Annotated in this window: 55 protein-coding genes and 2 pseudogenes (2 of these 57 cut by a window edge); 38 read left to right on the plus strand and 19 right to left on the minus strand. The window is 43.1% G+C overall.

Features of this window, described 5'->3' with window-relative positions; all coding sequences use genetic code 11:
* Positions 1–78: the 5' portion of a VapE domain-containing protein gene (locus ACYQ0C_RS10205; RefSeq protein ID WP_175271232.1), read on the minus strand. The gene continues 2,142 nt to the left of window position 1, outside the view; the window shows 78 of its 2,220 coding nt (coding positions 1–78); its start codon is at positions 76–78; its stop codon lies beyond the left edge, outside the window.
* 443 nt (positions 79–521) lie between these two features.
* Between ACYQ0C_RS10205 and ACYQ0C_RS10210 the strand changes: the two genes are divergently transcribed.
* The 13 genes from ACYQ0C_RS10210 to ACYQ0C_RS10270 all read left to right on the plus strand — a co-directional run bounded on the left by ACYQ0C_RS10210 (position 522) and on the right by ACYQ0C_RS10270 (position 17,176).
* The gene (locus ACYQ0C_RS10210) at positions 522–2,906 is read left to right on the plus strand and encodes a DEAD/DEAH box helicase (protein WP_175271231.1); all 2,385 of its coding nucleotides are present in this window, start codon (positions 522–524) and stop codon (positions 2,904–2,906) included.
* Positions 2,907–3,151: 245 nt separating this feature from the next.
* A complete protein-coding gene (locus ACYQ0C_RS10215) occupies positions 3,152–4,501 on the plus strand; it encodes a Na(+)-translocating NADH-quinone reductase subunit A (RefSeq protein WP_016277472.1) in 1,350 nt (449 codons plus the stop codon).
* A 28-nt stretch (positions 4,502–4,529) separates the two neighbouring features.
* A complete protein-coding gene (locus ACYQ0C_RS10220) occupies positions 4,530–5,738 on the plus strand; it encodes an NADH:ubiquinone reductase (Na(+)-transporting) subunit B (protein ID WP_016277473.1) in 1,209 nt (402 codons plus the stop codon).
* Positions 5,739–5,751: 13 nt separating this feature from the next.
* Positions 5,752–6,426, plus strand: coding sequence for a Na(+)-translocating NADH-quinone reductase subunit C (locus ACYQ0C_RS10225; protein WP_016277474.1), 675 nt, complete (start codon positions 5,752–5,754; stop codon positions 6,424–6,426).
* A gap of 18 nt (positions 6,427–6,444) precedes the next feature.
* Positions 6,445–7,083 carry an NADH:ubiquinone reductase (Na(+)-transporting) subunit D gene (locus ACYQ0C_RS10230; protein WP_016277475.1) on the plus strand — a complete coding sequence of 213 codons (639 nt, stop codon included), beginning with the start codon at positions 6,445–6,447 and terminating at the stop codon, positions 7,081–7,083.
* 24 nt (positions 7,084–7,107) lie between these two features.
* Complete coding sequence (gene nqrE / locus ACYQ0C_RS10235; protein ID WP_016277476.1) at positions 7,108–7,704, plus strand: NADH:ubiquinone reductase (Na(+)-transporting) subunit E; 597 nt, start codon at positions 7,108–7,110, stop codon at positions 7,702–7,704.
* A gap of 18 nt (positions 7,705–7,722) precedes the next feature.
* Positions 7,723–8,997, plus strand: coding sequence for an NADH:ubiquinone reductase (Na(+)-transporting) subunit F (nqrF, locus tag ACYQ0C_RS10240; protein ID WP_025082199.1), 1,275 nt, complete (start codon positions 7,723–7,725; stop codon positions 8,995–8,997).
* Positions 8,998–9,093: 96 nt separating this feature from the next.
* On the plus strand, positions 9,094–10,407 hold the full coding sequence (locus ACYQ0C_RS10245; protein ID WP_016277478.1) for a DEAD/DEAH box helicase: 1,314 nt from the start codon (positions 9,094–9,096) through the stop codon (positions 10,405–10,407).
* A gap of 254 nt (positions 10,408–10,661) precedes the next feature.
* The gene (serC, locus tag ACYQ0C_RS10250; protein WP_016277479.1) at positions 10,662–11,732 is read left to right on the plus strand and encodes a 3-phosphoserine/phosphohydroxythreonine transaminase; all 1,071 of its coding nucleotides are present in this window, start codon (positions 10,662–10,664) and stop codon (positions 11,730–11,732) included.
* A gap of 108 nt (positions 11,733–11,840) precedes the next feature.
* A complete protein-coding gene (locus ACYQ0C_RS10255) occupies positions 11,841–12,761 on the plus strand; it encodes an NAD(P)-dependent oxidoreductase (RefSeq protein WP_016277480.1) in 921 nt (306 codons plus the stop codon).
* 104 nt (positions 12,762–12,865) lie between these two features.
* Positions 12,866–14,113 (plus strand): DUF1015 domain-containing protein, encoded by a 1,248-nt coding sequence (locus tag ACYQ0C_RS10260; RefSeq protein WP_016277481.1) that lies wholly within the window; start codon positions 12,866–12,868, stop codon positions 14,111–14,113.
* Between the two features lie 253 nt (positions 14,114–14,366).
* Positions 14,367–15,281: a DMT family transporter gene (locus ACYQ0C_RS10265; RefSeq protein WP_016277482.1), complete on the plus strand. Its 915-nt coding sequence runs from the start codon at positions 14,367–14,369 to the stop codon at positions 15,279–15,281.
* A gap of 44 nt (positions 15,282–15,325) precedes the next feature.
* Entirely contained in the window at positions 15,326–17,176 is a 1,851-nt protein-coding gene (locus tag ACYQ0C_RS10270) for a beta-N-acetylhexosaminidase (RefSeq protein WP_032942032.1), read from the plus strand.
* 189 nt (positions 17,177–17,365) lie between these two features.
* On the opposite strand, the gene rbp is transcribed toward ACYQ0C_RS10270, so the two are convergent.
* Both rbp and ACYQ0C_RS10280 read right to left on the minus strand, forming a co-directional pair.
* Positions 17,366–17,611 (minus strand): RNA-binding regulator, encoded by a 246-nt coding sequence (gene rbp, locus ACYQ0C_RS10275; RefSeq protein ID WP_005843543.1) that lies wholly within the window; start codon positions 17,609–17,611, stop codon positions 17,366–17,368.
* 259 nt (positions 17,612–17,870) lie between these two features.
* Positions 17,871–18,677, minus strand: coding sequence for a Cof-type HAD-IIB family hydrolase (locus tag ACYQ0C_RS10280; RefSeq protein WP_016277484.1), 807 nt, complete (start codon positions 18,675–18,677; stop codon positions 17,871–17,873).
* A gap of 95 nt (positions 18,678–18,772) precedes the next feature.
* Between ACYQ0C_RS10280 and ACYQ0C_RS10285 the strand changes: the two genes are divergently transcribed.
* Positions 18,773–20,005 carry a DNA recombination protein RmuC gene (locus ACYQ0C_RS10285; RefSeq protein WP_016277485.1) on the plus strand — a complete coding sequence of 411 codons (1,233 nt, stop codon included), beginning with the start codon at positions 18,773–18,775 and terminating at the stop codon, positions 20,003–20,005.
* 17 nt (positions 20,006–20,022) lie between these two features.
* Positions 20,023–20,691, plus strand: coding sequence for an MgtC/SapB family protein (locus ACYQ0C_RS10290; protein WP_016277486.1), 669 nt, complete (start codon positions 20,023–20,025; stop codon positions 20,689–20,691).
* A 70-nt stretch (positions 20,692–20,761) separates the two neighbouring features.
* Here the strand turns inward: ACYQ0C_RS10290 and ACYQ0C_RS10295 are convergent, their stop codons facing one another.
* The 3 genes from ACYQ0C_RS10295 to ACYQ0C_RS10305 form a co-directional block, all read right to left on the minus strand.
* Positions 20,762–22,231, minus strand: a complete 1,470-nt coding sequence (locus tag ACYQ0C_RS10295; RefSeq protein WP_016277487.1) for a sensor histidine kinase — start codon at positions 22,229–22,231, stop codon at positions 20,762–20,764.
* Between the two features lie 12 nt (positions 22,232–22,243).
* Positions 22,244–23,371, minus strand: a complete 1,128-nt coding sequence (locus ACYQ0C_RS10300) for a sensor histidine kinase (RefSeq protein WP_016277488.1) — start codon at positions 23,369–23,371, stop codon at positions 22,244–22,246.
* A gap of 179 nt (positions 23,372–23,550) precedes the next feature.
* Complete coding sequence (locus tag ACYQ0C_RS10305) at positions 23,551–24,318, minus strand: DUF5131 family protein (RefSeq protein ID WP_016277489.1); 768 nt, start codon at positions 24,316–24,318, stop codon at positions 23,551–23,553.
* A gap of 213 nt (positions 24,319–24,531) precedes the next feature.
* On the opposite strand from ACYQ0C_RS10305, the gene ACYQ0C_RS10310 reads away from it, so the two are divergent.
* Entirely contained in the window at positions 24,532–25,086 is a 555-nt protein-coding gene (locus ACYQ0C_RS10310) for an NUDIX hydrolase (protein ID WP_016277490.1), read from the plus strand.
* A gap of 165 nt (positions 25,087–25,251) precedes the next feature.
* Here the strand turns inward: ACYQ0C_RS10310 and ACYQ0C_RS10315 are convergent, their stop codons facing one another.
* Positions 25,252–26,220 (minus strand): arginase family protein, encoded by a 969-nt coding sequence (locus ACYQ0C_RS10315; protein WP_032942033.1) that lies wholly within the window; start codon positions 26,218–26,220, stop codon positions 25,252–25,254.
* Between the two features lie 192 nt (positions 26,221–26,412).
* Between ACYQ0C_RS10315 and ACYQ0C_RS10320 the strand changes: the two genes are divergently transcribed.
* Positions 26,413–26,766: a winged helix-turn-helix transcriptional regulator gene (locus ACYQ0C_RS10320; protein WP_016277492.1), complete on the plus strand. Its 354-nt coding sequence runs from the start codon at positions 26,413–26,415 to the stop codon at positions 26,764–26,766.
* 429 nt (positions 26,767–27,195) lie between these two features.
* Here the strand turns inward: ACYQ0C_RS10320 and ACYQ0C_RS10325 are convergent, their stop codons facing one another.
* The 4 genes and pseudogenes from ACYQ0C_RS10325 to ACYQ0C_RS10340 all read right to left on the minus strand — a co-directional run.
* Complete coding sequence (locus ACYQ0C_RS10325) at positions 27,196–27,990, minus strand: class I SAM-dependent methyltransferase (protein ID WP_025077034.1); 795 nt, start codon at positions 27,988–27,990, stop codon at positions 27,196–27,198.
* 320 nt (positions 27,991–28,310) lie between these two features.
* Complete coding sequence (locus ACYQ0C_RS10330; RefSeq protein ID WP_016277494.1) at positions 28,311–28,766, minus strand: GNAT family N-acetyltransferase; 456 nt, start codon at positions 28,764–28,766, stop codon at positions 28,311–28,313.
* A gap of 59 nt (positions 28,767–28,825) precedes the next feature.
* The gene (gene bla, locus ACYQ0C_RS10335) at positions 28,826–29,785 is read right to left on the minus strand and encodes a class A beta-lactamase, subclass A2 (RefSeq protein WP_016277495.1); all 960 of its coding nucleotides are present in this window, start codon (positions 29,783–29,785) and stop codon (positions 28,826–28,828) included.
* 58 nt (positions 29,786–29,843) lie between these two features.
* Positions 29,844–30,371: pseudogene (locus tag ACYQ0C_RS10340) on the minus strand (glycoside hydrolase family 15 protein); the annotation flags it as partial.
* Here ACYQ0C_RS10340 and ACYQ0C_RS10345 point away from each other — a divergent pair.
* Both ACYQ0C_RS10345 and ACYQ0C_RS10350 read left to right on the plus strand, forming a co-directional pair.
* Positions 30,361–30,798 (plus strand): annotated as a pseudogene (locus ACYQ0C_RS10345) (CatA-like O-acetyltransferase); the annotation flags it as partial. The pseudogenes ACYQ0C_RS10340 and ACYQ0C_RS10345 sit on opposite strands and share 11 nt — an antisense overlap.
* Before the next feature lie 36 nt (positions 30,799–30,834).
* Positions 30,835–31,524, plus strand: a complete 690-nt coding sequence (locus ACYQ0C_RS10350) for an HAD family hydrolase (RefSeq protein ID WP_016277497.1) — start codon at positions 30,835–30,837, stop codon at positions 31,522–31,524.
* Positions 31,525–31,665: 141 nt separating this feature from the next.
* Here the strand turns inward: ACYQ0C_RS10350 and ACYQ0C_RS10355 are convergent, their stop codons facing one another.
* The 5 genes from ACYQ0C_RS10355 to ACYQ0C_RS10375 form a co-directional block, all read right to left on the minus strand.
* Complete coding sequence (locus tag ACYQ0C_RS10355; protein WP_005841238.1) at positions 31,666–32,367, minus strand: hypothetical protein; 702 nt, start codon at positions 32,365–32,367, stop codon at positions 31,666–31,668.
* A 274-nt stretch (positions 32,368–32,641) separates the two neighbouring features.
* Entirely contained in the window at positions 32,642–33,211 is a 570-nt protein-coding gene (locus tag ACYQ0C_RS10360; protein ID WP_016277498.1) for a K(+)-transporting ATPase subunit C, read from the minus strand.
* Positions 33,212–33,224: 13 nt separating this feature from the next.
* Entirely contained in the window at positions 33,225–35,258 is a 2,034-nt protein-coding gene (gene kdpB / locus ACYQ0C_RS10365) for a potassium-transporting ATPase subunit KdpB (protein WP_016277499.1), read from the minus strand.
* A gap of 33 nt (positions 35,259–35,291) precedes the next feature.
* Complete coding sequence (kdpA, locus tag ACYQ0C_RS10370; protein ID WP_016277500.1) at positions 35,292–36,998, minus strand: potassium-transporting ATPase subunit KdpA; 1,707 nt, start codon at positions 36,996–36,998, stop codon at positions 35,292–35,294.
* 26 nt (positions 36,999–37,024) lie between these two features.
* Entirely contained in the window at positions 37,025–37,105 is an 81-nt protein-coding gene (locus ACYQ0C_RS10375) for a potassium-transporting ATPase subunit F (RefSeq protein ID WP_074783379.1), read from the minus strand.
* Between the two features lie 266 nt (positions 37,106–37,371).
* On the opposite strand from ACYQ0C_RS10375, the gene ACYQ0C_RS10380 reads away from it, so the two are divergent.
* Positions 37,372–37,998, plus strand: a complete 627-nt coding sequence (locus ACYQ0C_RS10380) for an O-acetyl-ADP-ribose deacetylase (protein WP_016277501.1) — start codon at positions 37,372–37,374, stop codon at positions 37,996–37,998.
* A gap of 102 nt (positions 37,999–38,100) precedes the next feature.
* Here the strand turns inward: ACYQ0C_RS10380 and ACYQ0C_RS10385 are convergent, their stop codons facing one another.
* A complete protein-coding gene (locus tag ACYQ0C_RS10385; protein ID WP_016277502.1) occupies positions 38,101–39,438 on the minus strand; it encodes a sigma-54-dependent transcriptional regulator in 1,338 nt (445 codons plus the stop codon).
* A 297-nt stretch (positions 39,439–39,735) separates the two neighbouring features.
* Between ACYQ0C_RS10385 and ACYQ0C_RS10390 the strand changes: the two genes are divergently transcribed.
* The 6 genes from ACYQ0C_RS10390 (at position 39,736) to ACYQ0C_RS10415 (ending at position 45,536) form a co-directional block, all read left to right on the plus strand.
* Entirely contained in the window at positions 39,736–40,959 is a 1,224-nt protein-coding gene (locus ACYQ0C_RS10390; RefSeq protein WP_016277503.1) for a site-specific integrase, read from the plus strand.
* The gene (locus ACYQ0C_RS10395; RefSeq protein ID WP_016277504.1) at positions 40,956–41,345 is read left to right on the plus strand and encodes a virulence RhuM family protein; all 390 of its coding nucleotides are present in this window, start codon (positions 40,956–40,958) and stop codon (positions 41,343–41,345) included. The genes ACYQ0C_RS10390 and ACYQ0C_RS10395 overlap by 4 nt, the downstream gene beginning before the upstream one ends.
* A 324-nt stretch (positions 41,346–41,669) precedes the next feature.
* Positions 41,670–42,875: a primase-helicase family protein gene (locus ACYQ0C_RS10400; protein WP_016277505.1), complete on the plus strand. Its 1,206-nt coding sequence runs from the start codon at positions 41,670–41,672 to the stop codon at positions 42,873–42,875.
* Positions 42,876–43,128: 253 nt separating this feature from the next.
* Positions 43,129–44,067 carry a toprim domain-containing protein gene (locus ACYQ0C_RS10405; RefSeq protein WP_016277507.1) on the plus strand — a complete coding sequence of 313 codons (939 nt, stop codon included), beginning with the start codon at positions 43,129–43,131 and terminating at the stop codon, positions 44,065–44,067.
* A gap of 174 nt (positions 44,068–44,241) precedes the next feature.
* Positions 44,242–44,595 carry a MobC family plasmid mobilization relaxosome protein gene (locus ACYQ0C_RS10410; protein WP_016277508.1) on the plus strand — a complete coding sequence of 118 codons (354 nt, stop codon included), beginning with the start codon at positions 44,242–44,244 and terminating at the stop codon, positions 44,593–44,595.
* Entirely contained in the window at positions 44,592–45,536 is a 945-nt protein-coding gene (locus ACYQ0C_RS10415; protein WP_016277509.1) for a relaxase/mobilization nuclease domain-containing protein, read from the plus strand. The genes ACYQ0C_RS10410 and ACYQ0C_RS10415 overlap by 4 nt, the downstream gene beginning before the upstream one ends.
* A 5-nt stretch (positions 45,537–45,541) precedes the next feature.
* Here the strand turns inward: ACYQ0C_RS10415 and ACYQ0C_RS10420 are convergent, their stop codons facing one another.
* Positions 45,542–46,402: an AraC family transcriptional regulator gene (locus ACYQ0C_RS10420; protein ID WP_016277510.1), complete on the minus strand. Its 861-nt coding sequence runs from the start codon at positions 46,400–46,402 to the stop codon at positions 45,542–45,544.
* Positions 46,403–46,556: 154 nt separating this feature from the next.
* On the opposite strand from ACYQ0C_RS10420, the gene ACYQ0C_RS10425 reads away from it, so the two are divergent.
* The 5 genes from ACYQ0C_RS10425 (at position 46,557) to ACYQ0C_RS10445 (ending at position 53,146) form a co-directional block, all read left to right on the plus strand.
* On the plus strand, positions 46,557–47,720 hold the full coding sequence (locus tag ACYQ0C_RS10425; protein ID WP_016277511.1) for a Bcr/CflA family efflux MFS transporter: 1,164 nt from the start codon (positions 46,557–46,559) through the stop codon (positions 47,718–47,720).
* Between the two features lie 8 nt (positions 47,721–47,728).
* Positions 47,729–50,044 (plus strand): hybrid sensor histidine kinase/response regulator, encoded by a 2,316-nt coding sequence (locus tag ACYQ0C_RS10430; protein WP_016277512.1) that lies wholly within the window; start codon positions 47,729–47,731, stop codon positions 50,042–50,044.
* Positions 50,037–51,359: a sigma-54-dependent transcriptional regulator gene (locus tag ACYQ0C_RS10435; RefSeq protein ID WP_025077038.1), complete on the plus strand. Its 1,323-nt coding sequence runs from the start codon at positions 50,037–50,039 to the stop codon at positions 51,357–51,359. The genes ACYQ0C_RS10430 and ACYQ0C_RS10435 overlap by 8 nt, the downstream gene beginning before the upstream one ends.
* Positions 51,360–51,673: 314 nt before the next feature.
* Positions 51,674–52,582: a DMT family transporter gene (locus ACYQ0C_RS10440; RefSeq protein WP_016277515.1), complete on the plus strand. Its 909-nt coding sequence runs from the start codon at positions 51,674–51,676 to the stop codon at positions 52,580–52,582.
* 12 nt (positions 52,583–52,594) lie between these two features.
* Positions 52,595–53,146 (plus strand): sugar O-acetyltransferase, encoded by a 552-nt coding sequence (locus ACYQ0C_RS10445; RefSeq protein ID WP_016277516.1) that lies wholly within the window; start codon positions 52,595–52,597, stop codon positions 53,144–53,146.
* Positions 53,147–53,203: 57 nt separating this feature from the next.
* Here the strand turns inward: ACYQ0C_RS10445 and ACYQ0C_RS10450 are convergent, their stop codons facing one another.
* Positions 53,204–53,422 (minus strand): winged helix-turn-helix domain-containing protein, encoded by a 219-nt coding sequence (locus ACYQ0C_RS10450; RefSeq protein ID WP_016277517.1) that lies wholly within the window; start codon positions 53,420–53,422, stop codon positions 53,204–53,206.
* A 237-nt stretch (positions 53,423–53,659) separates the two neighbouring features.
* Between ACYQ0C_RS10450 and map the strand changes: the two genes are divergently transcribed.
* The 7 genes from map to ftsY form a co-directional block, all read left to right on the plus strand.
* Positions 53,660–54,514, plus strand: a complete 855-nt coding sequence (gene map, locus ACYQ0C_RS10455; RefSeq protein WP_016277518.1) for a type I methionyl aminopeptidase — start codon at positions 53,660–53,662, stop codon at positions 54,512–54,514.
* A gap of 23 nt (positions 54,515–54,537) precedes the next feature.
* Positions 54,538–55,557, plus strand: a complete 1,020-nt coding sequence (tsaD, locus tag ACYQ0C_RS10460; RefSeq protein ID WP_016277519.1) for a tRNA (adenosine(37)-N6)-threonylcarbamoyltransferase complex transferase subunit TsaD — start codon at positions 54,538–54,540, stop codon at positions 55,555–55,557.
* Between the two features lie 21 nt (positions 55,558–55,578).
* Positions 55,579–56,079 carry a CinA family protein gene (locus tag ACYQ0C_RS10465; protein ID WP_016277520.1) on the plus strand — a complete coding sequence of 167 codons (501 nt, stop codon included), beginning with the start codon at positions 55,579–55,581 and terminating at the stop codon, positions 56,077–56,079.
* A 104-nt stretch (positions 56,080–56,183) separates the two neighbouring features.
* Positions 56,184–56,444 carry a 50S ribosomal protein L28 gene (gene rpmB, locus ACYQ0C_RS10470; RefSeq protein WP_005841284.1) on the plus strand — a complete coding sequence of 87 codons (261 nt, stop codon included), beginning with the start codon at positions 56,184–56,186 and terminating at the stop codon, positions 56,442–56,444.
* Positions 56,445–56,465: 21 nt separating this feature from the next.
* A complete protein-coding gene (gene rpmG / locus ACYQ0C_RS10475; RefSeq protein ID WP_005841291.1) occupies positions 56,466–56,654 on the plus strand; it encodes a 50S ribosomal protein L33 in 189 nt (62 codons plus the stop codon).
* A gap of 9 nt (positions 56,655–56,663) precedes the next feature.
* Positions 56,664–56,819, plus strand: coding sequence for a DUF4295 domain-containing protein (locus ACYQ0C_RS10480; RefSeq protein WP_007558249.1), 156 nt, complete (start codon positions 56,664–56,666; stop codon positions 56,817–56,819).
* A gap of 171 nt (positions 56,820–56,990) precedes the next feature.
* Positions 56,991–57,671: the 5' portion of a signal recognition particle-docking protein FtsY gene (gene ftsY / locus ACYQ0C_RS10485; protein WP_016277521.1), read on the plus strand. It continues 279 nt past the right edge of the window; only the first 681 of its 960 coding nucleotides appear in the window; its start codon is at positions 56,991–56,993; its stop codon lies beyond the right edge, outside the window.

Genomic DNA, 57,671 nt, shown 5'->3' on the forward strand with positions numbered 1-57,671 from the left:
CCAGGTGGTGGGTTCGGGCCGGGTGTCGCGCAGGGAGTAGAAGCGTGCGACAGGCTGTATAAAATTGTTTTTCTCCATTATCGGGTGCTTGTTTCATTTATTCGGGGCGCAAGGTACGGTCTTTGAAATTGGGGGTGGTTCAGTTTTCACGTGGGAACTGAACCACCTGAAAAATAAACTCAGAAAATAAACATTGTTTAACAGTAAAGTATGAATCACGAATCATTATTTCAACTTGCAGGCCTTCTGATAGAAGACATGCGGATTATTTGCGGATTGAGTATCAATCAGGTTACATCATCTATCAAGATGAATAAGCAGACCTATGCCCATATTAAAAAGGGGACTCGCATCGTTTAGAACTTTATCTCCGTCTCTTCCTCTTTTTGGTGCATAAGATGGACGACGAGGACCTCTGCCTTTGGGGCGCTAAAGCGGTGCAGAGACTGATGGACTGGAAAAAGAAAGAGACCCCCGAGGTATGAACCTTCCCATAGCCGGCAGTGGCCGGTATCTGTATCATGTATAGCACAAACGAACATAGCATAACCGAACATCTTCGCGACTACCAGCAGGAGATGAAGCTCCGCCTCTTTGAGGAGTGGGAGTTTCATCGGAATGTGAATGTGATGATACAGATGCCTACCGGTACGGGCAAGACACATCTGCTAACCGCCATTGTGAGGGAATTCCTGCACGCTTCCCACGCTCCGGTATGGATCATTGCGCACCGCCGGGAGCTGGTGGGGCAGATAGAGGAGACAGTGGCCCGCTATGGAATGGGAAATGACGGCGGCAGGACTCAAAAAGCCGGAAGGGTGAAGGTGCTGTCTATCCAGTGGCTGTCCCGTAACGGAGAAACCATGGACGAATCCCCAGGCCTGATCGTCATCGACGAGGCGCATCACGCCTTGGCGGAAACATACAGGGAACTTTGGAAAAGGTATCCGGAGGCAAGAAAACTGGGCATGACCGCTACGCCTTGCCGGTTGAACGGCAGGGGCTTCACGGACTTGTTCGACAGCCTGATCACCTCGTGGACGGTCGAAACGTTCATCGGGAAGGGATGGCTGTCGCCTTTCGATTATGTGTCCATCCGTGCGGACAGCAGGGAGCAGCGGCTCATAGACTCGCTGAAGAAACGGGGTGCGGACGGGGATTATCAGGTAAAGGAAATGAACGCGGTGCTGAACCGGGAGACGACTATCAAAGGGCTGTATGAGAGCGTGGAACGATATGCCCACGGAAAGAAAGGAATCGTATATGCCATCAGCATCGCCCATGCCCGTCGGATAGCGGCTTGTTATAACGCACACGGACTGGATGCCGTGGCCATCGACAGCCGGACTCCGGCTTCGGAACGCAAGAAGCTGGTGGATGATTTCAGGCAGGGAAGAATGAAAGTACTGGTCAATGTGGATATTTTCTCCGAAGGTTTCGACTGTCCCGATGTGGAGTTCGTGCAGCTGGCGCGCCCCACGCTTTCCCTGGCAAAGTACCTGCAACAGGTGGGGCGCGGACTGCGGAAGTCTATAGCCAAGGAGTCCTGCATACTGATAGATAATGTGGGGCTGCACCGCATCTTCGGCCTGCCTACCCGCAGGCACGACTGGACAGCGATGTTTGAGGGACGGATGATTGGCAATGCCCTGTCCCGGGCGCGGGCGTCGGGCGGACTGTCTCTGCCTGCTGCCTTGTCACTGACGGACAGCCGTGGGCAACGGGAGGAAGTCTGGGAGGTGGTGATGACCCACGGCCGGTTGCTGGAAGCCATCCGGAACGGGGAGGCTGCTGTATCCGGAGAGGAAGCGGAAAACGGAAAGGAATCACAGGCCGCCTTGAAGTCCTGCTTCGACCGGCAGAGCGGTTTGTGGGGACTGAAACATGGAAACAAAATAACGGTGACACCCTGTTATCTGCAAGTCTTTGACATTCAGGGAGACCGTGCGGCAGTCCGCTTGAAAGACGGGCGAACGGCCGTGGTGAACGCCTCCGGAGAACCGGAAATAATGTTCTCAGAACCGGAAATGAGCGGTGGGCATGACCGGAGACTGAAATTCCTGAAAGGGGAGCTTCTGGCCGTTACGGGTACTATAGGCACGGATTTCTATATGGACCTGAAGACAGGCCGCACGTACCGGGAGAAGCCGGTGGTGTTTTCCTATGGCAGTGTGGAACTGCTGAGGGTGGGAGAGACTTTCCACAGCCGCACCCGTAAACCGTATGCTTCCATGAACGGCCTGCACAAGGACAGCCTCTGCTTTTATGGTTTTTATCTGAAGATACCGGATTATCGCGTCCCGAAGTCCTGCCGGCTGGTGGATTCCGAATGGTCCACCGTATTTGATATATTCGCCTGTCTGCTGGCAGGGGATGACGAGGAGGTGTATTGGTGCTGCGGCCACCTGGCCGACCGGAGCATCGTGGTGATGGACGGGGCAGGAAAGTATTACCATGTGGGGAAAGGAACAGAGAAAGGAACGCGGAAACGCTACATAGCCTCCAATCTTCCCACCCCCGGCGAGGAGGACTTTGACACGGCGATAAAGAAACTGAAAGCGGAAGCCGGACAGCGTGCGGCGGAAAATGCCAGAAAGCGGCAACAGGACGAGGAAGCGAAAAGGCAGCGAAGGCTGAAAGAGATCAGGGAGGCCCTTCCTTACCGTATGGGGATGAAATGGGGCTTGAAACTGGGGGAACGTATCATCGTCCCTCCCAAATACAGAAAGATCCTGCCTCCGGTGGGCGGTTATTGTGCCTTTGAGGAAAACGCCTGCCAGTGGGGCGTGATGGCACTGGATGGCAAGGTGGTGGTGGAAGCCCGTTACCAGGAGGTAAATATAGAACCCGACGGCACGGTGCACCTGACCGTCATCCCCGGCAAGGTGAAGACCATCCAACTTTGAGCGCCTACGGAAACGGAACGCAAATGACACCCACGATGCCCATTAAAAAACAAGATAAATTTGTATCATCCGCGTCATTTGCGTTCTGAAAAAAGGCGGACCGTCTGCCTGAGTTCGCATATACATTCAGAAAGGTTTCTATTATTACAGAATTTTTTCCATAATAAGCGTCTAATCTTTCTTTTTTCACATTTTTTTTCTGTACTTTTGCGCTCAAATTTAAAAACCATTTTTTATAACCCAATATGGCAAATGTGATTAAATTACACAAAGGCTTGAACATCAACCTGAAAGGAAAACCCGCTCAGGAGTTCTTTGACGTGAAGCAGCCGGACATCTATGCGATAGTGCCCGATGATTTTCATGGCGTGACTCCCAAAGTCGTGGTCAAGGAGCAGGAATATGTGATGGCCGGGGGAACATTGTTTGTTGACAAGAACCACCCCGAAGTGAAGTTCGTATCTCCGGTAAGCGGTGTCGTTACCAGCGTGGAGAGAGGCGAACGTCGTAAAGTCCTTAGCATCTCTGTTGCAGCAGCAAAGGAGCAGGACTACGAAGAGTTTGGAAAGAAAGATGTTTCGACTCTGACAGGAGAGCAGGTAAAAGCCGCCCTGCTGGAAGCCGGACTTTTTTCATTCATCATCCAGCGCCCGTACATCGTAGTGGCTGACCCGAACGCCAAGCCGAAAGGCATCTTCGTTTCTGCATTTGACACGAACCCATTGGCTGCCGATTTCGAATTTGTGCTGAAAGGCCAGGAAAAAGACTTCCAGACAGGTTTGGATGCATTGGCCAAGATGGCAAAGACGTATTTGAATATCAGCGTGGAGCAGAAGAGCCCTGCACTGACCAATGCCAAGAATGTGACTGTAACTGCCTTCGACGGTCCTAACCCCGCCGGAAACGTAGGCGTTCAGATCAACCACATCAGTCCTATCAACAAAGGCGAAACTGTTTGGACGCTCCGCGCGGAAGAAGTGATCTTCATCGGACGTCTGTTCAACACAGGCCGCGTAGACCTTACCCGTACTGTCGCTCTGGCCGGATCAGAAGTAAAGAAACCGGCTTATTGCAAGCTGAAAGTAGGAGCCCTGCTGACAGATATTTTTGCAGGACGGGTGAACGGAGGTAAAAACTTACGTTACATTAACGGTAACGTGCTGACCGGAACTTTGGTGAAGCCCAACGGATTCCTGGGCGCGCACGCCACAAGCCTCACCGTGATTCCCGAAGGGGATGATCAGCACGAATTCCTGGGATTCATCATGCCGCGTACGGATCAGTACAGTGCCAACCGCAGTTATTTCAGCTGGTTGTGCGGTAATAAGGAATACACACTGGATGCCCGTATCAAAGGTGGCGAACGCCACATGATCATGTCCGGCGAGTATGACAAAGTATTCCCGATGAGCATTTTCCCCGAATATTTAATTAAAGCTATCATTGCCGGCGATATCGACCGCATGGAAGCACTGGGTATTTACGAAGTGGCTCCCGAAGACTTCGCTGTATGCGAGTTCGTTGACTCTTCCAAACTGGAATTGCAGCGCATCGTACGTCAGGGTCTGGACATGCTTCGCAAGGAAATGTGCTAAATAATTAAAAACTAAGAATTAAAAGTTAATGAAAGCGTTAAGAAATTATCTCGACAAGATAAAGCCAAACTTTGAAGAGGGCGGCAAACTCCACGCGTTTCGTTCGGTGTTCGACGGTTTCGAAACATTCTTGTTCGTTCCCAACAGCACTTCGAAAACAGGAGTTCACATTCATGATGCGATTGACAGCAAGCGTATCATGTCAATGGTGGTTATTGCGTTGATACCGGCACTGCTGTTCGGTATGTACAACGTGGGTTACCAGCACTTTCTGGCAGTAGGCCAGGAGGCAGGTTTCTTTGAAAAGTTTATTTATGGTTTCCTGGCTGTTCTGCCTAAGATTATCGTATCATACGTAGTAGGTCTGGGAATCGAATTTGTGGTGGCACAATGGAAGAACGAAGAAATTCAGGAAGGCTTCCTGGTATCCGGTCTGTTGATCCCGATGATCGTTCCGGTGGAATGTCCGTTGTGGATTCTGGCTGTCGCTACTGCATTCTCTGTAATCTTCGCTAAGGAAGTATTCGGCGGTACGGGTATGAATATCTTCAACCCTGCATTGATTACCCGTGCTTTCTTGTTCTTCGCCTATCCTGCCAAAATGTCCGGTGATGCCGTATGGGTAAGCACCGACAGCATTTTCGGTATCGGTGGCGGACAGGTAGTGGACGGTTTTACCGGCGCTACGATGCTGGGACAGGCTGCTACAGCCGCTCCGGGTGCAAGCGAACTGATTAATGTGAACGGCACTCCCGCTACTATGTGGGATATGGTTGTAGGTTTGATTCCGGGTTCTATCGGTGAAACCAGCGTTATCGCTATCGCACTGGGCGCCATCATCCTGTTGTGGACAGGCGTGGCCAGCTGGAAGACGATGATTTCTGTCTTTGCCGGTGGTATCGTGATGGGACTGATCTTCAATGTGTTCGGTTCTACAGATAACATGATGGCTCAGTTGCCTTGGTACGAACACATCGTATTGGGCGGTTTCTGCTTCGGTGCCGTGTTCATGGCTACCGACCCTGTGACTTCCGCACGTACGGAAAAGGGCAAGTTCATCTATGGCTTCCTGATCGGTGTGATGGCTATCGTTATCCGTGTGTTGAATCCGGGTTATCCCGAAGGTATGATGCTTGCCATCCTGCTGATGAACATCTTCGCTCCGCTGATTGACTACTGTATCGTACAGAAGAACATCACAGCCCGCGAAAACAGATTAAAATCAACTAACAACTAAAATATCGGACATTATGAATACTAATAGTAATAGTTATACTATCATCTATGCTTCGATAATGGTTGTTATCGTAGCATTCCTGTTGGCATTCGTGTCTTCTTCTCTGAAAGAGAAACAGTATCAGAATGTAGAACAGGACACAAAGAAACAAATTCTGGCGGCTTTGAACGTTTATGACGTGAAAGACGTGAATGCGGAATATGATAAATATGTGAAAGAAGACGATTTGATGCAGGCAGACGGTTCTTTGGTTAAGAACGAGGCTGCTTTCCAGACTTCTTATAAAGGTGAAATCGCCAACGGACGTCTTCATGTATTCGTTTGCGACGTGGACGGCCAGACCAAATATGTACTTCCTATTTATGGGGCCGGACTTTGGGGACCTATCTGGGGATACATCGCCTTGAATGATGACAAAGACACTGTATATGGCGTTTACTTCTCACATGCAGGTGAAACTCCGGGTCTGGGTGCCGAAATCACCACTACCAAGTTCCAGGATCAGTTCTTGGGTAAGCATGTAATGGAAAACGGTGCTGTAGCTTTGGGTGTTGAAAAACACGGCAAGGTGGCAAAACCTGATTATCAGGTGGACGGTATCTCAGGTGGTACCATTACTTCCAAGGGTGTAGATGCGATGATTAAGGATTGCCTGAGCATGTACAATTCATTTTTAACTAATAAATAAGAGGAGGAAAAATAGAATATGAGCGCATTATTTTCTAAAAAGAATAGAGAAGTTCTTTTAACTCCGCTGGGTTTGAACAACCCTGTCACCGTACAGGTGCTCGGTATCTGTTCTGCACTGGCTGTAACGGCTCAGTTGGAACCGGCTATCGTGATGGGTCTTTCTGTAACCATTATTACAGCCTTCTCAAACTTCGTTATCTCCTTGTTGCGTAACACCATTCCCAACCGTATCCGTATCATCGTCCAGTTGGTGGTGGTTGCCGCATTGGTAACTATTGTTAGTGAAATCTTGAAAGCATTCGCATACGATGTCAGTGTGCAGCTTTCTGTATATGTAGGTTTGATTATTACAAACTGTATCCTGATGGGACGTCTGGAAGCGTTTGCTATGATGAACGCTCCTTGGGAATCATTTCTGGATGGTATCGGTAACGGGTTGGGCTATGCCAAGATTCTGGTTATCGTGGCATTCTTCCGTGAACTGCTGGGCGCAGGCACACTGTTCGGTTTCCAGGTTATCCCGCAGGCTGTTTATGATTTGGGCTACTTGAACAACGGTTTGATGTTGATGCCTCCTATGGCGTTGATTATCTGTGCTTGTATCATCTGGTACCAACGTGCAAAACACAAAGAATTGCAGGAAAGTAATAATTAATCCCCGTTATAAAACGAAAAGAATATGGAATATTTAAGTTTGTTTGTAAAGTCCATCTTTGTGGACAATATGATTTTCGCATACTTCCTGGGGATGTGTTCTTACCTGGCAGTATCGAAGAACGTAAAGACAGCCGTAGGTCTGGGTGCAGCCGTTACTTTCGTGTTGATCGTAACGTTGCCGGTGAACTATTTGCTGGAAAATTATGTGTTGGCGCCTAATGCGTTGATTGATGGGGTAGACCTCGGCTTCCTGAGCTTCATCCTGTTTATCGCCGTTATCGCTGCTATCGTTCAGTTGGTGGAAATGATTGTGGAGCGTTTCAGTCCTTCACTTTATGCCTCATTGGGTATTTTCCTTCCGCTGATTGCCGTAAACTGTGCCATCATGGGTGCTTCATTGTTCATGCAGCAACGTCATTTCATCAACATTGGCGAGGCTACCACTTATGCTTTGGGTTCAGGTATCGGTTGGGCGCTGGCTATTATCGGCTTGGCTGCTATCCGTGAAAAGATGGCTTACTCTGATGTGCCGGCTCCTTTGAAAGGGCTGGGTATCACTTTCATCACTGTAGGTCTGATGGCAATGGCATTTATGTGTTTCTCTGGTTTGAAAATCTAAAAAGAAAGGAATAAGACAATGGATATGAATTTAATATTAGCAAGTATTGGAGTATTCCTTGGAATCATTATTCTGCTTGTTGTGATTTTGCTTGTTGCCAAAGGATATCTGACTCCGAGCGGCAAAGTGAAACTGACTATCAATGGAGAGAAAGAACTGGAAGTAGAGCAGGGTTCGACTTTGCTGAACACCCTGTCGGTTAACGGAGTTTATCTGTCGTCAGCTTGTGGTGGCAAGGGTTCTTGCGGGCAATGTAAATGTCAGGTTGTAGAAGGAGGCGGTGAAATTCTTCCCTCTGAGAAGGGACATTTCAGCCGTAAACAGCAACAGGATCATTGGCGTCTGGGTTGTCAGGTGAAAGTAAAAGGTGATCTGAGCATCAAGGTTCCCGAATCTGTAATGGGTGTCAAGGAATGGGAATGCGAAGTGATCAGCAACAAGAACGTTGCCACTTTCATCAAAGAGTTTATTGTGGCTTTGCCTAAGGGTGAACACATGGACTTCGTTCCGGGTTCATACGCTCAGATCAAAATCCCTAAATTTGAAATGGATTATAACAAGGATATCGACAAAGACCTTATCGGTCCGGAATATCTGCCCGCATGGGAGAAATTCGGTCTGTTCGGCTTGAAATGTAAGAATACGGAAGATACCATCCGTGCTTACTCTATGGCCAACTATCCTGCTGAGGGCGACCGTATCATGCTGACTGTACGTATCGCTACTCCTCCGTTCAAGCCGAAAGATCAGGGTCCCGGCTTTATGGATGTGAATCCGGGTATCGCTTCCTCTTACATTTTCACGCTGAAACCGGGTGACAAGGTGACGATGAGCGGTCCTTATGGAGACTTCCACCCGATCTTCGATTCTAAGAAGGAAATGATCTGGGTAGGTGGTGGTGCCGGTATGGCTCCGTTGCGTGCGCAGATTATGCACATGACCAAGACGCTGCACACTACCGACCGTGAACTTCACTATTTCTACGGTGCGCGTGCATTGAACGAAGTATTCTATCTGCCGGACTTCCAGCAGTTGGAAAAAGACTTCCCGAACTTCCACTTCCATCTGGCTCTGGACCGTCCCGATCCCGCTGCCGATGCCGCAGGCGTGAAGTATACTGCAGGTTTCGTTCACAATGTGATGTATGAAACTTATCTGAAGGATCACGAAGCTCCCGAAGATATTGAATACTACATGTGTGGTCCCGGCCCGATGTCTAATGCAGTCGTTAAGATGCTGGATAGCCTGGGTGTTGAGCCTTCTTCTATCATGTATGACAACTTCGGAGGATAATATCAGGATCTCCTTTTATTAATAATAAGAAAAAGCCCGGTAAAAGTTCACTTTTATCGGGCTTTTTCTTTACTTTTGTATAAAACGAAAATAAATATGATAGAGAACATACTAGCCCATTTGAAAATTGAGCGACTGAACCCGATGCAAGAGGCATCCATTGATGCATGGAAAGAAGGAAAGGATCTCATATTATTGTCTCCTACGGGATCTGGTAAGACGTTGGCTTATCTGTTGCCTTTGGTACAGAGCTTGAAGCCGGATGTGAAAGGTGTGCAGGCAGTAGTGCTTGTGCCCTCCCGAGAACTGGCTTTACAAATAGACCAGGTATTCAAATCCATGAATACATCATTCAAGGCCGTAAGCTGCTATGGCGGACGACCTGCCATGGAAGAGCACCGTACCATCAAAGGGGTGCAGCCATCGGTCATCATCGGTACGCCGGGGCGTATGAATGACCATCTTTCCAAACAGAATTTTGATGCAGATACGGTTTCCATTTTGATAATAGATGAATTTGACAAATGTCTGGAGTTCGGTTTTCAGGAAGAGATGGCAACCGTCATAGGACAATTGCCCGGTCTGCAACGACGCTTCCTGCTGTCGGCTACCGATGCGGAAGAAATTCCGCAATTTACAGGCTTGAACAAGACCATCAAGTTGAACTTTCTGAATCCGGAAGAACAGACTGCCCGACGGCTGCATTTATATAAGGTACTGTCTCCGGAAAAAGACAAATTGGAAACCTTATATAAACTACTTTGTACTTTGGGAAGCCAATCGACATTGGTTTTCTGCAACCACCGTGAAAGTGTGGAACGGGTAGGGAAGTATCTTCAATCCAAGAAGTTCCAATGCGGCATCTTTCATGGCGGTATGGAACAGGACGACCGTGAGCGCTCTCTGTATAAATTCCGCAACGGAAGTTGCCATGTACTTGTTTCTACCGACCTGGCTGCGCGCGGACTGGATATCCCTGAAATAGAGAATGTGGTGCATTATCATCTGCCAGCCAATGAAGACGGATATATTCACCGCAACGGACGTACCGCCCGCTGGGAGGCCGAAGGAAACTCATACGTCATCCTTCATGCCGAAGAAACAATGCCCGGCTATATAACCGGTGAGCCGGAAGAGTTCGTGTTACCCGAGGTGACACCCAAACCGTCTTTGCCCGAATATGTAACATTATATATAGGAAAAGGTAAGAAAGATAAAATCAATAAGATAGATATTGTGGGATTTCTCTTTAAAAAAGGAAACTTGAATAAAGACGAAATAGGGCGGATTGATGTAAAAGACCACTATTCTTTTGCAGCCGTATCGCGCAAAAAGATAAAGCAAACTCTGAATTTAATACGAAACGAGAAGATAAAGGGCATAAAAACACTTATTGAAGAAGCTAAATAATGACAATTTGTCAACTCTTGAAATAAAATGATAAAAGAATAATTCAAAAAGATATTTTTTTTATGCTTTAAATCATTGTTTGCTAGGGTTGTATTTACAAAATGAAAGCATAAAAATTCAGATTTAACTAATTTGAAAGAAAATTATGCGGAAATTCGTAAATTTATTAGCGATTTTTTTGGAAAACTGAAAATAATGTGTAATTTCGCCCAATGTAAGACATAAACAAATTGTATAACCAAAACAAACTTCAAATGAAAAAGCATAATTTCAATGCGGGACCATCTATCTTGCCTCGCGAGGTAATTGAGAAAACAGCACAAGCCGTTCTTGATTTTAATGGATCAGGTCTTTCCATCATGGAAATCAGTCATCGTGCTAAAGATTTTCAGCCTGTAGTAGACGAAGCTGTTGCTTTGTTTAAGGAACTATTGAACATCCCGGAAGGGTACTCGGTACTGTTCTTGGGAGGTGGAGCCAGCTTGGAATTCTGTATGATACCTTACAACTTCCTCGAAAAGAAAGCTGCCTATCTGAACACTGGTGTATGGGCTAAGAAAGCGATGAAAGAAGCCAAAGCTTTCGGTGAAGTGGTAGAAGTAGCATCTTCCGCAGAAGCGACCTATACCTATATTCCCAAAGATTATACGGTGCCTGCTGATGCAGATTATTTCCATGTCACAACTAATAACACAATCTACGGAACAGAACTTCATGAAGATCTGGATTCTCCGGTTCCTATGATTGCTGATATGTCATCTGATATTTTCTCTCGTCCTATTGACGTTTCTAAATATATTTGTATCTACGGTGGTGCACAGAAGAATTTGGCTCCGGCCGGTGTTACTTTCGTGATTGTAAAGAACGATGCACTGGGCAAGGTATCACGCTATATTCCTACTATGTTGAATTATCAGACCCACGTTGACGGTGGCTCTATGTTCAACACACCTCCTGTACTTCCTATTTATGCCGCTTTGCAGACTTTGCGCTGGATCAAGGCCAACGGTGGTGTGGCTGAAATGCAGAGACGCGCCAAAGAAAAAGCAGACATGCTGTATGCTGAAATAGACCGTAACAAAATGTTCCGTGGCACAGTAACCGATAAGGCCGACCGCTCTTATATGAACATCTGTTTCGTGATGAACGACGAATACAAGGAACTGGAAGCCGACTTTATGAAATTTGCCACAGAAAGAGGTATGGTGGGCATTAAGGGCCACCGCTCTGTAGGTGGTTTCCGCGCATCTTGCTACAACGCCATGCCGAAGGAAAGCGTTCAGGCTTTGATTGACTGCATGCAGGAATTTGAGAAACTTCATTAACTAATTATGCTCACCACAGATTATACGAATTACACAGATAGGAACAATAAATGGAATCTGTGATAATCCGTGCTAATCTGTGGTGAATCTTTTTAATACAATAAGACCATGAAAGTATTAGTAGCAACAGACAAGCCGTTTGCAAAAGTTGCAGTAGACGGTATCCGTAAAGAAATAGAAGCAGCAGGTTACGAACTCGTATTGCTGGAAAAATATGGTGAAAAAGCTAAATTACTGGAAGCTGTAAAGGACGTTAACGCCATCATTATCCGTAGTGATATTATTGATGCCGAAGTATTGGATGCGGCAAAGGAACTGAAAATCGTAGTACGTGCGGGAGCTGGTTATGATAACGTGGATTTGGCGGCTGCTACGGCACACAATGTATGTGTAATGAACACTCCGGGACAGAACTCCAATGCAGTAGCCGAACTGGCTTTTGGCATGATGGTGATGGCTGTCCGCAATTTCTACAATGGAACTTCGGGTACTGAACTGATGGGCAAGAAGCTAGGTATTCATGCATACGGTAATGTAGGCCGCAATGTGGCTCGTATCGCCAAAGGATTTGGTATGGATATTTATGCTTTTGATGCTTTCTGTCCGAAAGAAGTAATTGAAAAAGATGGTGTGAAAGCTGTTTCTTCTGCTGAGGAACTGTATGCGGCTTGTAATGTAGTGTCCCTGCATATTCCTGCTACGGCTGAAACTAAAAATTCCATCAACTATGAATTGGTTAACAAAATGCCTAAAGGTGGAGTATTGGTGAATACTGCCCGTAAGGAAGTAATCAATGAAGCGGAATTGATCAAGCTGATGGAAGACCGTGCCGATTTAAAGTATGTTACTGATATCATGCCGGCTGCCAACGCAGAATTTGCGGAGAAATTTGCCGGACGCTATTTCTCTACACCGAAAAAGATGGGCGCCCAGACGGCTGAAGCAAATATCAATGCAGGTATCGCTGCTGCCAGACAGATTGTAGGCTTCCTGAAAGACGGTTGCGAGAAGTTCAAAGTAAATAAGTAATCCAATAACCGCCGGGGCGGATTGAATCCGGCCGAATGCATACAGTTTATGTTTTCGGGCGAATGCAATTCGCCCCGGCAAGTAAAATCTAATACTTTTATTTTATGGCAATAATTAAACCCTTCAAAGGCATCCGCCCTCCGAAAGAATTGGTAGAACAAGTAGCTTCACGCCCATACGATGTGCTGAACTCTGAAGAAGCACGCGAGGAAGCGAAAGGTAATGAGAAGTCACTTTATCATATTATTAAACCGGAAATTGATTTCCCTGCCGGAACAGACGAACATGATCCCAAGGTATATGAGAAGGCTGCCGAAAATTTCCAGATGTTTCAGGACAAGGGCTGGTTGGTGCAAGACGGAAAAGAAAATTATTACGTATATGCACAAACCATGAACGGCAAGACCCAATATGGACTGGTGGTAGGAGCGTATGTTCCCGATTATATGAACGGGGTCATCAAAAAACATGAACTGACCCGTCGTGATAAGGAGGAAGACCGCATGAAACATGTCCGTGTAAATAATGCCAATATAGAACCGGTATTCTTTGCTTACCCGGATAATGCGGAATTGGATGCTATCGTTAAGAAATATACTTCACAACAGCCGGAATATGATTTTATTGCTCCGGGTGACGGTTTCGGACATTCATTCTGGGTGATCGACAAAGAAGAGGATATAACAGCTATCACAAAAGCTTTCGAGGCTATGCCGGCTCTTTATATTGCCGATGGGCATCATCGCTCGGCTGCCGCTGCCTTGGTAGGCGCCGAAAAAGCACAGCAAAATGCAAACCATCAGGGAAATGAGGAGTACAACTACTTCATGGCTGTATGTTTCCCGGCCAACCAGCTGACCATTATTGATTACAACCGGGTTGTAAAAGACTTGAACGGGTTGTCTCCGGAACAATTCCTGACCGCTGTCAGCAAAAACTTCGTGGTAGAAGAAAAAGGTGCTGAGGTCTATAAACCACAGGCTCTTCACAATTTCTCTCTTTATCTGAACGGTAAATGGTACAGCCTGACAGCGAAACCGGGCACATACGATGACAATGATCCTATCGGGGTATTGGACGTGACTATTTCTTCCAACTTGATATTGGATGAAATATTGGGAATCAAGGATCTTCGTTCCGACAAACGGATTGACTTTGTAGGTGGTATCCGTGGCTTGGAGGAATTAAAGAAGCGCGTGGACAGTGGTGAGATGAAAGTGGCTTTGGCTCTTTATCCTGTTTCCATGAAACAATTAATGGATATTGCTGATACCGGTAATATTATGCCGCCTAAAACAACTTGGTTTGAGCCGAAACTTCGTTCGGGATTGGTTATTCATAAATTGAGTTGATCAAAACATTATACCATTGACAGGGCAGACTGAATCCCATAGCCGTCCGGTTATGGGATTCAATTTTGCCTTATGGTTTGAAAAAAGCAAAAAACTTTGGGACCGTTACAGGCCTATAAATTCTTTTGTGTTTGTTGTATAGGTATAATCAAAATTAAATAGATGTCGGATTGAAAGAATAAAGCACTTTTCCTTTGTTTATTGCTGACAAATATCTAATTTCGCGCCGATTTTTAAGCGTGTAACAAAAACGATGACTAACAACAAAACTAAAGGATTTCTCCTTGGGGCAATCGCAGCAACCAGCTACGGCATGAACCCACTGTTCACCCTTCCTCTTTATAGTGCAGGAATGAGCGTAGACTCGGTATTATTTTATCGCTATGCACTGGCTATAGTTGTACTAGGTGTCATGATGAAGATGCAGAAGCAATCTTTTGCCATCAAGAAAGCGGACGTGCTGCCACTTTGCATCATGGGACTGCTGTTCTCATTCTCTTCCCTGTTTCTCTTTATGAGTTATAACTACATGGATGCCGGTATCGCATCCACCATATTGTTTGTCTACCCGGTACTGGTAGCTATTATTATGGCTGTAGTATTTAAGGAAAAAGTATCGCCGGTTACTATGTTTTCCATAGCGCTGGCCTTTGTGGGCATTTCTTTGCTTTGTAAAAGTCCGGGAGGACAGACACTCAGTCTGGTCGGGATTACTTTTGTCTTTTTATCATCCTTGGCATACGCCATCTATATAGTGGGTGTAAACCGTTCTTCCTTGAAGGATATGCCTATAGCCAAGCTTACTTTCTATGTCCTGCTTTTCGGCCTGTCTGTTTATGTGGTACGATTGAAGTTCTGTACCGGATTGCAGCTTATCCCTACACCTTTGTTATGGGTGAACGCCATTTCACTGGCTGTCTTTCCTACTGTTATCTCATTGGTGACCATGACAAAGGCCATACACTACATTGGTTCCACACCAACAGCCATTCTGGGTGCTTTGGAGCCTGTTACAGCCTTGTTCTTCGGAGTACTGATTTTTGGCGAGCAGCTGACTCCGCGCATTATTCTGGGCATTTTGATGGTGATTACTGCCGTAACTCTGATTATAGGAGGAAAAACATTGCTGAAAAAAAGCAAGATTCGGCTAAAGCATACAGGAAGATAAGGTCAGATTTTGTATCTTTGCCCTTGCAATTATAAATTTTCCCTATGAAAAAAAAACTGATGCAATGGGCAGGAGTGGGAATGTGGATGGCGTTTGGCCTGTCCGCATGTTCCCCTACAAAAACAGAAATCGGAAATCTGAATGTCATTCCGCAGCCCCAAGAAGTGAGTCAAGACATCCAAGCCCCCCCTTTTGTTATTAATCCGCAAACCGGTATTGTCTATCCGGAGGGCAATGAAAGACTGCAACGGACGGCAGAATTTTTAGCTTCCTACATTAAAGAGGCAACGGGAATTACCGTCCGGACAACAACTGAAGCCGCAAAGAAGAATTCCATAATCTTGGCGGTTGACAGTTCCATCCCCAACAAAGAGGGGTATCAACTGGAGGTAACTTCTGAGAACATTCATTTGAATGGAGGTAGTGAGTCGGGAGTATTTTATGGAATACAAACGCTCTATAAGGCTTTGCCATTGACCAAAAACAAACAGGTATCCGTCGCCATCCCGGTGGGAACTGTTAATGACTATCCTCGTTTCGGTTATCGCGGTTTCATGGTAGACGTGGGCCGCCATTATTTTCCGGTTTCTTATCTGAAACAAATCATTGACATGCTGGCACTGCACAATATCAATTATTTTCATTGGCATCTGACCGAAGACCAAGGTTGGAGAATTGAAATCAAGAAATATCCCAAACTTACGGAAATAGGTTCGATACGTCCACGTACGTTGATTGACCGTGAAACCCAGACCTATGATGAAACTCCCCATAGCGGTTTTTATACACAGGAAGAAGCAAAAGAGATTGTCAAGTATGCCGCTGACCGTTTTATTACTGTAATTCCCGAAGTTGACCTTCCGGGACACATGATGGGAGCTTTGGTTTCCTATCCGGAATTAGGCTGTACGGGAGGTCCATACGAGATTCCTTGTAAATGGGGGGTATTCCCTGATGTGCTTTGTGGAGGAAACGACCGGACTTTACAGTTTGCCAAAGATGTATTGAATGAAATTATGGACATCTTTCCCTCTCCTTATATCCATATTGGTGGGGATGAATGCCCGAAAGTACGTTGGGAAAAATGCCCTGCATGTCAAGCTAAAATTCGGGAATTGGGTTTGAAAGATACACCAGGACACAGCAAGGAGAACCAATTACAGACCTATTTCATGTCCGAGGTAGGCAAAGTCATTAATGACAGAGGGCGTAAAATGCTGGGCTGGGATGAGATGTTGGAGGGAGGACTGGCTCCAGGTGCCACAGTGATGTCATGGACGAGTGTCAAAGGTGGTATCGAAGCCGCCCGTCTGCACCATGATGCGATTATGACTCCTATTCAGTTTCTTTATTTCAGCAATCCTACTTACAACCGGATAAAAGGGACTAAAAGCCTTGAACGTGTCTATACATTTGAACCTGTTTCTGATGAATTGGCAACGGATGAACAAAAATATATCATCGGAACTCAAGGATGCATCTGGACAGAATGGACGCGTGACAGTTTGAAGATGGAATGGCAAATTCTTCCCCGTATGGCTGCTTTGTCCGAGATTCAATGGACGGAACCGTCACATAAAAATTTCGACAACTTTTTGAAACGTTTACCGGCTCTGCTGACTATCTACCGGGATAGAGGTTATGATTTCCGTCAGGACATTTATGATGTGAACATTGATATCGTTCCGGCTCCCGATGAAGGAAAAGCCAAGATTGCTCTTCATACTTTTGATGATGCGGAAATACATTATACGTTGGATGGCAGCGTTCCCGATGTGCAATCTCCATTGTATACCGACACTATACAAGTGAATAAAGATGCTATCATACAAGCCATTGCGATTCGTCCGCAGGGTATCAGTCAGATAAGTAAGAAGGAAATAGGGGCGGAGTAAATTCGCCTTCGGAGCAATAGCTTTCTAAAGAACAAATACTAAACAAGAAACGGACATTCTGACAAAAACAGATGTCCGTTTTCTTATCAATATGCCTTTCATGTATTCTCAAAATAAAAAGCTGTTCAAGAAAAAATGGCGACAGAGTGAATCTCTATCGCCATCATGTGATGTGGAATGTTTAATTCCTTATGCTTTAGGAAGTGCTTCTTTTACAACCATAGTACGGTTTACATATTCTGCACCGTTCAATTGCTTGATAGCTTCTTTGGCTTCGTCATCATTAGGCATTTCTACAAAAGCAAAGCCTTTAGAACGACGTGTTTCACGGTCAGTAATAAGTTTTACTGAAGCTACTGTTCCATACTCTTCCATTACACCTCTCAAATCACCTTCCCTAACATTATAGTTAAGGTTTCCAATATACAAATTCATAAAATAAAAATTGATAAATAAATAATTAAGTAAACTTTGAATTTAAAAATTTAGTTAGAAGAATAGAAACGGTTCAAGTGTGAGATGAATTGAGTCAATCGAAAAAACTATCTTTTTATATTCCGTTGTCAAAGGAACGATAAATAATTGGATTATCCACTATATTTCTCTTTTTATTTTGATATTTTTTTAACTGCTGACTCTTTTTAGTCTTTTCAGGCTGACGAACAGGGCTGAAATCCTTTCTTTGACCGGAAACCTAAAGAATAAATTTCTCTACTACCGCGGCTACACCATCTTCTTCATTAGAAAGGGTGATGTAGTCGGCGTTTTGACGGACTATTTCTTGAGCATTGGCCATTGCTACCCCCAATCCGGCATATTGTATCATGGAAAGATCGTTAAAACCATCACCAACGGCAATCATTTCTTCTTTTGTCATACCGATTTCTTTTAGCAATACGGCCAGTGATTGTGCTTTATCAATACCTTTAGGAACCAGTTCCAAAAAATAAGGTTCGGAACGGAATACCCCCATACGGTCTTTCAAGTGTTCGTACATTTCTTTTTCAAGCACTGCAAGCCGAGTAGGTTCACCTACAATCAGACATTTGGCAATAGGGAATTTTATTGCCTCCAGGAAATGATCCACTTTCTTGGGAGTCATCACATTCAGAATAGCTTCTTTCAATACATATTCGTCCTCCGGATATTCAGTCAATACATATTTTCCATCGTAGGTGACGATAGCAAAATGGTTGTCGGTGGCACATTTATACAGGTAGGGCAATACGTCCGGATCGAGCACATTCTCGTACATCATCTCACCGGTTTTCCAGTCTATGATCTCACCTCCGTTATACGAAAGTATATAACCTTCGTATTTCTGCAATTCTAAGATCTCGGCCAGTGGAGCCACACCGTATGTGGGACGTCCCGATGCCAAAACAATTTTTACTCCGCGCTCTTGCGCTTCGATAAGTGTACGACGTGTGTGTTCCGTTACCTCTTTCTTTTTATTGGTCAACGTTCCGTCTAGGTCTAAAACTAATAATTTATACTTCATATACTATTTAATGGAGTGCTTTTGCCAAATTCGCTGCAAATATAACGATAAAATTCATGGCTTTTTGCTACATTTGCTCAAAATAAACAAGAATCATGACAGAAATTTTATTAACCGTAATTATTATCCTGCTGATAATTAATATGGTAATCGCACTTACTAAAAACAATCGTCTGCAAACCGAACGTCTGGAAGGATTGCTACGCGAAGAAATGAAAGAAAACCGGGACGAATTGGGAAGAAATATCCGCGAACTGCGTAACGAACTGAATCAAACCTTGAATTATTCTATCCGTAATATGCAGGATACTTTGCATAAAAACCTGCTGACCGGTAATGAAATGCAACGGGAAAAATTTGAAGCAATGGGCAAACAACAGGAAGCCTTGGTGAAAAGTACGGAAAAACGATTGGATGACATGCGGCAAATGGTAGAAGAAAAATTACAGAAAACATTGAATGAACGTATAGGACAATCCTTTGAGATAGTACGTTCGCAACTGGAGAATGTACAAAAAGGGCTGGGAGAGATGAAGAGCCTGGCACAGGATGTAGGAGGATTGAAAAAAGTTTTAAGCAATGTGAAGACGCGGGGTACATTCGGAGAAGTACAATTAGGGGCCTTATTGGACCAGATGCTGAGTCCGGAACAATATGAGGCGAATGTCAAAACCAAGAAAAATGCAACGGAATTTGTGGAGTTCGCCATTAAACTTCCGGGAAAGGAAAATAGTGATGAAATTGTATATTTACCTGTGGATGCCAAATTTCCCAAAGATGTATATGAGCAATATCAGGATGCATACGAAGCCGGAGATGCCGCATTGATTGAAACTTCATCCCGCCAACTGGAAATCACAATCAAAAAAATGGCAAAGGATATTCACGATAAATATGTAGACCCACCTTTTACAACAGATTTTGCCATTATGTTTCTGCCATTCGAAAATATCTATGCAGAAGTGATCCGCCGGACCGCGTTGGTGGAAATGTTGCAAAAAGACTGGAAGATAGTGGTTACAGGTCCTACCACCCTGGGAGCTATCCTGAATAGTTTGCAAATGGGATTCCGTACACTGGCCATTCAAAAACGAACAAGCGAAGTATGGAATGTGTTAGGGGCAGTAAAGACTGAATTCGGAAAATTTGGAGGATTGCTGGAAAAGGTACAGAAAAATCTACAGAACGCAGGAGACCAGTTAGAGGAAGTTATGGGGAAACGCACTCGTGCCATAGAGCGTAAACTACGCCAGGTAGAAGCTCTTCCGGCAGAAGACAGCCAACGAATGTTGAGTTTGCCCGAACTGACAGATGATGAAGATGAATAAATAAGGAGGATTTAAGTATGAGCATGACATGGGATTTTATTTTAAGATTGTTTGTGGCAGGCGCTTTGGGTACTGTCATTGGTTTGGATAGGGAATATCGTGCCAAAGAAGCCGGTTACCGTACCCATTTTCTAGTATCACTGGGAAGTGCTCTCATTATGATTGTGTCACAATATGGTTTTATGGAAGTAGTGAAGATGGAGGGGATAGACCTGGACCCGAGCCGTGTGGCCGCACAGGTTGTCAGCGGTATCGGTTTTATTGGAGCGGGTACTATTATTTTTCAGAAACAAATCGTGCGCGGGCTTACTACCGCTGCCGGAATTTGGGCTACTTCGGGCATCGGTCTGGCCATTGGAGCCGGTATGTACTGGCTGGGAATCTCAGCAACAATCCTTACGCTGATTGGTCTTGAGGCTCTCAGCTATCTTTTTAAAAGTATAGGTATGAAAAGTTCCATGGTGGAGTTCTCTACAGACAATAAAGAAACACTGAACCGTATGGCCAAGAAATTCAATTCCAAAGAGTACAATATTGTTTCCTATCAATTGGACGAAAAGAGGTTGGGAGAAGTAACAACCTATTATGTTACAATGGTTATAAAATCTAAGAAATACAATGATGAAGGTATGTTACTGACATTATTACAAGACTTTACTGATATTACCGTTCACAGGCTGGAGTAAGCTTTTTCGGCTTGGTTCAAAAGCAGCAGGGGAGAGCGCTTATTGAAAGATTCTCTCCCCTGTGCTGTAATTATGCTTTTAACCGCATAACAAACGTACTTCCTTCTCCCAGCTTACTGTCTACTGTAAGAGTACCATTATGGGCCTCGACAAAATCCCGGGAAATAGACAGCCCTAAACCACTTCCTTGTACTTTAGTTCCGGGAACCCGGAAATAATGGTCAAAGATGCTTTTATGATAACGTGGATCAATCCCTTTCCCGAAATCCCGTACAAACATCTCAATGAATCCATCATCTGTCTGACGTGCCCCTATTATTACACGACCGTTTTCCGGTGAATACCGGATGGCATTGGAAAGAAGGTTGGTCAGCACCCAAGCTATCTTCTCACTGTCGGCAAACAGCCTGCTTATCTTGTCATCAGGGTATTCCACTTCTATTTGAATATTGAATTTCTCAGCTTGTACACGGTTTGCCTTTATTGCATATTCTATCAACTCTATAGGTTTGGTTATCTTAGGCTTCAACTGTAGTTTTCCTGATTCTACCTGGGTCATATTCAGTAATTCGCCGGTGATGTTAAGCAGCCGTTCGCTATTTTCTTTGATACTGTTTGCCAAATCTTCCTGTTCTTCATTTAAAGCTCCGATACGTTGGTCTTCTAATAATTGCAGACTCATCATAATAGCCGAGATAGGAGTCTTCAATTCATGTGAGATTGTAGAGATAAATGTAGTTTTGGCCGAATCCAGTTCCTTAAATTCGGTTATATTCTTCAACATAATGACATGTCCTTTTTTTTCCATAGTAACCCCATCTTTCCCCGGTTGGGAAATACTCATGTATTTTACTTGGAAAAAACTCTCTTTATTGTCCGCATAAATCTTCAGAGGTTCTTTCTTTTCTTTTTCCTTGTCTTTGACTGGTTCCCCAGGAATTTCCACCAATTCACGAATCAGGCGGCGCAACAAATCATTGCGTAGGGAAATGTCCTGTGCAGAATGTTTAATAACTTCTTCACGTTTCAGGTTGATCACATTCAATGCTTCATCATTGATGAACAGGATTTCCATATCATTATTTAAACCGATAATAGGCTCGTTGATACTGTTGATGATAGTCTCCATATATTTTTTAGATGCCATCATATCGGATAAAGTACTTGCATGATAATCTTCCAGGCGTTTGGCCATGCGGTTGAAATTTTTAGATACTTCTGAAAATTCTTCACTGCTGTTCAATTCCAAACGTTTCTCATAATTATGGTTTGCAATTTCCTGTATAGCGTTGGTCAGTTCTTTAATAGGATTATCAATCGATGCGGGAAGGCGCAACCACATACCAATACCAATACATATACATGCGGCACCAACAACATATATCCACAATAAAGCCCGCTGTAATCCGGGACCTGCTGCCGGACTGTCAGGCTCCGTGGCCGTGAGTATTTGCAAATTCACAACAGAAAGTACAACCAATAGTACAATCATTGCCACCAATATCCCTATGGCAAGGGTTAGTTTCGACTTTATATTCATAACTTTTATTTTTTATGCAAGTATAATCAAATCTATGTCCATTTCAGCTAAAGAGTTTAGAAATTTTCGATATTTGGAAAGACTCAATAATGCACCGGGCATTTTGAAAGCAGGATGCCCCATACAGACAGTTGTAATTCCACGTTGACGACAAGTTTTAATTATTTCTCCCAGAATATCGGAAGATGAAACTTGGATAACTTCACCGCCCAACTCGGTAACCAGTTTAAAATGGTTAAGTAAATGTCGCTGTGTTGCCAATGGAATACGTTCCGTACTTTCGGCAGGCGTTTGTACATAAAGGGCAAAAAAGACCGTATTGTACCGGGAAGCAAGCCGTGCCGCTTTACGGATGATATGTCGGGGAGTCCGTTCATTACTGCTGATACATGCCAAAAACTTCTCGTGCCGGATACCCTTTTCGCCTGTAACAATTTCATTTTCAACTTTCTTCTCGACTCGAAAGGCCACTTCTTTTAGTGCCAGTTCACGTAACTGAAGAATATTCTCTGTCTTAAAAAAGTTATTCAGTGCCAACTGAATCTTTTCAAGGCGATAGATTTTCCCGGCTTTCAACCGGTTTATCAGTTCTTCGGCGGTAAGGTCTATATTTACCACTTCATCCGCATCCTGCAACACCTTATCCGGAATCCGTTCTTTAACCTCTATACCTGCTATACCTTTTACGTCCTCATTCAAACTTTCTATATGCTGGATATTAACTGCAGAAATTACGTTTATACCGGCATCCAACAATTCCATTACATCTTGCCAACGTTTCTCATTCCGGCTGCCCTCGATGTTGGTATGTGCCAATTCATCTACTATAACCAGTTCGGGATGTAACTGAAGAATGGCATCAAGATCCATTTCTTCCACTTCCTTACCTTTGTAAAATATCTTTTTCCGAGAGATAACAGGCAATCCTTCCAACATAGCAACGGTTCCTGCACGTCCGTGCGTTTCAATATAACCTATCTGTACATCTACACCGTTCTCCAACATTTCGTGAGCTTCTTGCAGCATACGATAACTTTTCCCTACACCGGCTATCATTCCGATATAGATTTTAAACTTTCCACGCCGTGAACGTTTAATCAAATCTAAAAAATGCTGTACACTTTCTTCTCTGTCTTCCATTTGTTACTTTATCATATTGCTAATATAACAATTTTCCGCATATTTAATATCAGTCCTTTTATAACAGACAAAGAATATACCAATAAAACAAACGACTTAGCTACAATGCCATAAGCGTGTCATCAAAGACTAAAGCTTACCAAAATGAAAAGGGGGCTCTTTCAAAATGAAACACTTTCTTAATCACTATAATTATTGCCGTTAGATCTCCCAGAATAGTTTATTCCTGCTTTTCTAGCTTGTGTATGTTGAAATTGACGGGCTATTTTATATTCACGTTCTCCTTTTAGTAATCTGTATCCGGTTTGTTTAAACCAAAAGCTTATATTATTTTCTATACATTGCCGACGAATGTCCAATACCCAGTCATAATTACATATACGCGCTTCTTTGCCCGATTCTCCACCTACCACAATCTGTTCTACCCATGTACCGAGTTCTCCCTTGAAGTTTATAGCGGACAACAACGGTTCACAGATAATGATTTTATGCTTTACAGGAGCTGCTTTATAAAGAGGAAGACGGTAATCCACTCTGTCTTGATTTTCCATGGTGCAACAAATGGTAACATTATCATACCCGTCCCCCCAATCCGGAGGCAGACATTGGCCGAGCCGGTCTATGCGTTTAGTTATAAACAAGAAATGAAGATCGTATCGTTCCCGCATCATTTTCCATGCTTCTATACGCCATTCATCGGCTTCTTCTATCAGAAAATCGGAGGTAAAACAAGTATAGACGAGATTGCCGGAAGGGATCTTGTAAGTCTTATCCTTTTTCCGTCGCACGGGCAGATTGAATTGTCCGGTTTTGGTTATTATGGAACTGTCTTTCCCATGTTTACTATCTCCGCGATATACATAACAATGCCGGCAACCTGTACTTAGCTTATGGCAGCCATGCCAAGGATTCCATAGAGAAGACTCCGGACTTATTCTATTTTCCATTCTGTCTGAATAAAATTTATCATTTCATTATTGTCTGCAAAGTTAGCTAAAGTCTTTTCATCATTTACATAATTCATTCCTGAATTTCTTCAAAAAGAATGGGAGTGTTATAGTTAATGCAAATGGATTAGTGTACCTTTGCCGGTATAATCAATTAAGCCACTGACAAGAATAAATTTTATAATGTAGAATATAAAACAAAAAACTTATTATATGAGCACAGACGATAGAAAATGGGAGATTATTGAAAGTGAATATCTTATCCGCCGCCCTTGGCTGACCGCACGCCGTGACCGGGTTAAACTACCTACAGGAGTTGAAATTCCTGAATATTATATTTTGGAATATCCTGATTGGGTAAATGTAATTGCTATCACCAAAGAGGGTAAATTCGTATTAGTACGCCAATACCGTCACGGAATAAAAGAAACACGTTATGAAATTTGTGCCGGAGTTTGTGAAACCGGAGAAGAACCTTTGCTTTCTGCCCAACGCGAATTGTACGAAGAAACAGGGTATGGTAATGGAAATTGGACAAAACTTATGACCGTCTCAGCAAATACCAGCACCATGACCAATATCACTCATTGTTATCTGGCTACGGAGGTAGAACGAATCTCTACCCAGCATTTGGAAGAAACTGAAGATCTGACAGTGCATTTGCTGAGTGAAGAAGAAGTAAAAGCGTTGTTATTGAATGATGAAGTAAAACAATCATTGATGGCAGCACCGCTTTGGAAGTATTTTGCTTTATATTCTCATTCATAGTTCAATCACCCCAATACATTTTCAGAGAGGGCAAAATCCTCCCTGAAAATGTATTGGGGCTTAAAGGATAAAGTAATCTAGAACCACTTTGCCCATAAAATATTGGAGCTCTCCGGAGAATTGATTTTGACGGGTTATTCTAAATGTCTTTTTATCTGTTCCTTATCATTTCAACAGAGGTAATTGATTTAACATTTCTTTAATCCTGATAGCAATCCGTGGCATCGGTTCGGCAACGGTCAGACCTACTATTTCTTTTTCTTTAGCAATATCATTAATAACGCGGACCACTTCTGCCAATTTCATTCCATCGGGAACTACCCCTACGGCTGCTATGATTTCGGCAGGGTCGAGCACATCCATATCAAAATGAATTAACACGCGGGATGCTCCACATGATTTTAGCCATTCATATATAGCATTACTATTTTGTGCTACATCTTCCGGAGTAAGATGTTTTATACCATATTGTTTCTGGCGGACTTTTATTTCATCACGTTCCCAATCACGCAATCCTACGAGCAAAATCTTTGAGGGGGCTATTTGGGCCGGTAGCCTGGAAAGGATTTCCTTGTCGCCTTTCCCCATGCAGGCAGTAACAGCCATGGCATGGAATCCACAATACATATCTCCGGGAAGTGTTATATCAGGATGGGCATCAATCCAAATCATTGCCACATCATCTTTATATTTCTCTGCAAGGTAGGTAAACGGAACGACACTGACAGAACATTCTCCTCCAAGAGTTACTATTTTATCAGGATCACTGATACGCAACAAGTCAAGAGCAGCGTTAGTCTGTTTCACAATAATGTCGCGGTCTAGTACGCCGTCCTTTTTTATACGTTCTGTAATTTCTGTTGAAATGGGAACAGTCAGTGTTTCCTGACTGCTGTCGGGAGCCAGGAAGTTAAGCAATTCTGCCCCTAAGGAATATCCTTTTGATGCTGCTTCGGGATCTTTTATTTCAGTAATCCACCGGGCAATATCACCTCCTTGCCATTGCGGATAAATCAAACGAATTGTTTTTGTTTTCTTTTCCATACTTTGATTATTAATTGAATTTTTCTGTTGTGCATTAATAGAAATCACATTAACAGCCAGTAATACTATCAGAGATAACCACTTTTTCATTATATCATTATTATATATCCCATTATTCCTATATCTGAATCTGTCTGCAAATTTATAATTACCCGATGGTTTGCGCAAGTAGGGATAAATTAATCAGTATATGAATAATTTATCCCTATAACATGAAAAGAGTGGAAGCTATTCTTTCCATGTTATTTCAATATGATTAATTTTGCAGAAAAAAGAAGATTTATGTACAGAAAGAAAATACCTTTTGATATAGACTGCGGTGTGAAAATAGCGATGGAAGTGATTGGCGGAAAATGGAAAAGCTGCATTATTCAAGAATTGGACAAAGGCCCGAAGCGTCCGAGTGAACTTCATCGTTATTTTGATGATGCCAGCCCAAGGGTAATCAACCAACAACTGAGAGAACTGGAGATTCATGGCATGATACAGAAAAAGATTTTTTCGGAACTTCCTCCCCATACAGAATATTCCATTACAGAGCAAGGTAGAACACTGCTTCCCATTATTGAACAATTGGAAAAATGGGGAGATGGATTCCGACCGCAAATGAAGAAAATATTAGAAATGGAAGACTAAGTTCAACAAGTTCTTCATCAATTCGGCTTTCTGATTGAGAATGAATTACTTTTTCAATTAGAAAACGTTTTAAATAGAGGGTGATTGAACCATTGCTTTCTTTATATCTTTCAGTGCTATGGCATCTGGGATAATAATCTGTTGTAAGATAAATAGCCGTTATACTATTATCATAAAACAATTAAAAGCCTTATTGGCTGTAAAATTCCATTCATTGAAACGCCCACAAGAATATGCTTTGCTGCTCAATATCTCACCTGTTTTTCTGAATGAAGCGGTGAAAAAGACGACTGGGTATAAGTGCTTATGTACAGAAAAGTGCTTTAACAGAAATGCTTGATATATAAAAAAGCGAGTGCAGATACTCCTTGAACAGAATGTCTGCACTGCTTGAATATGTTTTAGAAGGTCACTTTACTCTTCTTTCCACTAATCTTGAAAAGGATTTATTTTCTTTGCTATAAAAAATGCATATCCATAGTATTCTTTATACTTACTATACAATTCAGCTTCATGGCAGATGGATGCCATCAGTTTTTCAGCTGTTTTATTCCCTGCATACTTCTTGATAAACATTTCTTTGGCTTTGGCCTGCGGAACATAATAATGTTCTGTCCAGCAATTCTCAGGAAGAATGAACGTAGCAACGGGAATATATCCCGCTTTTTGTATTTGTACTACTTTATTAGGAATTGTATCTATTTCCGTGTAAGCATTCATCCAGAAGTCATGAATCTCTGCCGGGCGGTGATCGGTAAACCAGACACTTTCAGAAACGGCAAGGTATCCTCCCGGTTTCAAATAATTACGCCACTCGTTCAATCCTCGTTCAAAACCGATATTATAAATAGCTCCTTCCGACCAAATCAAGTCTAGGGATTCTTTTTCAAAAGAAAGGGCATCCATTGAGCCGACTACACCTTTCACTCTATCCTGTAAATTTAACTTTTCGGCATTTCTGTTAAAGCATTCAATAAATTCCGGAAAGAAGTCGAGTCCTGTAATACTTCCCGATGTATGTTGTGCCAATACCATTGTCTGACCTCCTGTCCCACAACCGAGATCGGCGATAAGGGATTGAACAGTGAGATTATCTATAAAGCTTAGTGCTTTTAAGGTTGCTTCGGGACTTCCAGGACCTTGCCGGTTTGTGTTTAAAAAGAAATCACAAATTAAATTTACGTCGAATTCTTGGATTGTATTGTTATTATTATCGTTATTCATTATTGTAAAACATTGAGGCATACAGTGTTGAGAGATACAATCCCACTATTCGTATGCGGATTAAAAGATCAATTATAAATAATATAAAATTGCTCCCAAAAGACATTCTGAGAGTAAAAACAACTGGACAATCTATTCTATAAGAACAGATTGTTTACGACACCAAATCCGATATACGAGTTTTTAACATATTGCAAAGATACATTTATTTTATTGAATTGTAAATAGATTATTCATAAAAAGATTTTTTCTGTCTGATTCATTGAAAGTGATAGAAAATAATGTTTAAATTTAGTAAGGATTTGATCGTTTCCACTCTTTTAAAACCCTATTTTACGTTTCAAATAAATCATATCTTTTAGTAAAACCCCATTGTCAATGATAGGATGATCGTAATTCTCCGTGAAAAAATCTTTTATACAATGAGAATATTCAAAACCGCAACTTTTATAAAATGCAAGGGTGCCGGGAACATCTCCCGTTCCCACCATCATCTGAGTATATTCTTTTGAGTAATGGTTTATCAGGAAATTTATTAGTTTTCTGCCATATCCTTGTCGTTGGGCACTAGGGGTAACCGCTATATTCTTCAATTCACAAATTTCCGGACCTTCTTTTGTTACAACGCCAACAGCTTTTATCCCGTTATCTTCCAATACAAACAAGTCACCGCGCTCTAAATACCGGTCTATCATTGTTTCTTGTTCATCCCCAAGCAATAATAAGTCCAGATATTGCTTTTTATTTCTAGATATTTTAATGATGTGATAATCCATAATATTATATTTATTGCATTCTTGTCTTCATCTTCATAGATAGTACAAAAAACACTATTTTAACGATTCCTGACATATCGGTAAACAGCAGTCGAAATATCAGAAATTATTTTAGTATTCGTTTCCATATTTTCTTTTGAGTCTTTGACAAATACAGCTACTACGTATCGGCTTCCATCAGGTAGAGTTACAAAGCCAATGTCATTGATTCCAATGTATTCCCCCCGTTCATTCTTATCGGAAGTGCCTGTCTTATGTCCTATCTTGACTTCACTTTCGGGAAGGGGAGCAGGCAGTCTGTCTTTACCTGTCCCACACTCTATCATAATATGTTTTAGAAAATCTGTATATTCATTTTTCATGGGATCTTGAGTCATAAAAAGTTCCAATAGATTGGCTGCTTCCATTGGTGTTGTCCAGTTTTTGTAACAATCATCCATGTCTTGATGCATCTCATCTTCGGTAGCAGTTATGGAAACATCGTTTATTCCCAATGAATGAATGTATTCATCCACCACGTTTACACCACCTATATAATCGAATAAAATATCACAGGCTACATTGTCACTTGACTGCATTGTATAAACTAAAAGTTCACTAATCGGAAGTTCCAAATTACCTTGGGGATATTTATCACGCAAAGGACTGTATGTATCCGGTTTGAAATACCTTTTATCAAGATATAGGGAAGTGGAAAGTGGAATATGCTGTTTTTGCAGGTAATCACACACAGCCAATGCCTGATGAAACTTATAAACGCTCATCATGGGATATTTTTCGGCATTATTTACGGCCAGCGTATCTTCTCCATCCAGTATCAAAGCCACTCCTATAGTTGCTTTCTTATCTTTAATAATATGTCGAATTTCTGTTTTTAATGTTTTCAATGAATCTTGGGATTTATTGAAAACACATCCGCCAGACAACACACACCATATACATATAATAATATATGGACATCCGTTTTTTACTAAAGACTGCAAGATTAACCTTGGGCTCCGTTTTTTTGTTATACGCATTTTCCTGATTTTAATTGTACGAAGATACCGGATTATCAGTCATTCTCCAAATTTTTCCTTATTTAAAGATTAGCCTTTTATCTTCTTCCGCAAATAACACAGCAGTATTTACCAGTGCCAGATGAGAATAAGCTTGTGGGAAATTACCCAATTGTTCTTTTGTTTCGAAATCAATATCTTCACTGAACAGACCCAAATGGTTTGAATATTGCAAAATTTCATCGAACAGACAGCGTGCTTCGTCTTTTTCCCCGATGACATAAAGTGCACGGATCAGCCAAAAAGTACAGATGGTAAAGGCCGAAGAAGGACAGCCAAAATCATCATGAGTATTATAGCGGTACATCAATCCTTTGTGTAACAAGGATTTCTTGACGGCTTTCACTGTTTTATGATAACGAATATCATCAGCATCTATAAATCCATAAGGTTCCATTAACAGTAAAGAAGAGTCCAAATCCAGATTGCCGTATGCTTGTGAAAAACTTTGTATTTCTTCCTTCCATCCGTTTTTCATAACATCCACTTTAATTGCATCCGCTTCTTCTTCCCAACGTCGGCTATTCTCATATTTATTCAGAATACGTATAGAAAACGGAGAAGTAGTAGAATATGATAAAATCAATATTTCGCCCACTATCGGAAGAGAGGACGGAACTTTTGGCTTTGGATTTTTTGAGTATGACACAGATCTCTCCTTATTTATTGAAAATGCAGAAAAGGAAATACATAGAGTAAAAAACAGTACCGGACTTTCTTTTTCCAAGGACACTGCAAGAGCAGATGTCATCCGTTATTCGGCTCTGCCTTGGTTTGCCTTTTCCGAGATGAAACATGCCGGTTCAATTCAAACAGGAGATTCTATACCCAAAATTTCCACAGGTAAGTTGATACAAGAAAAAAAGAAATTTTTGCTCCCTATATCCATCAGTGTCCACCATGGCTTGGTGGATGGACGAAATGTTGCCGAATTTATACAGAACTTAAAAGACGGACAAAACAATACATTATGATATGATTGCCCCCTCTTCCTATTCTAATAATAAAATATGAAAAATAAAATAGAATTTATTGCTTTTGATGCCGATGACACTCTTTGGGAAAATGAACTTTATTTTCAAGAGTTGGAACACAAATTTTGTCATCTTCTGAGGAAATATTCACCAGCTCCTTCCGTATCAGAAGAATTGTTCAAGACAGAAATAAAAAATCTGCATATCTATGGCTATGGACTGAAAGGAATGCTGCTTTGCATGATTGAAACCATTTGCAAAGTTACTAATGGAGAAGGAGACCTCAATCTCGTAAAAGAAATCCTCCGATCAGGTCAGGAACTTCTGCAAAGACCAATCACATTATTGGACGGTGTGCAAGAAGTCATATCAGCCTTGTGCGAAAATTATAAATTAGTATTAGCCACCAAAGGTGATCTGTTCGATCAAAAAAGAAAGATTTCTGCATCCGGACTACAAGAATACTTTTGCCACATAGAAATAATGAGCGACAAGAAAAATGCGGATTATAAAAGATTGCTTGATAATTTAGGGTGCAAGGCAGAAAATTTACTGATGATAGGTAACTCGATAAAGTCAGATATTATTCCCATATTGGAACTCGGAGGTTATGCAGCCTATGTACCTCATCATATCACTTGGGCACACGAACAATATGAAGGCGAAGTAACGCACTCCAACTTTATAAAGTTGAATAATATTAAGGAGATACAAAACTATCTTTAGTTTTTGCCATATTCCATTCTCCACCTGGCACTCTTTGAACAAAAACGCCATGTCCGGCAAGAATCAAAAAAATAAGTCATTCTATACAACAAAAAGGAGAAATGCTTTGCATTTCTCCTTTTCATCAAAAAAATCACACATTTAAAACCCAATACTTAATCCGGCTATCAGATAAGTTTTGTCAAATGAGGGCGAAACAATAGCCTGTACAAACAAAGGCAAAGAAAAATGATCTGTAATATTAATGTTCTTGGAAGCTTTTAAAGCAATATCTGTAAAAGCAGCACCATCAGCATCATACATTCCTTTCCAAGGAGTGAAACCAACGGAAGGAGTGAGCGTAATTTCTGCCGGGCAAGCAATATTATAAGAAGCATTGATATAAGTGGAATAAGCACGATCACCGTCTTTGTTATCGTCTCCTCCCGCAAACATGGTAGACCAGCTCAAGGTCAGAGGAAAGTTCTCGCCGAAATTATAAGCTAATGTTCCTTCAAAATGATGATCATGTTTATAATCCCCGTAGGGCATGGTGATGCCATTCCACCAATAGTCGGTCACTGTAATACCTAAACCGCCAATGGTATAACTCAAATTGATGTCAAACTCTTGTGCACCGTCTGTCTTGGTCAGGCTCTGACTCCCCCAAGCAGACAAAGAAAGATTGCCGTAAGATAATCCTAATGTAGGCTGTACTGAAAATCCTGAATTCTGGTAAGCGCCACGCCAAATGTAATCACTTACAAAATCTGCCTTAGCCGTTACGTTAAATTCTTGTGCTTTTATCACTCCAGGCAACAGTAAAGCCAGCACCAATACCACTTTTTTCAAATTCTTTTTCATCTTAAAAAATTAAACTAATTAATACTCGTGTTTTACATATTTCTACTATTTCCTTCTTATTGTCTGAAAGGAAATATCCATTTTGAGTTTTTCTGAATCAAGATGCATCATTCAATGGGTGATGCACGTCAAAGATCAAGAATCCATGTTATCAAAGCAAAGAACAATACAATGATAGCCACAGCTTCTAGAGCCGACAGGCTCTCGGTATCCAGAGGGAACTTCTCTTTTTCATGACGCACATCTTCCTAATTTAATGACTATATATTTTTTATTATTTTGCCTTTTCTAAAGCAGTATTCAGTTTCAACACATTCACCTTCTCTGTACCGAACATGCCCATAAACGGTTTTTCCACAGCTTTATCTACAATAGCTTTTACAGTTTCCTCACTCATTCCGCGAGCTTTAGCCACACGTTGTACCTGCACGTATGCGCAGGCCGGAGTGATGTCAGGATCCAGTCCGGAACCGCTGGCTGTTACCATCTCGGCAGGTACTTCCTTACGGCTCAAGTAAGGATGATGCTTTAAAAATGTATCAATCCGCGCTTCTACTTCAGCCAGATACTCCTCATTGGTAGGACCTTTATTGCTACCGGCCGAATTAGCCGCATCATAACCTTCACCAGCACATGAAGGACGTCCCCAGAAATAGATATCTTCTGTAAATAATTGTCCCACATTGGCTGCACCTACCACATTTTCATTAAGTTTCACAACCTCGGCATTGCCGGAATTAGGTCCGGCAAATTGAGCGAAAATCCATAAGATTAGTATATAGCATACTGAGAAAAACACACAAAAGACTAAGGTAAGTCTGAATGACTTTATAAAATTTTTCATTGTTATTTATTTGTTAAAAGAATAATCCTACTACTAAATCTATTAATTTAATACCCACAAAAGGAGCAATAACACCACCTATGCCATATATCAAAAGATTACGACGAAGCAAGGCGGAAGCTCCTATCGGTTTGTATTGAACTCCTTTCAATGCCAGCGGAATCAGAATAGGAATAATGATGGCATTGAATATAACCGCAGACAAGATAGCACTCTCAGGGCTATGCAACCCCATAAGATTCAATGCAGCCAGTTCTGGAATGGAAAGCATGAACAATGCAGGAACAATGGCAAAATATTTGGCCACATCATTGGCTATGGAGAAAGTGGTCAGTGTACCACGTGTCATCAGCAATTGTTTACCTATCTCGACAATCTCTATCAGTTTGGTAGGATCATTATCCAAATCCACCATATTCCCTGCTTCCTTGGCAGCCTGTGTACCGCTATTCATGGCAACCCCCACATTAGCTTGGGCAAGGGCAGGAGCGTCATTTGTTCCGTCACCCATCATGGCAACCAGTTTGCCGGCAGCCTGCTCTTTCTTGATATACTCCATCTTATCCTCCGGTTTAGCTTCGGCTATAAAGTCGTCTACTCCGGCTTTCTCTGCAATATATTTGGCGGTCAATGGGTTATCTCCCGTCACCATGACTGTTTTTACCCCCATCTTGCGTAAACGTTCAAAACGTTCCTGAATACCCGGTTTTATGATATCCTGCAATTCTATTACTCCGGCAATTTTCTTATTGACACTTACTACCAATGGAGTACCTCCATTACTTGTAATGGTTTGAATGATATCTTCCGTTTCTTTTGGGAAAGGATTTCCGGCAGACAAAGCTATCTTTCGGATCGCATCAAATGCACCTTTACGGATTTCTGTTCCATCCTTCAAGTTAATACCCGAGCATTTGGTTTCGGCGGTAAATTTTATCATATGGGCACCATCGGTATTCAAATTACGCATCCGTAAACCCGATTCACGTCCCAGTTCAATAATAGATTTGCCTTCCGGAGTATCATCAGATACAGATGAGAGCAGGCAGGCTTCGATGAAAGCATGTTCATCCACTCCCTGAGCCGGATAAAAACGGGTAGCTTTACGGTTTCCTATAGTTATTGTTCCTGTTTTATCAAGAAGCAACGTATCTATATCTCCGGCTGTTTCCACTGCCTTACCCGATTTGGTTATGACATTGGCACGCAAAGCACGATCCATCCCGGCGATACCGATAGCCGAAAGCAATCCTCCGATAGTGGTAGGAATGAGGCAGACAAACAAGGACAGAAAAGAAGCAATGGTAATGACAGTTCCCGTATAATCGGCAAACGGTTTAAGGGTGATACACACAATGACAAAGACCAATGTAAATGCTGCCAACAGGATAGTCAATGCAATTTCATTCGGTGTTTTCTGGCGGGATGCGCCTTCCACCAATGCAATCATCTTATCCAGGAAACTTTCACCCGGTTGGGTGCTTACCATTACTTTTATCTGATCGGACAATACTTTTGTACCTCCTGTTACTGAACTCTTGTCACCGCCTGCTTCACGGATTACAGGAGCGGATTCGCCTGTGATGGCACTTTCGTCAATAGACGCCAGTCCTTCGATGATCTCGCCATCGGCAGGAATTACATCTCCTGCCTCACATACAAAAATATCACCTTTCTTTAACCGGGAACTACTGACAGTTTTCAAAGTCCCGTTCACAATCAATTTGGCAGGGGTTTCCTCACGAGTCTTCCTCAGGCTATCGGCTTGTGCTTTTCCGCGCGCTTCGGCAATAGCTTCAGCAAAATTAGCAAATAACAAGGTAATGAACAGGATTACGAAAACCCATAAATTATAAATAAATGAGCCTTGTGAATCATTAACGATAGAGTAGAGCATCACCAAGAACATAATAGCTGTACAAACCTCTACCGTGAACATAATCGGATTCTTAATCATCACTCGCGGATTCAACTTCACGAATGATTGTTTTATGCTGTCAATGACTTGCTCCTTCTGAAATAAAGAAGCTGATTTATTATCTTTCATATCTTCTATTAATATCGTTGTCTGTTATCAGAATTATAAACTCAAGTGCTCGGCAATAGTGCTTAATGCATGTACCGGGAAGAATGATAGTGCGGCAACAATAAAAATAACCGCAAATGTCATCACACCGAATGTCACTGTATCGGTTTGCAATGTGCCGGCGCTTTCGGGAATAAATTTTTTCTTAGCCAGAATACCTGCTATGGCCACTTGACCTACAATCGGGACAAAACGTCCTAATATCAGCACAATACCACAAGAGTAGTTCCAAAACCATGTGTTATCACCCAGTCCTTCAAAACCGGAACCATTATTGGCGGCACACGAGGTGTATTCATAAAGCATTTCGCTCAGACCATGATATCCGGGATTATTCAGCCAGCCACCTTCACTTTCCACAAATGCAGGCGCATGAACAAACAGATAAGCAGCCAATGCCGTACCAACTAAAATGATAAACGGATGAAGTAGTGCCACAATGGAAGCAATCTTCATTTCACGTGCTTCTACTTTATGACCAAGGAACTCCGGTGTACGGCCTACCATCAACCCACTGATGAACACGGCGATAATAATAAATGTAAAGTAGTTCATCCATCCCACACCTACACCGCCAAACCATGTGTTGATCTGCATGTTCAGCATTTCCATCATACCCGAAAGCGGCATTGTTGAATCGTGCATACCATTGACAGAACCATTGGAAGTAACCGTAGTAGTAATACTCCACAAAGCAGTGGCAGCCGAGCCCAAACGTATTTCTTTACCTTCCATCGCGCCATTATCCTGCGCTATCCCCATTTCATCAATACGTGGATTACCACCCATCTCCTGACTCACATTGATACAAACTCCTACCAGATAAGCAAACAGCATGACACCATATATACTATAACCCAATTTCTTACGTTTCAGATAGAAACCGAATGCAAATGCCATCGCCATAGGTATGATAAGGATAGACCAACATTCCACCATATTGGCAAAATAGGTAGGGTTCTCCAATGGATGAGAAGAGTTGACACCAAAATAACCACCACCATTAGTACCCAATTGTTTGATAGGGACAATAGCCGCCGTAGGGCCTTGTGATACATATTGTGTAGCTCCTTCCATGGTGGTCACCTTCATTTTTCCGTCAAAGCCCATCGGAGTTCCTTGCACAATCAGGATAAAGCCTACGACCAATGAAAGAGGCAACAGGACACGGGTACAACTTAATACCAAATAGTTCCAGAAATTGCCAATAGTCTGAGTAGTCTTTGCAGCCAGCGCTTTCATTATACCTGCCATGGCAGCCATACCGGTAGCGGCAGTAATAAACTGAAAGAGCATGATGACGAATAACTGAGTAAAATAAGTCAGCCCACTTTCACCGCTATAATGTTGCAAGTTACAGTTCACCATGAAACTGATACAAGTATTGAATGCCTGATGCGCAGTCTGACCGACATTTCCATCCGGGTTAAGCGGCAGCACACCTTGTGTAACCAACAGTACCATCCCCCAAAGGAACCAAAATAGATTTACCACCAGCAAGGCTCTCAAAAACTGTTTCCAGTTCATCTCCTCATTGGGATTGATGCCACTCAGTTTGAACATAACCCGTTCAACGGGCTTCATAAAATCCGACCAAGTCTTTTCACCTTTATAAACTTTAGCGATATATTTGCCCAAAGGATAGCTAAGCACTATCAATAAGACAATTTGCGCTATAACACCTAAAATTTCAGTATTCATAACTCTTTATTTCTTAACTTACCTTTTTAAAACTTCTCCGGCTTGATGAGAACATACATCATATAGCCGAACATAATCAAACTAACTACAAATAATGCTGTGTACATAACTTGTTTTTCCTTTCTTTTTTAGATCTTCTCGAACCAGTCTATACATTTAAAGAAAAGCCAAAAGCAAGCTATGCCACTCAAGGTACAAACTACAAATCCGATTGAAAATAAATCCATAATTCCTTTTTTTAATTAATACTATTGTTAACTGCTACACTATATGCCAATAGTGTGCCATTACCGGCAAACAGGAGATAAGTGATTGATTTATATATAGATATAACAACAAGAAAAAAGAGGGAGCAAAAGAAGATCTTTTCAAAATGAAAAGGGAAGAATATCAAAACAGGAGGATAATTGATTTATTTGCTGCCAAACTGCATAATTTCCCAATTTATTATATAGCTTTGTATAGAGGTTTTAATACAGAAAAACAGAAAGGGAAAATGAAGAAAATAAATGTTATCGTAGCCGATATCACTACTTTAAAAGTAGACGCTATTGTAAATGCAGCCAACAGTTCGTTGCTGGGTGGCGGTGGTGTAGATGGAGCTATCCATCGGGCTGCAGGTCCGGCATTGTTAGCGGAATGCAAAACTTTGGGCGGTTGTCCGACGGGTGAAAGCAAGATAACCGATGCATACAACCTGCCATGCAGGAAAGTGATTCATACCGTAGGACCCGTATGGCATGGGGGAACGCATGGAGAAGCCGAAAAACTTGCATCATGTTATCGTACCAGTTTTATACTAGCGAGAGAGAACGGCATCCAAAGCATTGCATTCCCCTGTATCAGTACCGGCGTATATCATTATCCCAAGGAAGAAGCGGCACGTATCGCATTGAATGCCATCGGGGAAGAAATGGCACATGGCTATGAAGGAGAAGTGATTGTATGCTGTTTCTCGGAAAAAGATGCTGAAGTATATCGAGAACTCCTTTCTTGCTGAGGAAAGCCACAGGGGATTTCTAACATCCGTACTGTGTTGATTCCGTTTCCATTTTTGCTGAAACCATAAGGAAGAAACGGCTTAATCAATGGTACTCAACAACTAAATACCGTATTCCTCTATCTTTCTATATAAAGTGGTCAAACCTATTTTCAATAAACGTGAAGCCTCAGTCTTGTTTCCTTTAGTATGTTGCAGAACTTTAGCAATATGACGTTTTTCCATAGCGGCCAGTTCAAACTCCGAATAATTCTTGCCGGAATAATCTTCCTGTCGGGTATTCTGTATTTCAATAGGAAGATCTTGTAAGGTGAGCTGTTTGTCGCAGATAATCATACTGCGTTCTATCACGTTTCGCAATTCACGGATATTTCCTCTCCAGTCGGCAGCTTTCAAGGCTGTCAAGAATTCCGGAGTCATTCCTTCCACTTGTTTCCCCAGTTTCTTTGAAAAAAGTTGGATAAAGGTTTCCGCTAAAAGTCCGATGTCTTCTTTGCGCTCACGAAGAGGAGGGAGGTGTATTTGAAAAACAGAAAGACGATAATAAAGATCTTCACGGAAATTACCTTGTTCTATTTCTTTTTTCAGATCCCGGTTGGTAGCGGAGATAATGCGGACATTCACTTTCGTTGGTTTCGTGTCGCCTATCTTGATATATTCTCCCGCTTCGAGTACACGAAGCAATTTGGCTTGCAGCTCGAAAGCCATTTCACCGATTTCATCCAGAAAGATGGTTCCGTTATCGGCCGTTTCGAACAGCCCCTTCTTATCTTTCATCGCTCCGGTAAACGAACCGGCTTTATGACCGAATATCTCGCTTTCAAGCAGATCTCTGCTAAAGGCGGCACAGTTTACGGCCACAAAAGCATTCTCTTTGCGAAGACTGTTGCGGTGGATAGCTTGTGCAAAGACCTCTTTCCCCGTACCTGTTTCTCCAGTTAGCAAGACTGTGACATCCGTTGCCGAAACCTTTCGGGCTAATGTTACGGCTTGCTGCATACCCGCCGATTTTCCTTTTATAGCGTCAAAAGATATACGTTGGGGCTCCTCTGTTCTCACTTTATCCCCTATATTCTTTTTGGCTTGGGTCATAGCCCGGCTGATTAACGGAATAATCTTATTGTTGTCATCTCCTTTAGTGATATAATCAAAGGCTCCATTCTTGATTGCCTGCACACCATCCGGAATATTACCGTGGGCGGTCAATAGTATCACCTCCAATTCTGGATAGAGTTTTTTGATGGTTGTAACCATATCCACTCCATTGCCGTCCGGCAGAAATACATCACACAACACCACTTGGGGATTATGCAACTTCAGTTGTTTCAACGTAGATTGGCAGTCGGCTGCCTGAAATACTTCATAGCCTTCCAATTCCATCATACGCGAAAGAAGTTTGCGTATTTGCGGTTCATCATCAATGATTAAAATACTATCCATAGATTCATTCTGTTTTGCTTGGCAAACTTATGTAAAATCTCTGGAAAAGGCTAATAAAAAGGGCGAAAAGTCGTCGTAACGTCTGTTTATAAGGCGTTTGCATAGCCAAATGAGGACAGGCGAAAAAACGGGGTAACGCAAAGGAAAGCGGATTTATGAAGCAGAACGGTCTCCAAATCGTTACCCGCCGGATGGTGATTTTTAACACACCGTGTTGTATCTGGCAGCTTGTGGCACAGGTTGGCATATTAAGGTCTAACTCGTTGAGTGATAACTTTGCAAACAAAAAAAACGAGTATGGCAAGAAGCACATTCAAAGTGCTGTTCTATGTGAACGGCAGCAAGGAGAAGAACGGTATTGTCCCCATCATGGGACGGGTGACAATCAACGGGACTGTGGCGCAGTTCAGTTGCAAGCAGAACATCCCGAAGACACTTTGGGACGTGAAAGGAAACAGGGCGAAAGGCAAGAGCCAAGGGGCACGGGACATCAACCTTGCCCTTGACAACATCAAGGCGCAAATCATCAAGCACTACCAGAAACTTTCCGACCGTGAGGCGTTCGTGACGGCGGAAATGGTACGCAACGCCTATCAGGGAATCGGCAGCGAGTATGAAACGCTTATCCGGGCGTTTGACAAGGATTGCGCCAACTTCCTTAAACGTGTGGGCAAAGACCGCACCATCGGCACATACAAGGTAATGATGCGTGCGAGGAACTATGTGGCGGCTTTCATCAAGTCGTTTTACAAGCGTACGGATATGTCGATGCTTGAACTGACACCTGACTTCATCAAGGAGTTCGCGGCTTATCTTACTGCCGAACGGGGGCTGAAGAACGCCACGATATGGCTCAACTGTATGTGGTTGAAAGGCGTGGTGATGCGTGCGCATTATAACGGGCTGATACCGAGAAACCCTTTTGCACAGTTCCATATCAGCCCAAACGTGAAGGAACGGGAGTATCTGACGGAGGACGAGATAAAGACCATCATGACACACGAGTTTGAAAATTCCACACTCACACTGGTGCGTGACCTTTTCATCTTCGCCTGCTTCACCGCCCTTAGTTTCGTGGATATGAAGGAACTGACTACGGATGAAATCGTGGAAGTGAACGGCGAGAAATGGATAATCGGCAAGCGGCACAAGACCGATGTCCCGTTCCAAGTGAAACTGCTTGATATTCCCATGCAGATAATCGAACGCTACAAGAACCGTTCGGGAGACAAGTCCGTGTTCGGGAAAATCAACTACTGGACGATGTGCAAGCAGTTGAAAAAGGTTATCAGTGAATGCGGTATAGAGAAGCAAATCTCGTACCATTGCGCCAGACATACATTCGGAACGCTGGCTCTGACCAAAGGAATGCCAATCGAAAGCGTGAGCCGTGTATTGGGACATACGAATATCGTCACAACCCAAATCTACGCAAAGATAACCACGCAGAAACTCGACAATGACCTGACGATGTTCGGTGATAAATTGAGCAAGACGTTTAACGGGATAACGATGTCATGAGTATGGAAAGAAACATCATAACCATGAACGAATCCGGCAACATCATTGTGCCGGAAAATGTCGCCTGTATTTGGATGAGCGAGCCGGAATTGGTGGAACTGTTCGGAGTAATCGTCTCGACACTCCATGCCGCCATCAAAGCCGTGTATAAAAGTGGCGTACTAAAAGAATACGAGGTACAGAAGTATATCCGGCTGGAGAACGGCTATCATGCCGATGTGTTCAGTTTTCCGATTATAGTTGTGCTTGCTTTCCGTATCAACAGCTTCGGTGCGGAGCAGGTGCGCAATGCCATATTTGAAAGGCTGTACTTGCGAAAAGAAAAAACAACATTCTTCTTTTCGCCGGGTATTCACAATCTGAATATGTCTAATTATCAAGCATAAAGTCCAATGATATGGCGACATGAAATAGTGAAACCGACAAATCTTTATATGTCAATCTATTGCCGATAAAACGCATTATCAATAAAACGCACTGCTGATAAAACGTATTGGTGGTCAGTTGAACAGACGTATTGCCGTTTTACCAGCAATACGTATTACCAACAAAAGTCCGAAGAAGTACCTTTTTCGGGCTTTTGTCGTATGCTGTTAAGCCAAATCCAAGAAAATCTTACGTGGGTCACGTGTGAGTTGTCAATCCGTCTTGTTTGTATTGCCGAATTTTGCGCCAGACAAACATCCGACAATCATAAAATCAAGATGCCGATGAAGAAAGAAAATACAGAAAAGGAGGAGTTTATCCGTGTGGGTACGACCCTCTACAAGTTAGTGAACCAGCCCCGTCTGAACGGTGGCTATGTGAGGAAACGCATCGTGTGGAACAACGAGACGTTGCGGCAGGACTACGGCAAGGACTATCTCGCCACCGTGCCGAAGTATGACGGCTTCTGCACCGTCCCCGACCATGTGGACTACCGTCCCGTGGTGGACAAGTTCCTGAACCTCTACGAGCCGATAGGACACCGCCCGCAGCAAGGCAAATTTCCCTGTATCTGGTCATTGGTGCGCCACATTTTCAGTGAACAGTACGAACTGGGCATGGATTACCTTCAACTGCTCTACCTGAAACCAGTACAAAAACTGCCTATCCTGTTGTTGGTGTCGGAAGAGCGTAACACGGGCAAAAGCACGTTCCTGAACTTCCTGAAAGCCGTGTTTCAGAACAACGTCACGTTCAACACTAACGAGGATTTCCGCAGCCAGTTCAATTCCGACTGGACGGGCAAGCTGCTCATCGTAGTGGACGAGGTGCTGCTCAACCGCAGGGAAGACAGCGAGAGGTTGAAGAACCTCAGCACCACACTCTCCTACAAGGTGGAAGCCAAAGGCAAAGACCGTGACGAGATAGCCTTCTTCGCCAAGTTCGTGCTGTGTTCCAACAACGAGTATCTGCCTGTCATCATCGACGCAGGAGAAACACGCTATTGGGTACGCAAGATAAACCGCCTGCAATCCGACGACACCAATTTCCTGCAAAAGCTGAAAGCGGAAATCCCGGCTTTCCTGTATCATTTACAGCACAGGACGATGGCAACGAAAAAAGAAAGCCGGATGTGGTTTGCCCCGTCATTGCTGCATACCGAAGCCTTGCAGAAGATTATCCGCAGCAACCGTAACCGTCTGGAAATCGAGATGTGCGAGCTTATACTCGACATCATGGACAGTACAGGCACGGACACGTTCTCATTCTGCTATAACGATATTCTTCTTTTGTTAATACACTCGCAGGTAAAGGTGGAAAAGCACCAAGTCCGGAAAGTCTTGCAGGAGTGCTGGAAGCTCACACCTGCATCCAACGGACTGACCTATACTACCTACCAGTTCAACTATAATCGGGAATGTCGATATGAGCCGATAAAAAGAATCGGTCGTTTCTACACCGTCACAAGGGAACAGCTTGAATCCCTGTAATATCATTCTTTTTTGTTGAATTGATGAATAAGGATATGACTATGCTGATAACTAATAATATACACTCTCAACAATTTCTCAACAATCGAAAAGAGCTGTTGAGAGAGGAACAGCACCCATTTGTTGGTTCCTCTTTTGTCGAGTGGTTTGTTGAGAAGATGTTGAACAGCTATAATACTGTATATAAGTGTGCTATGGCAACCATTCATCAAATCATCGTTTTTACATTCATCACTAAATCCATTGTAAGATTATGACTACACAAGAAGCGAAACAAATCAGAATCGCAGACTATCTGCAAAGTCTGGGCTACACGCCCGTAAAGCAACAGGGAAACAGCCTGTGGTACAAATCCCCGTTCCGGCAGGAAACGGAAGCCTCGTTCAAGGTGAACACCGACCGTAACCTGTGGTTTGATTACGGGCAGGGCAGAGGCGGCAACATCATCGCATTGACGCAAGAGCTATATGCATCCGACTATATACCTTATTTGCTCAACAAGATAGCGGAACAGGTTCCACACATTCGTCCCGTGTCTTTCTCTTTTCGCCAGCAGGCATCTGAACCGAGTTTCCAACATCTGGAGGTGGGAGAACTCACGCACCCAGCATTACTCCGATACTTACAGGAACGGGGCATAAACATAGCTTTGGCAAAGCCGGAATGTAGGGAACTGCACTTCATCCATAACGGCAAGCCTTATTTCGCCATCGGTTTCCCGAACGTGGCGGGAGGGTATGAGGTGCGCAACCGTTTCTTCAAGGGCTGTATCGCTCCAAAGGACATCAGCCATATCCGCCAGCAGGGAGAGCCGAGAGGGAAATGCCTCGTGTTCGAAGGCATGACGGACTATCTTTCCTTCCTCACGTTACGGATGAAGAACTGCCCGACTATGCCCAGCCTTGACAGGCAGGATTACGTCATCCTCAATTCCGTTTCCAATGTTTCCAAAGCCATAGATGTGCTGCACGGGTACGGGCGCATTCACTGCCTGCTCGACAATGACGAGGCAGGAAGAAACGCATACCGAAAACTGGAAAGGGAGTTTGCCGGACGCATCCGTGACTTCTCCGACAACTACAAAGGACACAAAGACCTGAACGATTACCTGTGTGGGAAACGGCAAAATTTGACCGTCAATCCACCGCCACGAACCATCGTAAAACCGAAAAAGAAAGGATTGGGATTGTGACATTCCGAATGAGAAAAGCGGGAGCTGCCCGAAACTCATTCTTCGAGGATTGGGAGGTAGCAAGTTTGTGTTTCGGGTGTACCGAAACCGCTTGCCACCCACTTCCCAAGATTTGGAAGATGGCATCCCGTCGGTCTATACAGTATAAACAGTAACAGCATTGAAAACAGAAATATGGAACATAAGGGACGTAACAAGGGCGGTCGCCCGAAAAAGGAAACGGCAGAAAAACTGAGCTATCGCATCGGTGTGAAGATGGCGGCAGCCGACTACTTCCGTCTGCTGACACGGGCGTATGAGGCGGGCATATCGCCGAGCGAGTACATGAGGGAATGTTTCCGAAACGGATATGTGCAAGAACGGTTGTCGAAAGAGCACTCCGATTATGTGCGCCAGCTTTGCGGCATGGCGAACAATCTCAACCAGCTTGCGCATAAGGCGAACGCCGGAGGATTCTCGGAAGCCCGTTGGGATTGCAAAGTGGCGGTAGCAAGGATTCATGAACTTCTAAACAAGATAGGGATATGATGGCGAAAATCGTAAAAGGGAGCGACTTCAAGGGTGTGGTGGATTACATTCTCGACAAGAACAAGGAAACCCAATTGGTGGTGCATGAAGGCTTGTTCATGGAAAATCGGGAAACCATCGCCATGAGTTTCAATGCCCAGTCGCGGATGAACGGTAAGGTGACAAAACCTGTCGGACATATTGCATTGAGTTTTTCAAAAGAGGATGATCCACGCTTGACGAACCGCGTAATGGCAGGTATCGCACTTGAATATCTGGAAAAGATGGGAATCAAAAACACGCAGTTTTTCATCGCCCGTCACTTCGACAAGGAACATCCGCACGTACATATCGCCTTCAACCGCATAGACAACATCGGCAACACCATTTCTGACAGGAACGAGCGATTGCGCAGCACCCGTATTTGCAAAGAGCTAACCTTGAAATACGGCTTGCACATGGCAAACGGCAAGGATAATGTCAAACGCAACCGTCTGAAAGAGCCGGACAGGACAAAGTACGAGCTTTACGACATCCTCAAAGCGGAAGTCGGCAGGTGCGGCAACTGGAACGTGCTTGTCGCCAACCTGAAAAGTCAGGGAGTGGATGTACATTTCAGTTACAGAGGTCAGACTAACGAGATTCAGGGCGTAATCTTCACCAAGAACGGCTACCGCTTCAACGGTTCCAAGGTGGACAGGCGTTTCAGCTATTCCAAGATTGACGCAGCCTTGCAGCGTAACAGATATAATGAACGTATGGGCATGACAGCCAAAGTACATGATGTTGCCACGCCAAACGCACCGTCCGGTTCAGCGCGTAATGAGTTATTCAACGGTTCGTTGGGATTGCTGAACGGCAACGGCTCGTCTTATAACACCGCTGATGCGGAAGCCAATCAGGAAATGGCAGAGATGCTTCGCAGAAAGAAGAAAAAGCAAAGGCGCGGTATGGGATTATAAACTGTTCATAAATCGTTGTATATCGAACGTTGCTGTCTATATTGTGCTGGCGACATACCTGTATGACGGCGAAAAAATCGACTCAAATAGGATTGGTCTGGGAAATTAAGCGAGTATGCTAATTGTGTGATGGAAAGGGTTGTATCCAACAAATTCTCCTTTATTTCGGCAATTAGCTGTGTGTCTATAAGTTGTTTGGGGGTTCGTCCACAAGTATGTTGCCACACGATTTTATTAAGGTAACGTTGTGTTATATTCAATTTATCCGCATAATAGTCAGCACGGTGATGGCAGACAGCCTCTGCCTTGACCATACGAATAAAGCGATGTACAATCAATTGGGTATTGGAAAATCCTTTACTTGTTTCAACTCGTTCCTGTATTGTGCCAAAATTCCACATCCAAAAACCTTGTAGGAATGTTTTTTCTTGCATTTCTTGAAATTTTATGTCTGCTCCATCAGCAAAAAGCATCTTCGCCATATCCATCCATAACAACAGTTCATGCCATGTCCGCTGGCTGCGTTTGTCTGGCGTATGAATATAGGTTGGATGCGCCTCATTATAATCGAAGTAGATATGGTCTATTGGCAATGATATTTGAGTCAGCAGTCCAAAAGTATAGGTAAACACTCTCACACGGAAATCCTCAGAACGGTTTGAGCAGCGTATGATGCAGCCGGAGATAAACGATAGTTCCATTTGTGAAACAAGATAATAAGTATCTGTTTCTGTCTCCAAAGTGGCACTGCCGGAAATAATCGCCATATAGATTCCATGACGCAAACGCAATGGACGGTCTTCAAATTCCGAAAATACTGTCTCGAAATATCTTATTTGTAATTTATCAGATGGCTGCAATAACATATAAATTCAATTGTTTTGATTCTGACAAATTGCAAAATTTGTGATTATTTTGGAATTAAATACCGCTTGTTCCAAAAATGAAATACATCGGATAAATAATGCAATGGCTTCTCTACTATAAATCAATTAATTTTGCGCCTAAAATTAATTGATTATGGTAAGAGAAGAAAGGATAAATTCAAAATTGTTTCTGGAGGGCTTTCTCGGGCTGTTGAGTACATTTGGACCATTCGTGATGGATATGTATCTTGCCTCGTTCCCCCAGATAGCTGAGTTCTATAACGCCGTTCCGTCATTAGTGCAGATGTCACTGGCAACATGCACGATAGGGCTTGCTGTCGGACAATTTGTGTTTGGCATTATCAGCGACCGGTATGGAAGAAAAGTTCCACTATTGCTTTCACTGCTCCTTTTTCTAACCGTTACAATAGTATGTTTATTGTCACCCACAATAGAATTGTTCGTATTCATGCGTTTTTTTCAAGGACTTGCAGCGGCTGGAGCTGTTGTAATATCACGGTCGATTGCAGCTGATTGTTATAGCGGCATCGCTTTGGCTCGCATATTCGGAATAATCGGTATGATAAACGGTGTATCGACTGTACTATCTCCTATGCTTGGAGGTTTTGTTGCTGGAGCATACGCATGGAAAGCTGTATTTATAACATTGTTTATAATCGGATTAATAATGTTTGCTGGAACCATTCAGTTCAGAGAATCTCTATTGCAACACAACCGTATTTGCTTGAGTTTTACATTATTATCTAGTGAGGTAAAGAGAATTGTAAAGAATAGGTCTTACGTCATACCTACAATGCAATACGGCTTTGTTATGGCTATGATATTTGTCAACCTTGCTTCTGGTCCTTTTATTATGGATGAATATGGTTTTTCCGCAGAACAAATCAGCCTGACTTTTGGTGTGAATGCCATTGCTCTTGGTGTGACGGCAGGTTTGGCATCTCGTTTCAAGGATATGCACAAAGTTGTATGTTACTCTAATAATGGAATGATTATAGCTTCCATATTTTTGGTAGCAGCTCTATTTTTACATCTCAGCTTTATAGTATATGAAGTAGCTGTTTTCCTCTTATATCTTTTTGTAGGGGCTATGTGCACGGCAACTACGACACTTGCAATGGATTCAGAACGTAAAAATGCAGGAATTGCATCTGCGTTTTTCGGTGCGACAGGTTATATTGCTGGAGGTATCATTTCTCCTATTGTAGGAATTGGGAATATTTTTATCACTTCTGCTATCCTATTTATCGGTTTAGCTTTTGGAAATGGAATATTATCACGAATCCTAAAGGTTTAAAAACATATATGACAATATTAATAAACAAGAGGTTGTTGGGAATCGGAAATATTGTTATTGCCATTTTGACAACTGCTATTATGTACCTATATTGGGTAGAATGGGAAGAATTTAACAATATAGAAAAGAAAAACAATTATATAACAAATATACGTCAAGAATCAACAAAACTTTATAGTGAATTGACTGAATTGTCTTTTGTTAGCGAAACTATATTTGGGTGGAAGAAAAACGATATAATGAATTTCCATCAAAAACGTATGGAAATTGACAGTCTGTTGTGTCGTTTCATAACGATGTACCCGACTGAACGCATCGACAGCGTGCGTCAGCTTTTGGAAGATAAGGAACAGCAGATGCGCCGGATAGTTCAGGTTCTTGACGAACAGCAGACCCTCAACGAGAAGATAGCCCGTCAGGTACCTGTAATCGTGCAGAAAAGCGTGCAGGAACAACCGCAAAAACCAAAGCGAAAAGGATTTCTCGGTATCTTCGGCAAAAAAGAAAAAACCAAACCAACCGCTACAACTACGATGCTCCGTTCATTCAATCGGAATATAGTTGGCGAACAACAATCACAAAGCCGTCGTCTGTCGGAACACGCCGACAGCCTCGCCGCCCGTAACGCAGAACTTAACCGGCAACTGCACGGGTTTATCCGCCAGATGGACGAGAAAGTGCAAGCCGACCTGCAAAGGCGTGAAGCCGAGATAGCCGCCATGCGGGAACAGTCGTTTATGCAGATTGGCGGTTTGACAGGATTCGTACTCTTGCTGTTGGTCATTTCATATATAATCATCCATAAAAATGCCAACCGCATTAAGCGATACAAACAAGAAACCACGAATTTAATCGGGCAACTGCAACAAGCAGTGGCGCAAAACGAGGCTCTGATAGCCTCCCGCAAAAAAGCCGTGCATACCATCACCCATGAGCTGCGCACACCTTTAACCGCAATAATCGGTTATACCGCGTTGATGGAAAAAGGCAATGATACGGATAAAAAAGAGCGATATGTCCGTAATATCCGGCAATCTTCCGACCGTATGCGCGAAATGCTCAACACGTTGCTGAGTTTCTTCCGTCTGGATAACGGCAAGGAGCAGCCGAACATTTCTCCTTGCCGGATTTCAATAATCACGCACATTCTTGAAACGGAGTTTATGCCAATCGCCATGAACAAGGGGCTGGCTCTTACCATAACGAATCAAAAGGATACTATTGTCTTGACCGATAAGGAACGTATCCTGCAAATCGGCAACAACCTGTTGTCAAACGCCATCAAATTCACTGATAGCGGCGGTGTATCTTTGACGACTGATTATGATAACGGTATTCTGAAAATTACCGTCGAAGATACGGGTACAGGTATGACGGAAGAGGAACAGCAACGGGTGTTCGGCGCGTTTGAACGTCTGTCAAACGCCGCCGCAAAAGACGGATTCGGTCTGGGACTTTCCATCGTACAGCGTATCGTGTCAATGCTCGGCGGCACGATACGGCTGGAGAGCGATAAAGGCAAAGGCAGCCGTTTCACGGTGGAAATACCCATGCAGACAGCCGGGGAACTGCCGGAACGGATAAATCAGACACGGATTCATCATGACCGTACATTCCACGATGTCATCGCCATCGACAATGACGAGGTACTACTTCTGATGCTGAAAGAAATGTATGCACAGGAAGGAGTACACTGCTACACCTGCACCGATGCTGCGGAGCTGATGGAAATGATACGCCGGAAAGAATACAGCCTGCTTCTGACGGATCTGAACATGCCGGAGATCAACGGCTTCGAGCTGTTGGAGCTGCTACGTACCTCCAACGTGGGCAATTCAAAGACTATCCCGATAGTCGTGACAACCGCTTCGGGCAGTTGCAGCAAGGAGGAACTTATGAAACGTGGATTCGCCGGATGCCTGCTCAAGCCGTTCTCCATATCGGAACTGATGGAAGTTTCAGACAAATGCGCCATGAAAGGCAACCGGAATGAAAAGCCGGATTTCACCTCCCTGCTGTCATACGGCAATGAAGCCGTCATGCTGGAGAAACTGATAACGGAAACCGAAAAGGAAATGCAGGCAATCAGGGAAGCGGGTCTAAAGAAAGACCTTCAGGAACTGAACGCCCTGACACACCACCTGCGCAGCTCGTGGGAGATACTCCGTGCCGACCAACCGTTAAAGGAATTATACAAACTGCTTCATAGCGATGGTACACCTGACGATAAAACAATTGGCAATGCTGTAAAAGCTGTGCTGGATAAGGGTTCGGAAATCATCCGGCTGGCAAAAGAAGAAAGGAGAAAATACGAAAATGGATAAGACAAAAATCATCGTGGTGGAGGACAACATCGTGTATTGCGAGTTTGTCTGCAACCTGCTGGCACGCGAGGGATTCCGCACTGTGCAGGCTTTCCACCTATCGACCGCGAAGAAATATCTGCAACAGGCCGCAGACGGGGACGTCGTGGTTTCCGACCTGCGCCTGCCCGACGGCAACGGCATCGACCTTTTGCGCTGGATGCGCAAGGAGGGCAGGATGCAGCCCTTTGTCATCATGACCGACTATGCCGAAGTGCATACGGCGGTTGAAAGCATGAAACTCGGCTCGCTGGACTACATGCCCAAGCAGCTTGTGGAAGACAAACTCGTCCCCCTGCTCCGTACCATATTAAAAGAACGAAATATCGGACGAAGCCGTATGCCCCTGTTCTCGCGTGACGGCTCGGCGTTCCAAGCCATCATGAAGCGGATAAGGCTGGTAGCCCCCACCGACATGAGCGTGCTGATATTCGGGGAGAACGGCACGGGCAAGGAGCATATCGCCCACCTGCTGCACGACAAGGGCAAGCGGGCAGGAAAGCCGTTTGTGGCTGTGGACTGCGGTTCGCTCACCAAAGAGCTTGCGCCGTCGGCTTTCTTCGGACACGTAAAAGGAGCGTTCACAGGTGCGGACAGCATCAAGAAGGGCTACTTCCACGAGGCGGAAGGCGGTACGCTGTTCTTGGACGAGGTGGGCAACCTCGCACCGGAAACCCAGCAGATGCTTCTGCGCGCCATACAGGAACGGAGATACCGTCCGGTAGGTGACAAATCTGACCGCAGTTTCAATGTCCGCATCATCGCCGCCACCAACGAGGATCTGGAGAAGGCGGTCCATGAAAAGCGTTTCCGGCAGGACTTGCTGTACCGCCTGCACGACTTCGAGATAACCGTCCCGCCGTTGCGCGACTGTCAGGAGGACATTATGCCTTTGGCTGAGTTCTTCCTCGATATTGCGAACCGGGAGCTGGAGTGTGATGTCATCGGCTTTGACGGAGAAGCCCGCAAGACATTGCTGACCCATGCGTGGCCGGGCAATGTCCGCGAGCTTCGTCAGAAAATCATGGGCGCGGTGTTGCAGGCACAGACGGGTCTTGTCACGAAAGAGCATCTGGAACTTGCCGTGACAAAACTGACCTCACCCGTCAGCTTCGCCCTGCGCAACGATGCGGAAGACAAGGAGCGTGTCTTACGCGCGTTGAAGCAGGCGAACGGTAACCGTAAGGTTGCCGCCGAACTGCTCGGAATAGGACGTACAACGCTGTACAGCAAGCTGGAAGAGTATGGGTTGAAATACAAATTCAGGCAATCATAGCCGGAATTAGCTGAAAATGTAAGTAACGATTAAACCTGTATATTCAACGAAAATAAAAACGTCCTGTGATAAAAAATCATGGGACGTTTTTATGTGTTTCCGATTTTTATTGCTACTTTTGTACCAAGACGAGAGACATTGACAGCAACTCGCAGCAATGCGCAGAAACAGACACGGTTGCCAATTCGTTACCTCTATTTTAACCTTTCTCTCAAACCTCTTATAAATAAAGAGGTTATAAAAGTCTTCCAGAATTACTAAAAAATCTTGGATTTTTATGTAAGTTTGCAGCATAATAAAACATCTGTAAAAAAATGAATGCAATCAAATCAAAGTTTCTCTATCACTTGATAGCCATGGTCACTGTAGCTATCTGGGGCATCACTTTTGTTTCTACTAAAATTCTAATCCAACATGGATTAAGCCCTTCCGAAATATTCTTTTATCGTTTCACTCTGGCCTATCTCTGCATGTGGTGCATTTCTTATAAGAAACTATTTGCCAATAGAATAAAAGATGAATTGTTACTTTTATCGGCCGGATTATGCGGAGGAACGATTTATTTCATTACCGAAAACACAGCTCTCGGCATCACATTGGCTTCCAATGTGTCTCTGATAGTATGCACATCACCCATCCTGACCACACTGCTTTCTTATTTGTTCAGAAGAAAAGAGCCTTTCACCCGTCATCTTGTTTACGGATCGATCATGGCCTTGACAGGAGTGGGGTTGGTTGTTTTCAACGGCAGTTTCATTCTGAAGATTAATCCTTTGGGAGATGTCCTTTCACTGACCGCAGCATTGATGTGGGCATTTTACTGCCTTATTCTCAAGCAATTGGACAGCCATTATTCTGTCATATTCATTACCCGAAAAGTATTCTTCTACGGAGTACTGACCATTCTGCCCATGTTTCTGTTCCGCCCGTTTAATTGGGTAAATGACTTGATGATGCAACCCGCCGTATTCGGAAATCTTCTCTTTTTAGGAATTATAGCCTCCATGCTTTGTTTCATAGCTTGGAATGCCTGCGTCAAGGAGCTGGGAGCCGTAAAAAGTACCAACTATATTTATATCATCCCCTTGGTGACCCTTCTTACTTCAGCCATCATCATTGATGAGAAGATAACCTGGATAGCCCTTGCCGGCTGTATTCTAATCTTGTGTGGCGTATATTTGGCAGAACGGAAAACAAATCCTACATTTGAGGTGGAATATTAAAACCTTTTAATGATGAACGAGATAGATAAAATGCGTAGCAGCCAGCTGGCCGATATGGAAAAACCGGAAATACAGGCCAGTTTCATACATGCCAAAAAACTAGTGGCCAAATTGCGGATGATGAGTACATACGATGATGGTTTCAGGGAAGTGCTGGAAGACCTGGTGCCGGGCATCCCTTCCACTTCTGTCATCTGTCCGCCGTTTTACTGTGATCATGGACATGGCATCCGCTTAGGAGAGCATGTCTTTGTGAATGCCAACTGTACATTTTTAGACGGTGGATATATCACCATAGGAGCACATACATTGATAGGACCCAATGTACAAATCTACACCCCGCATCATCCGACGGATTACATAGATCGGCGCGAGCCAAAAGAGTATGCATATCCTGTAACGATCGGAGAAGATTGCTGGATAGGAGGAGGGGTTATTTTTTGTCCCGGAGTAAAAATAGGGCACCGCTGTATTATCGGGGCTGGAAGTGTCGTAACCAAAAATATTCCCGATAATTCCGTTGCTGTGGGCAACCCAGCCAAAGTGATCAGAAAGATTGATTAAGAAGAAAACAGATAATTATGAAAGTTTTGACTTCACATAATTATCTGTTTCTCAAATTCAGCCGATATAAACATTGACACTTAGAAACAAACAATCGTCTCCGCCAGAACACTCAAAGTCTATTTTATTCTCTCTGGCCAGCCAACCTATAGCAGCATTCAAATCTCTGTCCGACAGTTCTGATGCTATTTTTAAATCACAATAACTCCACCGCTTATTGTCATTCAGCAGTTGCCATACTTTTCCTGCATTTACTCCAATCTGATGTTTATCCATTTTGATGCTCAATTAAAAAGGTTAATAATAGAATGGTTAGTTTCTAGGTGGTAAATATAGCTTTTTATTAGAATAAAGAAAACTTTCCTGTGTAAAATTCATGTAAAGGACATAGTTATTTAACATTTGTTTCTGTCAAATTTCATGTAAATTCTCTTTTTATGAAGATATTTATTGCCGGACGAGCTATTTTTACAAATATTTCCTCTAACTTTGTAAGTTGATTAATCCTTTGATATGAAAAGAAATAAAAAGAACTGGAGAGTGTCCAAAGGTGTGGAGCTCACAGAATTAGATAAAAAGGTACTCTATTATCAAGATAGAGGTCATTTGGTGCCTTCACGTGAGCTGATCAAGACATCGGAGCAAATTGAAGGAATACGCCGTAGCGGTATTATTAATACCGGAGTGCTAGACCTTGTAGAACGAGAGATCCATGCCGGCATGAGCACCTTGGAGATAGACAAACTGGTTTATGAATATACGAAAGATCATGGCGGCATTCCTGCAACCTTAGGCTATGAAGGCTTTCCAAAAAGTTGCTGCACCTCTATCAATGAGGTTGTCTGTCACGGTATTCCTAATGAATTCGACATTCTGGAAGAAGGAGATATAATTAATGTGGATTGTACGACCATCCTTGACGGTTACTACGCGGATGCATCACGTATGTTTACCATTGGGAAAACCACACCTCAGAAAGAGAAGCTGGTACGAGTGGCCAAAGAATGTTTGGAGATAGGCATGGAAGCCGCAAGACCATTTGGCTTTGTGGGAGATATAGGACATGCCATTGAAAAGCATGCTAAGAAAAACGGATTCTCAGTAGTGCGCGATCTCTGCGGCCACGGAGTAGGGATAGAGTTCCATGAAGAACCGGATGTAGAACATTTCGGGAAAAAAGGAACGGGTATGCTATTGGTTCCGGGAATGGTTTTCACGATTGAACCAATGATCAATATGGGAACATGGGAGGTTTTCATTGACGAGGAAGATGGCTGGACTGTAGTTACCGAAGATGAACTACCGTCTGCACAGTGGGAGCATACCTTTGTCATGACAGATAACGGACTTGAAATTCTGACACATTAATATATATAATAAGGTATAGAAATATGGATACAATTATATTAGGTATAGAATCTTCCTGTGACGACACGTCAGCCGCAGTAATCAAGAATGGCGTATTGTTGTCCAATGTAGTGTCCAGCCAAGCTGTTCACGAAGCTTACGGAGGGGTGGTTCCTGAACTGGCCTCACGTGCCCATCAACAAAACATTGTACCGGTGGTGCACGAAGCCTTAAAAAGGGCAGGAGTAGCCAAGGAGCAACTAAGCGCTGTTGCATTCACCCGAGGACCCGGCTTGATGGGATCATTACTGGTCGGAGTATCTTTTGCGAAAGGCTTCGCACGTTCTTTGAATATACCAATGATTGATGTTAACCATCTGCAAGCCCATGTGTTAGCCCATTTCATTAAAGAATCGGAAGAAGACAACAACCAGCCTAAATTCCCTTTCTTGTGTCTGCTGGTGTCAGGAGGAAACTCACAGATAATATTGGTAAAGGCCTATAATGACATGGAAGTTTTGGGACAGACTATTGACGATGCGGCAGGAGAAGCTATCGACAAATGTTCTAAAGTAATGGGCTTAGGTTATCCCGGAGGGCCTATCATTGACAAACTGGCACGTCAGGGTAATCCAAATGCGTTTACTTTCAGTAAGCCACATATTCCGGACTATAATTATAGTTTCAGCGGATTAAAGACTTCTTTCCTATACTCATTGCGTGACTGGTTGAAAGAAGATCCCGATTTCATCGAACATCATAAAAACGACCTAGCCGCTTCATTAGAAGCGACTATTGTAAATATTTTGATGGACAAGCTAAGAAAAGCAGCCAAAAATCTCAAAATAAATGAAGTGGCAGTAGCCGGAGGAGTATCAGCCAATAACGGGCTTCGTAACTCATTCCGCGAACATGCCGGGAAATATGGCTGGAATATCTATATTCCGAAGTTCAGCTTTACTACAGATAATGCCGCAATGATCGCAATTACCGGTTATTACAAGTATCTGGACAATGATTTTTGCACTATAGACAAGCCCGCTTATTCACGGGTAACTATTTAATATTTAAAAACCGTTTTCAACATGTCAGTAGAAGGTAAATTTTTAAGTAAAGAGATTAACGATTTGTTTTGGAGAGAAGGCCTGACACTCGTTACTGCCGAGAGTTGCACGGCAGGAAGTGTGTCGGCTGCTATTACAGCCGTCGCCGGAAGTTCACACTTCTTTAAAGGTGGAATTATCGCCTATTCCAACGAAATAAAAGAAAATTTGTTGGGGGTAAATCATGAGACCTTAGAAACATACGGAGCTGTAAGCGAAGAAACCGTCGTCGAAATGGTAAAAGGGGCGATGAAATCGATGAATTCTGATTGCGCTGTAGCAACCTCAGGCATTGCAGGACCCACAGGAGGTACTCCCGACAAACCGGTAGGTACTATTTGGATTGCTGCCGGATGTAAAAACAAAGTGATCACACTGAAATTGGAAGGTGACGAAGGAAGAAACAAAAATATAGCTAATGCAACCCAAAATGCACTGCAATTGCTCCGAAAGTTGTTCCAAAACGAAGAAAATGAGCGGTGATTGCAGAATTATTTGCAAAAACTCTTGTTTTATACAAATAAAAGTGCTTATTTTGCACTCCGTTTGAAATAAGTATTGAAAAAAACTATAAAAATAAGATAGCAATGTCGAAGATTTGTCAAATTACCGGAAAGAAAGCCATGATTGGCAACAATGTTTCACACTCTAAGAGAAGAACCAAAAGAACTTTTGATGTGAACTTGTTTACTAAGAAATTCTACTATGTAGAACAAGATTGCTGGATTAGCCTGAATATCTGTGCTAACGGCTTACGTGTGATTAATAAAAAAGGCCTGGATGCAGCGCTGAACGAAGCGGTAACCAAAGGCTATTGTGATTGGAAAAGCATCAAAATTATTGGTTAATTAAAAAGGGAGAGATAGACTATGGCAAAGAAGGCTAAAGGTAATAGAGTACAGGTAATCCTTGAATGCACAGAAATGAAGGATAGTGGTATGCCGGGAACTTCTCGTTACATTACAACAAAAAACAGAAAAAATACCACTGAAAGATTGGAACTTAAGAAGTACAATCCGATTTTGAAAAGAGTAACAGTTCACAAAGAAATTAAATAATTATAACCCATGGCAAAGAAAACAGTCGCAACCCTTCAGACAGGTAAAGAAGGACGTTCTTATACTAAGGTTATCAAGATGGTTAAATCTCCGAAAACAGGAGCTTACGTCTTCGATGAGCAAATGGTACCTAACGAAAAAGTTCAAGACTTTTTCAAGAAATAATTTAGTCGGAAGACTAATGGAAAGTTCCTTTCATATATTATGGAAGGAACTTTTTTTATACCGGAATGTTGTATCATAATACATTATAACCAATCATTGTGACACTTTTTTTTGTCCGTGTAAGAGATTAGTTATATCTTTGTGGCATAAACAGATAAATCAGACTCCAATATGGGATTTTTTAATTTTTTCTCGAAAGAAAAGAAGGAAACTTTAGACAAAGGATTGTCCAAAACCAAAGAAAGTGTGTTTAGTAAGATTGCCCGTGCCGTAGCTGGTAAATCGAAAGTAGACGATGAAGTATTGGATAATCTGGAGGAAGTGCTTATCACTTCGGATGTAGGCGTTGAAACAACTCTGAATATTATTAAACGCATTGAAGAAAGAGTTGCCAAAGATAAATATGTGAACACTCAGGAACTGAACAAAATTCTCCGTGAAGAGATAGCGGCGTTATTGACCGAAAATAACACGGTGGATTCGGATGATTTTACGGTTCCGGAAGGTAAGAAGCCATACGTTATCATGGTGGTAGGGGTAAACGGTGTGGGTAAAACTACAACCATTGGTAAATTGGCATATCAATTCAAGAAGGCAGGTAAATCCGTCTATTTGGGTGCGGCTGATACATTCCGTGCTGCAGCCGTAGAACAATTGGATATTTGGGGAGAAAGAGTGGGAGTACCTGTTATCAAACAGAAAATGGGATCAGACCCCGCATCTGTAGCTTTTGACACTCTAAGCTCCGCCGTTGCCAATAATGCAGATGTGGTAATCATTGATACCGCAGGCCGTCTTCACAATAAAGTAGGTTTGATGAACGAGCTTACTAAAATCAAGAATGTGATGAAG

Source organism: Phocaeicola sartorii JCM 17136 = DSM 21941, assembly GCF_054653615.1.

Coding starts and splice junctions, on each gene's coding strand:
- ACYQ0C_RS10280 (WP_016277484.1), bottom strand. CDS start 18,677: ATGAAGTATAAATTATTAGTTTTAGACCTAGACGGAACGTTGACCAAT.
- ACYQ0C_RS10230 (WP_016277475.1), top strand. CDS start 6,445: ATGAGCGCATTATTTTCTAAAAAGAATAGAGAAGTTCTTTTAACTCCG.
- ACYQ0C_RS10300 (WP_016277488.1), bottom strand. CDS start 23,371: ATGGAAGACAGAGAAGAAAGTGTACAGCATTTTTTAGATTTGATTAAA.
- nqrE (WP_016277476.1), top strand. CDS start 7,108: ATGGAATATTTAAGTTTGTTTGTAAAGTCCATCTTTGTGGACAATATG.
- ACYQ0C_RS10395 (WP_016277504.1), top strand. CDS start 40,956: ATGAGTATGGAAAGAAACATCATAACCATGAACGAATCCGGCAACATC.
- kdpA (WP_016277500.1), bottom strand. CDS start 36,998: ATGAATACTGAAATTTTAGGTGTTATAGCGCAAATTGTCTTATTGATA.
- ACYQ0C_RS10265 (WP_016277482.1), top strand. CDS start 14,367: ATGACTAACAACAAAACTAAAGGATTTCTCCTTGGGGCAATCGCAGCA.
- ACYQ0C_RS10315 (WP_032942033.1), bottom strand. CDS start 26,220: ATGAAAAAGTGGTTATCTCTGATAGTATTACTGGCTGTTAATGTGATT.
- ACYQ0C_RS10390 (WP_016277503.1), top strand. CDS start 39,736: ATGGCAAGAAGCACATTCAAAGTGCTGTTCTATGTGAACGGCAGCAAG.
- ACYQ0C_RS10425 (WP_016277511.1), top strand. CDS start 46,557: ATGGTAAGAGAAGAAAGGATAAATTCAAAATTGTTTCTGGAGGGCTTT.
- ACYQ0C_RS10270 (WP_032942032.1), top strand. CDS start 15,326: ATGAAAAAAAAACTGATGCAATGGGCAGGAGTGGGAATGTGGATGGCG.
- ACYQ0C_RS10400 (WP_016277505.1), top strand. CDS start 41,670: ATGAAGAAAGAAAATACAGAAAAGGAGGAGTTTATCCGTGTGGGTACG.
- ACYQ0C_RS10245 (WP_016277478.1), top strand. CDS start 9,094: ATGATAGAGAACATACTAGCCCATTTGAAAATTGAGCGACTGAACCCG.
- ACYQ0C_RS10290 (WP_016277486.1), top strand. CDS start 20,023: ATGAGCATGACATGGGATTTTATTTTAAGATTGTTTGTGGCAGGCGCT.
- ACYQ0C_RS10215 (WP_016277472.1), top strand. CDS start 3,152: ATGGCAAATGTGATTAAATTACACAAAGGCTTGAACATCAACCTGAAA.
- ACYQ0C_RS10440 (WP_016277515.1), top strand. CDS start 51,674: ATGAATGCAATCAAATCAAAGTTTCTCTATCACTTGATAGCCATGGTC.
- ACYQ0C_RS10310 (WP_016277490.1), top strand. CDS start 24,532: ATGAGCACAGACGATAGAAAATGGGAGATTATTGAAAGTGAATATCTT.
- ACYQ0C_RS10480 (WP_007558249.1), top strand. CDS start 56,664: ATGGCAAAGAAAACAGTCGCAACCCTTCAGACAGGTAAAGAAGGACGT.
- ACYQ0C_RS10435 (WP_025077038.1), top strand. CDS start 50,037: ATGGATAAGACAAAAATCATCGTGGTGGAGGACAACATCGTGTATTGC.
- ACYQ0C_RS10320 (WP_016277492.1), top strand. CDS start 26,413: ATGTACAGAAAGAAAATACCTTTTGATATAGACTGCGGTGTGAAAATA.
- ACYQ0C_RS10295 (WP_016277487.1), bottom strand. CDS start 22,231: ATGAATATAAAGTCGAAACTAACCCTTGCCATAGGGATATTGGTGGCA.
- ACYQ0C_RS10410 (WP_016277508.1), top strand. CDS start 44,242: ATGGAACATAAGGGACGTAACAAGGGCGGTCGCCCGAAAAAGGAAACG.
- ACYQ0C_RS10330 (WP_016277494.1), bottom strand. CDS start 28,766: ATGGATTATCACATCATTAAAATATCTAGAAATAAAAAGCAATATCTG.
- rpmG (WP_005841291.1), top strand. CDS start 56,466: ATGGCAAAGAAGGCTAAAGGTAATAGAGTACAGGTAATCCTTGAATGC.
- bla (WP_016277495.1), bottom strand. CDS start 29,785: ATGCGTATAACAAAAAAACGGAGCCCAAGGTTAATCTTGCAGTCTTTA.
- ACYQ0C_RS10355 (WP_005841238.1), bottom strand. CDS start 32,367: ATGAAAAAGAATTTGAAAAAAGTGGTATTGGTGCTGGCTTTACTGTTG.
- ACYQ0C_RS10430 (WP_016277512.1), top strand. CDS start 47,729: ATGACAATATTAATAAACAAGAGGTTGTTGGGAATCGGAAATATTGTT.
- rpmB (WP_005841284.1), top strand. CDS start 56,184: ATGTCGAAGATTTGTCAAATTACCGGAAAGAAAGCCATGATTGGCAAC.
- ACYQ0C_RS10220 (WP_016277473.1), top strand. CDS start 4,530: ATGAAAGCGTTAAGAAATTATCTCGACAAGATAAAGCCAAACTTTGAA.
- ACYQ0C_RS10305 (WP_016277489.1), bottom strand. CDS start 24,318: ATGGAAAATAGAATAAGTCCGGAGTCTTCTCTATGGAATCCTTGGCAT.
- ACYQ0C_RS10415 (WP_016277509.1), top strand. CDS start 44,592: ATGATGGCGAAAATCGTAAAAGGGAGCGACTTCAAGGGTGTGGTGGAT.
- kdpB (WP_016277499.1), bottom strand. CDS start 35,258: ATGAAAGATAATAAATCAGCTTCTTTATTTCAGAAGGAGCAAGTCATT.
- ACYQ0C_RS10325 (WP_025077034.1), bottom strand. CDS start 27,990: ATGAATAACGATAATAATAACAATACAATCCAAGAATTCGACGTAAAT.
- ACYQ0C_RS10375 (WP_074783379.1), bottom strand. CDS start 37,105: ATGTACACAGCATTATTTGTAGTTAGTTTGATTATGTTCGGCTATATG.
- ACYQ0C_RS10210 (WP_175271231.1), top strand. CDS start 522: ATGTATAGCACAAACGAACATAGCATAACCGAACATCTTCGCGACTAC.
- nqrF (WP_025082199.1), top strand. CDS start 7,723: ATGGATATGAATTTAATATTAGCAAGTATTGGAGTATTCCTTGGAATC.
- ACYQ0C_RS10285 (WP_016277485.1), top strand. CDS start 18,773: ATGACAGAAATTTTATTAACCGTAATTATTATCCTGCTGATAATTAAT.
- map (WP_016277518.1), top strand. CDS start 53,660: ATGAAAAGAAATAAAAAGAACTGGAGAGTGTCCAAAGGTGTGGAGCTC.
- rbp (WP_005843543.1), bottom strand. CDS start 17,611: ATGAATTTGTATATTGGAAACCTTAACTATAATGTTAGGGAAGGTGAT.
- ACYQ0C_RS10420 (WP_016277510.1), bottom strand. CDS start 46,402: ATGTTATTGCAGCCATCTGATAAATTACAAATAAGATATTTCGAGACA.
- ACYQ0C_RS10405 (WP_016277507.1), top strand. CDS start 43,129: ATGACTACACAAGAAGCGAAACAAATCAGAATCGCAGACTATCTGCAA.
- tsaD (WP_016277519.1), top strand. CDS start 54,538: ATGGATACAATTATATTAGGTATAGAATCTTCCTGTGACGACACGTCA.
- ACYQ0C_RS10445 (WP_016277516.1), top strand. CDS start 52,595: ATGAACGAGATAGATAAAATGCGTAGCAGCCAGCTGGCCGATATGGAA.
- ACYQ0C_RS10385 (WP_016277502.1), bottom strand. CDS start 39,438: ATGGATAGTATTTTAATCATTGATGATGAACCGCAAATACGCAAACTT.
- ACYQ0C_RS10465 (WP_016277520.1), top strand. CDS start 55,579: ATGTCAGTAGAAGGTAAATTTTTAAGTAAAGAGATTAACGATTTGTTT.
- ACYQ0C_RS10350 (WP_016277497.1), top strand. CDS start 30,835: ATGAAAAATAAAATAGAATTTATTGCTTTTGATGCCGATGACACTCTT.
- ACYQ0C_RS10255 (WP_016277480.1), top strand. CDS start 11,841: ATGAAAGTATTAGTAGCAACAGACAAGCCGTTTGCAAAAGTTGCAGTA.
- ACYQ0C_RS10450 (WP_016277517.1), bottom strand. CDS start 53,422: ATGGATAAACATCAGATTGGAGTAAATGCAGGAAAAGTATGGCAACTG.
- ACYQ0C_RS10380 (WP_016277501.1), top strand. CDS start 37,372: ATGAAAAGGGAAGAATATCAAAACAGGAGGATAATTGATTTATTTGCT.
- ACYQ0C_RS10225 (WP_016277474.1), top strand. CDS start 5,752: ATGAATACTAATAGTAATAGTTATACTATCATCTATGCTTCGATAATG.
- ACYQ0C_RS10360 (WP_016277498.1), bottom strand. CDS start 33,211: ATGAAAAATTTTATAAAGTCATTCAGACTTACCTTAGTCTTTTGTGTG.
- serC (WP_016277479.1), top strand. CDS start 10,662: ATGAAAAAGCATAATTTCAATGCGGGACCATCTATCTTGCCTCGCGAG.
- ACYQ0C_RS10260 (WP_016277481.1), top strand. CDS start 12,866: ATGGCAATAATTAAACCCTTCAAAGGCATCCGCCCTCCGAAAGAATTG.